Below are 57671 nucleotides of genomic sequence, written 5' to 3' on the forward strand. Positions count from 1 at the left end.
TTCTTTGTGCAGTTGGCAGACCGCACTTTTATTATAGCAAAGGGAGTTTTTTTATCACTTTCATCGCCATAGGCTTTTTGCTACCACTCGCCTAGCGAGTGGTTTTCTTTATACAAAAAGGGGACTGCCGCCTTTGCGGCAGTCCCCTTTTGTGTCCGGCGCATTGTGCGGAAGCGGTAAATATGCTATAATCTCACCACTGATCAAAAAGGAGGGAGTACTATGCTCAAGCTGCTGCTGGGCCGGTCGGGCGCCGGTAAGACTCATGCCATGCTCACAGCCATTGGACGAGCCTCGCGGCCCCAGGTCCTCATTGTGCCTGAGCAGCACTCCCATGACATGGAGCGGCAGCTGTGCGCCATTGGCGGTAACGCCATCTCCCTCCACGCCGAGGTGCTCTCCTTCACCCGGCTTGCTAACCGGGTGTTCTCTGCCCACGGCGGTCTGGCGGCGCCTGCTCTGGATCAGGGAGGCCGGCTGCTGCTGCTGTATACCGCCCTCAAGTCGGTGTCCGATCAGCTCAAAGTGTACCAGCGGCCCTCCCGCAAGCCCGCCTTCCTCAGCAGCCTTTTGGCCACAGTGGACGAGCTGAAAAGCTGCTGCATCAGCCCCGAACAGCTGTGGGAGGCAGGCAGCGACACCGGAGGCGGGGAGGGGGACAAGCTTACCGACCTCTCCCTCATCTTTGGCGCCTATGAGGCCATGACCGCCCAGCGGTGGGCCGACCCACGGGACAAGCTGACCCGGCTGGCCGAGCTTTTGGCCCGGACCAACTGGGCGGCAGGCCAGGACTTCTATGTGGATGCCTTTACCGACTTTACCCCCCAGGAGCGGCAGGTGCTTTCCGCCTTGCTGGACAAGGGAGCATCGGTGACGGTGGCTCTGACCTGCGATCAGCTGGAGGAGGACGAAGGGGGCACCGGCATCTTTTCCCCTGCCCGGCGTACCGCCCGGCAGTTGCTGCGGCTGGCCAAGGACCGGGGCGTGCCCGCTCAGGTGAAGGTGCTGACGGGGGATAAAACCGGCCGGACAGCCGCCCTGGCCCACCTGGAAGGGCAGCTGTTTGCGCCCCGGCCCGCCCCTCTGGAGGAGGGCGGGAAAGAAGTGACCCTCTTTACCGCCAATACCCCCTATTCCGAGGTAGAGTGGACGGCGGCGGAGATCCTGCGTCTGGTGCGGGAGGAGGGCTATCGCTTTCGGGATATCGCGGTGTGTGCCCGCAGCATGGAAGGGTATGGCCCTACCATCGAAACGGTATTTACCCGCTACGGGGTGCCGGTATTTCTCAGCCGCATGAGCGACATTCTGGAAAAACCCATCTTAACCTTCATTACCGCGGCCCTGGATACCGTATCCGGGGGCTACCGGTACGACGATCTCTTCCGCTGCCTCAAGACCGGCCTTACCGGTCTGAGTCAGGAGGACGTGGACCTGCTGGAGAACTACGCTCTGACCTGGAGCCTGGAGGGCAGTGCATGGACCGGCAAAAAGGACTGGACCAACCATCCCAAGGGCTACGGCCGCAAATTCACCGAGGAGGACACCGCCCTGCTGGAGCGGCTCAACGGCCTGCGGCGGCAGGTGACCGCTCCTCTGGAGGAGCTGCGGAAGCAGCCGGACAGGACAGGGAAGGGCCAGGCCATGGCCCTGTACCGCCTGCTGGAGGCCATGGGGGTACCCGAATGTCTTGCCCAGCGGACCCAGGAACTGCAAGAGCGGGATCAGGCCGCCCTGGCGGAGGAGTATGCCCAGCTGTGGGACATCCTGTGCGGCGGCCTGGAGCAGTGCGCTCAGATTTTGGGCGACACCCCCATGGAACTGGAGGAGTTTGCCCGGCTCTTTACCCTGGTGCTCTCCCAGTATGATGTGGGCGCTATCCCCGTGTCTCTGGACCGGGTGAACGCCGGGGAAATGCCCCGGCTGGCCCACAAAAGCTACCGTGCAGTGTTCCTGCTGGGGGCGGACGACGGAGCCATCCCGGCGGTGTCCCCCTCGCCCGGCCTGCTCAGCGACGACGACCGCAGCCTGTTGGCCTCCTATGGTTTGGAACCCGCCCCCCGGACGGGGGACAAGCTGTACCGGGAGATGACCATCGTCTATGAGACCTGCGCCCTGCCCCGGGAGAAGTTTTATGTCAGCTGGTCCGCTGCGGGAACTCAGGGGGAGGAGCACCGCCCCGCCTTCCTGGTATCCCGGCTGAGGGCGTTGCTGCCCAACCTACGCCGGGTGGAGGAGGGGAGACTGGATGGTTCCTTCCGTCTGGCGGCCCCGCGTCCCGCCCTGGAGCTGGCGGGTCGGTTTCCACAGGCGGCGGCAGCCCTCACTGCTCTGCCGGAATACGCCCCCCTGGTGGAACGTATGGCCTCTGCCGCACGCCGTGAGCGGGGGCGGCTGTCCCGCCCGGCGGTTGACGCGCTCTATGGGTGGCGGGTGCCCATGTCGGCCTCCCGGATGGACAAATACAAGGCCTGCCACTTCTCCTACTTCATGCAGTACGGCCTGAAGGCGGAACCCCGGCGGGCTGCTGGGTTCCAGGCCCCGGAATACGGCACCTTCATCCACTTCGTGCTGGAACACGTCCTCAAAGCCTGCCAGGAGCGGGGGGGCGTGAAGGAGGTGCCGCCCGAGGAACTGCGTGCTATTACCGATCAGGTGGTGGAGCAATATGTGCAGGAAGAGCTGGGGGGACTGGAGGGGGAGAGCCCCCGATTCCAGTACCTCTTCCGCCGCCTCCGTAAGTCGGTTTACGCCGTGGTGGACAACGTGGCCCAGGAGCTGCGTGCCTCCCAATTCCAGCCCATCTCCTTTGAATTGGGCTTCGGCAGCGGCAAGGATCTGCCTCCGGTGGAGCTGAACGTGGACGGGATCACCGTCAGCATCTCCGGCTTTGTGGACCGGGTGGATGGTTGGGTCCATGACGGGCGGCTCTACCTGCGCATCGTAGACTACAAGACGGGACGCAAGTCATTTGACTTGACAGACATCTGGCATGGAATGGGCCTTCAGATGCTGCTCTATCTTTTCACGCTAGAACGTGAGGGAAAAGAACTTTACAGTCAAGATGTGACAGGGGCTGGCGTTCTATATCTGCCCGCCAGAGACGCAGTGGTGGCGGGTAGCCGGGCCATGAGCGATGAGGCACGGCAAAAGAAGGTGGACGCTGAGCTGCGGCGTAAGGGCGTGGTGCTGGACGATCCCGCTGTGCTCACCGCCATGGAGGACCCGGAGGAGGGGCCCATCCGTTTCCTGCCTGTTCGGGTGAACAAGAATGGACAGATCACCGGTGAGGCTCTGGTGTCCGCCCAGCGGCTGGGCAAGCTGGCCCGGCATACCGACCACATCCTGCGGGAGATCGGCCAGGAGCTGGCGGCGGGCAACATCAACGCCGACCCCTTCTGGCGGGGCCCGGAGCACAACGCCTGCCAGTGGTGCGACTACGCCGCCGCCTGCCACTTTGAGGAGGGCAGAGGGAACGATAAAAAGCGGTGGCTGCCCACCGTCAAGGGCGAGGACTTCTGGGCGGCTGTGGAGCAGGAGAAAGACTGAGCGCCCCCAAGCATTTCCCGGGAAACCAGCTGTTTAATCCAAGCGGACAAAGATAAAATCCTGTTAAGGATCAAAAGAAAGGAATTATAACTGTATGGCGTTTTTTGGAAGCTTTTTGAGCAATACCAGCAACTTCCTTTACACCTATATCCTTATTGCCTTGCTGATCTTCGCGGGGCTCTACTTCACCATCCGGACCAGAGCCGTCCAGTTCCGCCTGTTCCCCGAGGCCATCCGGGTGCTGGGGGAGAAGAAGAAGGACGGCAAGGACATCTCCTCCTTCCAGGCTCTGATGATCTCCACCGCCTCCCGAGTGGGCACCGGCAACATCGCCGGTGTGGCCAATGCCATCATTGCCGCAACCCTCATCGGCGGCTACGGCGCGGTGTTCTGGATGTGGCTGCTGGCCCTCATCGGTGCGGCCTCTGCCTTTATTGAGAGCACTCTGGCCCAGTGCTACAAGGAGAAGCACGGGGAGAACTGGGTAGGCGGCCCGGCCTACTATATCCAGAAGGCCCTGGGAAGCCGGTTCTTCGGCGTGGTGTTCGCCGTGCTGCTCATCGCCTGCTTTGCCTACGGCTTCAATGCCCTCCAGGCCTATAACGCCGGCTCCGCCCTCCAGTATTATCTGCCCGACTATTCCAACAGCATCTGGCCCATGGTGGTGGGCGCGGTGCTGGCCATTCTCACCGGTGTGTGCATCTTCGGCGGCGTGAAGCGGATCAGCGCCATCACCTCCGGCATCGTGCCTGTGATGGCCGCCATCTATATTGCCCTGGGCCTGTTCATCACCATTAAGAACATCGGTCAGGTGCCCCACATGATCTCCCTGATCTTCTCCCAGGCCTTCGATCCCAAGGCCATGTTTGCCGGTATCGGCGCCTCCTGCATCATGCAGGGCATCAAGCGGGGCCTCTACTCCAACGAGGCCGGTATGGGCTCCGCCCCCAACGCCGCTGCCGCCGCCGACGTGTCCCACCCGGTGAAGCAGGGCCTGGTGCAGATGCTGTCCGTGTTCATCGACACCATTGTCATCTGCTCCACCACCGCCTTTATGCTACTGCTGTCCGGGGTGCCCATCGACGCCTACAGCGAGGGCATGAACTTTGTCCAGGCGGCGGTCCACGCCCAGGTGGGTTCCTTCGGCCCCATCTTCATCACCGTTTCTATTTTCCTCTTTGCCTTCAGCTCCCTGGTGGGCAACTACTACTACACCGAATCTAACTTCAAATTCATCCGAGACTCCAAGACCGGCCTGCTGATTTTCCGGCTCACCTGCGTGGCGGCCATTTTCATCGGCGCCCAGATGAATTTCTCCATGGTGTGGGATCTGGCCGATGTGCTCATGGGCCTGATGGCTCTGGTGAATCTGGTGGCCATCCTGCTGCTGGGCGGTAAGGCTCTGAAGGTGCTGAAAGATTATGTGAACCAGAAGAAGGCGGGTAAGAACCCGGTGTACCGCTACGAGGAGGTGGGCATCGGTGATCCCGAGATCTGGGACGAGGCCCATGCCCGCAAGTGGGAGAACTGATATTCTGTAAATGAAACCAGATCCGATGGAAAGGAGGGAACCAGATGGCCTTTTCTCTGACAGAAGAACAACAGGCGGCGGTAGACAACCGGGGGGGCGGCCTTCTGGTCTCCGCCGCGGCGGGCTCCGGTAAGACCCGGGTGCTGGTGGAGCGTCTGCTGGCCAGGGTGGAAGAGGGGGCCGACGTGGACCGCTTCCTGGTCATCACCTACACCAAAGCCGCCGCCGCCGAGCTGCGGAGCCGCATTGTGGAGGAGCTGTCCGACCGGCTGGCCCTGCGGCCCACCGACGGCCACCTGCGCCGCCAGGCCACCCTGGTGTACAAGGCGGGTATCTCCACCATCCACGCCTTCTGCGCCCAGCTGCTGCGGGAGTGCGGCCACCTGCTGGATCTGGACCCGGATTTCCGGCTGTGCGACGAGGGGGAGGCGGGCATCCTCATGCTCCGCGCCCTCAACGATGCGCTGGACAGGCGCTATGAGTCCATGGAGGCAGACTTTGCCCAGTTGGTGGACACCATGTCCGCCGGGCGGGACGACCAGCGCCTTGTCCAGATCGTGCTGGATATCCGGGGCCGGGTCCAGGCCCACCCCAATCCAACAGTCTGGTTGCAGGAGCAGGAGCGTACCTTTGCTCTGAAGGGGGTGACCGATCCTGTCCAGACACCTTGGGGAAAGCTGCTGCTGACCGACGCCGCCGGGCAGGCCGCTTATTGGCGACGGCGGATGGAGGAGGCACGGGACCTGTGCGAGCGGGACGCCAACCTGCTGGCCAACTATGGGGACAGTGTGGCTCAGACCGCCCAGGCCTTACAGCAGTTTGAGGAGGCGGCCAGCCAGGGCTGGGATGCTGCTCGGGCCCTGCTGCCCATTCCCTTCCCCACGGTGGGCCGGAAGAAGATGGTGGACGACCCCGCCGCTGTGGAGCGGGTGAAGGCCATCCGTACCGCCTGCAAAAAGCGGCTGGAGAAGCTGGAGGATTGGTTTGCCGACAGTGGGGACGACCTGCTGGCCGACCTGCGGACGGTGTACCCCGCCATGCGGGGGTTGTTTGCCCTGGTGCGGGACTTTGAGACGGCCTATGCCGCCGAGAAGGCCCGGCGTGGGCTGGTGGACTTCTCCGACCTGGAACATATGGCGGTACGCCTGCTGGTGGGCGAGGACGGCAAGCCCACCGAGCTGGCCCGCCAGTGGAGCACCCGGTACGATGAGATCATGGTGGACGAGTACCAGGATACCAACGAGGTACAGAACGCCATTTTCTCCGCCCTGTCCAAAGACGGCACCAATCTGTTTATGGTGGGCGATGTGAAGCAGTCCATCTACCGCTTCCGGCTGGCCGACCCCACCATCTTCCTGGGCAAATATCGGTCTTTCAAGCCCTACACCGAGGCAGGGGAGGGGGAGGAGCGGCGGGTCATCCTGTCACGCAACTTCCGTTCCCGACCTGAGGTGCTGGAGGGGTGCAACGACCTGTTCCGGGCCGTCATGTCGGTGCCCTTCGGGGAAATGGAGTATTCTGACGATCAGGCCCTCTACCCCGGCGCTCCTTTCCAGCCGGACTCCACCTACTGCGTGGAGCTGGACGCTCTGGACGGGGATATTGATGGAGAAGAGGGAGCGGAGAAGGTAAGCCGGGACCTGTTGGAGGCCCGGTTTGCCGCCCGCCGCATCCGGGACCTGCTGGACCAAAACTTCCCTGTCTCCGATGGGGAGGGGGGCACCCGGCCGGTGCGTCCCTCCGATATCGTGATTCTGCTCCGCTCTCCCAACACAGTGCTGCGCCACTATGCCCGGGCTCTGGGAGAGCGGGACATCCTATGGGAGGCCGAGGGAGGCGGAGACTTCTTCGGCTCCACCGAGATCTCGGTTGCCCTGTCCCTGCTCCAGATCGTGGACAATCCCCGGCAGGATGTGCCTCTCATCTCGGTACTGCGCTCCCCGGTGTACGGCTTCTCTGCCGACCGGCTGGCCCAGATCCGCTCAGCCAGCCCGGATACCGACTTTTACGCTGCCCTGGTTGCCGCCGACGGGGAGGACAGTCGTGCCTTCCTGGCTGAGCTGGACGACCTGCGGTTTGGGTCAGGGGACATGAGCAGCCATCAGCTGCTGTGGCACATCTATGACCGCACCAATCTGCTGGGCATCTTCGGCGCCATGGGGGAGGGAGAGACCCGGCAGGGCAACCTGCTGGCCCTGGCAGAGCTGGCCCGGCAGTTTGAGGGGGCAGGCCACAAGGGCCTGTTCCGGTTCCTCACCTACCTGACCCGGCTGCGAGAGAACGGAAACACCCTGATGCCTCCCGCCCCCGGCCGCATCGGCGGCGGAGTGCGTATTATGAGTATCCACAAGTCCAAGGGCCTGGAGTTTCCGGTGGTGCTGCTGTGCGGTCTGGCCCGGCGGCTCAACCGGGAGGACATGAGCCGCCCCATCCTGTTCCACCCCAAGCTGGGGGTGGGCCCCAAGGGTCTAGACGTGGAGCGGGGCATTGAATACCCCATCCTGGCCCGGATGGCGGTGGCCCGTCAGCTGGAGCGGGAGATGATGGCGGAGGAGCTGCGGCTTTTATATGTGGCCATGACCCGTGCCAAAGAGAAACTGATCCTGTCGGTGGCTCTCACCGGCGGAGGAAAGGATCTGGAGAAGCTGGCAGGGGACGCAGGTGATCCGGTGGACCCCCAGGTGCTGCTGGCCTGTCAGAGTGTGGGCCAATGGGTGCTGCTCCATGCCCTGTGCCGCCCCGAGGCGGGAGCCCTCCGCCGGGCAGCGGGACAGGACGTGGCGTTCTTGGATACCTCCTTCGGCCCGGCATGGGACATTCGGTTTGTAGATGGAACGCCTTTGGCTCAGACGCCGCCCCGCCGCTGGACAGCCCCGAAGCGGGGGCCGGAAGAGGAAGAAGACGGGGAGGAGCTGACCGACCGGCTGCGCTGGATCTATCCCCACGGGGAGGAGGTGGCCATCCCCTCCAAGCTCACCGCCACCCAACTGAAAGGGCGGGCATTAGATGAGGAGGCGGCGGAGGAGGCCCCACGGCCCTCCAGGCCCCTCAGCTTCGGTCGTCCCCGGTTTGCCGCCGAGGAGCTGGGCCTCACCGCCGCCCAGCAGGGCACCGCTCTCCATCAGGTGCTCCAGTACATCGACTTTGAGCAGGCTGAGACGGTGGAAGGGGTGCAGGCCGAGATCGCCCGGCTGGTGGAGGGACAGTACATCACCCCCCAGCAGGGGGAGGTCGTGGACCCGGCCCCCATCGCCGCCTTCTTCCAGTCGGACTTGGGGCAGCAGATGCTCTCCTCCGTTTCCCTGCGGCGGGAGTTCAAGTTCTCCATTCTGGAGCCTGCCAACCGCTACTATCCCCAGGCGGGGGAGGGGGAGCGGGTGCTCTTCCAGGGCGTGGTGGACTGCTACTATGAGACTCTGGAGGGCATCACGGTGGTGGACTTCAAGACCGATCGGGTGACCAAGCGCTCCGTGGCGGAGCGGGCGGAGCACTACCGCCCTCAGCTGGAGGCCTACAGCCGGGCCCTGGAGGAGATCACCGGCAAACAGGTGATTCGTAGGGTGTTGTGGTTCTTCTCGCTGAACCAGAGTGTGGATCTGTAGCAATTTGAAAATTTCTGAAAAAAACGGTTGCAATCCACCAGTCTTTGTGCTATCATATTCTAGCGTTTATAAGGCGTGGAGGTTTGCTGCGCCGCTTCATCCGGAACGAGAAAGAGGTGAACACAACAATGAAGGAAGGCATCCATCCCAGCTACGAGCAGACCACCATCAAGTGTGCCTGCGGTAATGTGATCGAGACCGGCTCTACCAAGAAGGACATCCGCGTGGAAGTTTGCTCCAAGTGTCACCCCTTCTTTACTGGCAAGCAGAAGATGGTGGATACTGGCGGACGTGTCAGCCGCTTCAACAAGAAGTTCGGCCTGGACAAGTAAGTTCGTATGCAAGGGGGCCCGTACCGGTTTCGGTACGGGCCCTTTTTCGTTATTGCTGCCCTTGCTGGCGAATATCCGTCCCCGGCAGGAACAGCACCTTTCTTTTTTGGAGAGAGATACATATAATATAGAGTAAAGACAACAGGAGGTGCGCGCCATGTTTGAAAAAATTGACCCCAAGGCGTTGGATCAGAACGTCTTTTCCCTGATCGGGGATCAGTGGATGCTCATTACCGCCGGCACCAAGGAACAGTGCAACACCATGACCGCCAGCTGGGGCGGCCTGGGGGTGCTGTGGGGCAAGCCGGTGGCCACCGTATACATCCGGCCCCAGCGGTACACCCTGGAATTTGTGGAGCGGGAGAACACCTTCACCCTGTGCTTCTTTGGTGAGGCGTACCGGAAGGCCCTGGCCCTGTGCGGCTCCAAGAGCGGCCGGGATATGGATAAGGTGAAGGAGTGCGGCTTCACGGTTGCCGCCGCGGAGGGCGCTCCCTACTTTGAGGAGGCCGACCTGGTGCTGGTGTGCAAGAAGGCCTACTGGCAGGACATGGACCCCACCCACTTCCTGGACGGGGAAATTGATAGCAAGTGGTACCCTGAGAAGGATTATCACCGCATCTTCATTGGTGAGATCCTGGAGGTTTTAAGGAAAGTATAATGTAGGGGCGCACCCTGCGCCCATCGGAGGACACATGACAGAAAACCAAGAGAAAAAAGCCATCAACCGGGCAGTGCTGGTGGGCCTCAACGCCCACTGCCTGTCCGAGGCGGAAAATGCCGACGATTCCTCCATGGAGGAACTGGCCGACCTGCTGGAGACAGCGGGCGGCGAGTGCGTGGGCACCGTGTTTCAGAATAAGGATACCCCCGATCCCCGTACCTTCATCGGCGAGGGCAAGGTGGCGGAGGTAAAAGAGCTGGTGGACGCCATGGGGGCGGACATGGTTATCGTGGACAACCCCCTGTCTCCCTCCCAGCAGCGTGCCCTGTCCGAGGACCTGAAGGTGCAGGTGCTGGACCGGGCGGCCCTCATTCTGGATATCTTCGCCCAGCGGGCCCGCACCAAGGAGGGCCGCCTCCAGGTGGAGCTGGCCCAGTATCAGTATCTGCTGCCCCGTCTGCTGGGTATGTGGACCCATCTGGAGCGGCAGGAGGGCGCCATCGGCACCCGCGGCCCCGGCGAGACCCAGCTGGAGACCGACCGGCGGCACATCCGCCGAAAGATCCAGAAGCTGCGGGACGAGCTGGATCAGGTACGGCGGGTGCGCTCCACCCAGCGGGCCCGGCGGGAAAAGAACGAGGTGCCGGTGGTGGCCATCGTGGGCTACACCAACGCAGGCAAGTCCACCCTGCTCAACAAGCTGACTGGGGCGGACATCCCCGCCAACAACCGGCTTTTTGATACCCTGGACACCACCACCCGCACCCTGGAGATCTCCGACACCTGTACGGTGCTCCTCAGCGACACGGTAGGCTTCATCCGCAAGCTGCCCCACCATCTGGTGGAGGCCTTTAAGGCCACCCTGGAGGAGCTGTCCTATGCCGACCTGCTGCTCCACGTCATCGACACCTCCAACCCGGAGTGGCGGGAGCAGGCCGAGGTGGTGGAGAAGCTGATCTGTGAGCTGGGGGCGGAGCAGACCCCCCGCATCGACGTGTTCAACAAGATCGACCGCTGCCCCAGCGAGATTCTGCCCCACGGGGAGGACATCGTGTCCATCTCCGCCAAAACCGGACAGGGGCTGGACGAGCTTCTCGGCAAGATCGGCGACCGGCTGGACACCGGTGCCCACCGGGTGGTGCTCCACATCCCCTACGATAAGGGCGGCATTGTGGACCTGCTCCACCGGGAGGCCAAGGTGGAGCGGGTAGACTACGGCGAGTCCATCGAGGTGGAGGCCGTGTGTACCCCCATCCAGCTGGGCCGACTGAAGGACTATATTGTGTCCGGCTGGACACCCCCCAAGGAGTTTTGGGAAGACTAGGGCGCGGGCATTTTCTGCGGAAAATGCGTCGCTTCGCTTCAAACCGCGCCTTCCAGGGGGAACCAGTTCCCCCTAGATACGCGCCGTAAACGGCGCGATACCCCCTCCGCTCTCCGAGGGGTTTTAAATGTTTTCAATATGAGGAGGAACCGCTATGCAGCCACTGGAAACCGAGCGCCTGCTGCTGCGACCCTTTACCGAGGAGGACGCGGCCGGTTTGTATGCCTATGCCAGCCACCCGGAGGTGGGCCCCTGGGCGGGGTGGAAGCCCCACGCCGACGAGGCGGAGAGCTTACGGGTAATCCGCGAGATCTTCCTGCCCTCTGACACCCTGGCGGTGATCCGGAAGTCCGACGGGCGGCTCATCGGCTCCGCCGGGTTTGTGGGAAAGCACCGCACTGAGCTGGGTACCCCCAGCGAGGAGGTGGGCTACTCCCTGGCCCGGGACTGCTGGGGCCAGGGGCTGATCCCTGAGGCGGTGGAGGCCATCCTCCGCCATTCCTTTGCGGATCTGGGCTATACCGCCATCTGGGCCGCCTACTACGATGGCAACCGCAAATCCAAGCGGGTGATGCAGAAGTGCGGCATGACCTACCGCCTGTCCCGGGTGGAGCCGGTAGAGCAGCTCAATGAGACCCGCCTGGCCCACTACTTTGCCATCACCAGAAGGGAGTGGGAGGCCAGATGACCGAATACTACATTCCCACCGCCCCCTCGGAGACCGAATTTGTGGAGAAGCGCTCCCGGTTCATCGGCCATGTCTGGCCGGTGGAGAGCGAGGAGGAGGCCCGTGAGTACATCGAGGCCATGAAGAAGAAGTATTACGACGCCCGCCACAACTGCTGGTGCTACCGTATCAAGGAGGGGGGCGTGGAGCGCTACTCCGACGACGGAGAGCCTCAGGGTACCGCCGGACAGCCCATGCTCAACGTGTTCCAGCGGGAGGAGGTCACCAATGTATGCTGTGTGGTGACCCGCTACTTCGGCGGGGTGCTGCTGGGTGCGGGGGGCCTGGTGCGGGCCTATACTCAAAGCGCCAAGGACGCCCTGGACGCCGCCGGGATCTCGGTGGTGCGCCGGTGGGTGGAACTTGCGGTGAGTTGTCCCTACTCCTTTTTCGAGCGGGTGCGTCAGGAGGCCGAGGCCCAGGGGGGCGTGGTGGGAGAAATCGAGTACGCCGCCGACGTCACCGTCCATGTGCTGCTGCCGGAGGAGAACACCGAGGCCTTCGCCGCCCGACTTACCGAGCTGACTGCCGGAGGAGTGGCTCCCGTGACCTTGGGAGAAGCCTTCCGGGCAGTGCCCATCAAATAAAAGCAAAAGCGTCCCCACGGCAACGCCGTGGGGACGCTTTCTAATTACTGGTCAGCAGCAGGAGATCTTTGGAGGGCAGTTCCAGCCACAGGGGATTATGGATGGCCAGAGCGGCCCAGCGGTCCTTCTCCAGCTCGATACGCAGCCGGGAAAAGCCCTGGCTGCCGCCGGGGGTGGACAGCATAACCACTGTGGAAAATACGTTCTCCACCACCTGCTCCACCCGGCAGGGCAGCCGGTTAGGGCCGGGCCCCTCCACGGGCCTGATGTAGTGGGCCCGGACGCCGATGTGGGTCAGCCCCTCCGGCAGCGGCTGGCCCGGGTCCAGGATGATTCCCCAGTCCAGAGCCTCTGCCTTGCCGTCCGCTGTGGCCTTGGCACGGGACACGTTCTTGCAGCCGGACAGCAGGCAGGCCGACAAGGTCCGGGGAGCCTCAAAGAGTTCATGTACCGGCATCATGGCCTGGGAGCGGCCATGATCCAGCACACATACCTGCTGACAGAGGTGCTGCACCTCATCCCGGTTATGGGTGACAAAGAGCACAGGCCCGGAGAAGGCAGAGAGAATGTCAGCCAGTTCCAGTTCCACCTGCCACTTCAGATAGCTGTCCAGAGCGGAGAAGGGCTCGTCCAGCAGCAGCACCTCCGGCTGGCTGGCCAGGATGCGGGCCAGGGCCACCCGCTGCTGCTGGCCACCGGACAACTGCCGGGGATATTTGCGCTCCTGCCCCTCCAGGTAGAAAGAGGAGATCAGACGGCTTACCGTTTCCTTCCGGGCGGCTTTGTCCTGCACGCCCACGGCGATGTTCTGCGCCACTGTCATGTTGGGGAAGAGGGCGTAATTCTGGAAGAGGTAGCCTACCCGCCGCTTCTGGGGGGGCAGGTCAATGCGGCGCTCCGAGTCGAAGAGTACCCTGTCGTCCAGTACAATGCGGCCCCGGTCGGGCTTCTCAATGCCGGCAATGCACTTGAGGGTAAGGCTCTTGCCGCAGCCGGAGGCACCCAGCAGGCCGGTGACCTGGCTGCTCTCCGTCTCAAAGGCGCAATCCAGCTGGAACTTGCCAAAATCCTTGTGGATATCCACCTGTAACCGCATCATTCCACCTCCCCGGAGACAGGAACGGCCCGGCGGCGGGGCCGGCGGTCTTTTTTCTCCAGCATATTGACACACAGCAGCACCACGGCGGAGATGGCCAGGTTGATAAGCACCCACCGCATGGCCCCGGCATCGTCGCCGGTGCGCCACAGCTGGTACACCGTGGTGGAGATGGTAGCCGTCTTGCCGGGGGTGTACCCGGCGATCATGGCGGTGGCACCGTATTCACCCAGGGCCCGGGCGAAGGCCAGCACGGTGCCTGCGATGATGCCCTGCTTGCAGTAGGGCATCATGACCCGCCAGAAGATCCAGGCGTTGGATTTGCCCAGGGTACGGGCGGCGTGGGCCAGAGTGACGTCAAAGGATTCGAAGGCGCCTCGTGCCGTGCGGTACATCAGGGGAAAGGCCACCACCGCCGAGGCAAAGATGGCCGAGTACCACACCATGGTCAGTCGCAGGTCAAAGACCTCCAGAAACCACAGCCCAACGGCCCGCTTGGGCCCCAGCAGCCGCAGCAGGAAATAGCCTACCACGGTGGGGGGGAGGACCAGGGGGAGGGTGAGCACCACGTCCAGCACGCCCTTTACCAGCCGGGGCAGCTTGGCCACATAGTAGGCCGCCAGAATGCCCAGGAAGAAGATGAGCACAGTGGAAATGGCGGCAATGCGCAGGGAATTCAAAAGGGGATAGAGATCCAGAACCAATCACCTGCCTTAAGATTAGAAAATGGGCCTGCCGCCGTGGCGGCAGGCCCTCATGCTTACTGGATCACGGTGAAGCCCACGCCCTCCAGCACGGCGATGGCGTCGGCGTCGGTGTGCAGATAGTCCAGGAAGGCCTGTGCGGCGGCCTGGCTGGCCTCGCTGCCGCCGCACTTCATGACGGCAGCGGGATAGATGACCTGATCACACATCTCGGCGGTGGCCTGATCCACCACGGTCAGCTCATAGGTAAAGGCGTCGGTGGCGTAGATGATGCCGCAGTCCACGGCCCCCTCCTTTACCTGATTGGCTACCTCAGACACGTTAGAGGCATAGGTCACCTTGCCGGCGTCCTCCAGAGCGGTGATGTCGATGCCCAGAGTGTCCAGGATCTGGAGGGAGTAGGCTCCCACGGGCACGTCGTCGTTGCCCAGGCAGAGCAGGGACAGCTTGTCGCTGGCCAGATCGGAGAAGGACTGGATGTCCTTGGGGTTGTCGACAGGCACCGCCAGTACCACCTTGTTCTCCACGAAGTTGATGCGGGTGTCGGACTGCACGAAGTCCAGACCCTGGTTGGTGCCAGTGGTATCGGCGCTGTCCAACTGATTCATCTGCTTCTGGGCGGCGGAGATAAACAGGTCGCACACCGCGCCCTCCTCGATCTGGGTCTTGAGGGTGCCGGAGGAGTCGAAGGTAAAGGTGAGCTTCACGTTGGGAGCCACCTCTTTGTACAGGTCGGCGATCTGGGTGAGGGTGGCCTCCATGGAGGCGGCGGCAAATACCACCACTTCAACCTCCTCGGTCTGGGCGGGGGTGTTGCTGTTTTGGGCGGGGCTCTGGGCAGCACCAGGATTGCCGCCGCCGCAGGCGGCCAGAGCCAGGCTCATGGACAAGGCCAGCAGAAGGGCAAGCACTTTTTTCATGTTGAAAACTCCTTTACAAATACGGTAGGCATATCCGTTTCCAGATATACCCCGGCCCGCCGCCATGGCTTCCGCTTTAGGCGATACAGGCTCGAAGTGATGGGACAGGGATCAGTCCTCCACAGCCACCATGACGGAAGTGGCTTTGATGACGGCGTAAGCAGTGCCGCCTACTTTCAGGCCAAGTTCCTGAATGGATGCCATGGAGATGGTGGAGGTAATGACATTGCCGCCGCCGATGTCGATCTTGACAATGCCGTTGACAGCCCCCTCCTGAATGGATACCACGGTGCCTTTCAGCTGGTTTCTCGCGCTGAGTTTCATTGTAGTCCTCCTTTCTTCTTTGGTCTTATTCCGGACTCCGGAAAACGGAGTGGGAACCGGGTTTATCGGGCGCAGTTATTGGCAGTACCCCTTAAAATCTCCAGACCGTGGGCCAGAGAGGGGAGAATAAACTCCAGGCACTCCCGCACCGCCTTGGGGCTGCCGGGCAGGTTGACCATGAGCGTCTGTTTGCGGATGCCCGCCGCCGCCCGGCTCAGCATGGCCCGGGGAGTGATCTGGAGGGACTGCCACCGCATGGCCTCAGCAATGCCGGGGGCGGGGCGCTCAGTGACTGAAAGGGTGGCCTCTGGTGTGAGATCGGTGGGGGAGAAGCCGGTGCCGCCGGTGGTGAGGATCAGGTCGGCCAGGTCGTTGTCGCACAGCTGTTTTAACTCGCTGCCCAGAGGCTCCATGCCGTCGGGCAGCAGAGCGGTGTGGACCACCTCATAGCCTGCCGCCTCCACCATTTCCTGGATCATGGGACCGCTCTTGTCCTCCCGCTGTCCGGCATAGCCGGAGTCGCTGAGGGTGATGATGGCTACCCGCATACTCAGCCCTCCTCCATGATGGTGAGAGTATCGCCCACCGAGATGGTGCCCCCATGGAGCACCTTGGTAAACACGCCCTCCCGGGGCATGATGCAGTCTCCCATGACCTTGTAGATCTCACAGTGGGCATGGCACTGTTTGCCCACCTGAGTCAGCTCCAGTACCACATCGTTGCACTGGAACTTGGTGCCGATGGGCAGGGCTTTGAAGTCGTAGCCCTCCACCACCAGGTTTTCCCCGAAAGCGCCGTCGTCCACCACGGCGCCTCTGGCCCGGAAGGCCTCTACCTGCTCGTGGGACAGGAGGGACACCTGCCGGTGCCACTTGCCGGCATGGGCATCCCCCTGGATGCCCCAGTCCTCCACAAACTGGGCGGAGCCCACATTCTTCTTCTGGGTGCCCTTCTGTTCACTGATACAGACAGCGATCACTTTGCCCATGGTCTTATCCTCCAATTTGATTCATATTGCGCCCTTCGTCCCGCTCCTGCCTGTCTCCGCCGAAGTGATGGCTGGCGGGTTTATGGCCGATGGCGTCGATCATGGCCTGGAGAAGGGCGGCATCGTCTGCTCCAGCGTCCAGCAGGGCCTTCAGGTCCACCCCGTGGTCGTATTGCAGACAGGTCTTAAGAAAACCGGTGGCGGTGAGCCGCACCCGGTTGCAGCTTTGACAGAACTGGTGGGAAACCGCGCTGATGAAGCCCACCTTGCCTTGGAAGCCGGGGAAGGTCACATTCCGGCTGGGACCGCCCAGAGCATCAGAGGGGCAGGGAAGGGCGGGGCCGAAGGCGGCCTCCAGCTGCTGCAGCACCTCCTCCTCGGTGCGGCGGATGAGGGTGTCCCCCAGGCCAATGGGCATCAGCTCAATGAAGCGAACGCTCAGGTCCCGGTCCTTGGCCAGGGCGGCCAGAGGGACCAGCTGGGCGTCATTGCCGCCGGAGGGGACGCAGTTGACCTTAACGGTGAGGCCCGGCGCGGCCAGGGCGGCCTCCAGCCCCTCCAGGGCCCGGGGCAGCTCGTCCCTACGGGTAAGAGAGGCAAACTGGGCCCGGTCCAGAGTGTCCAGACTGAGATTGACTCCGTCCAGCCCAGCCTTCAAAAGGCCGGGCAACTGGTCGGCCAGCAGCACCCCGTTGGTGGTGAGGCTGACGGTGCGGATACCGTCGATGGCCTTCAACTCTTTCACCAGACTGGCCAGGCCCTTGCGGACCAGAGGCTCGCCGCCGGTGAGGCGCACCTTTTCCACGCCCAGAGAGGCGGCCAGACGCACCAGACGGATGATCTGTTCATAGGAGAGGATGGCGCTGTGGTCCACCCACTCTACGCCCTCCTCGGGCATACAGTAGCGGCAGCGCAGATTGCACCGGTCGGTGACCGACACCCGCAGATAGCGGATGTTTCGTCCAAATTGGTCAAGCATGGCCGCCATCCTCCTTTACCAGACGGAGCAGAAAACGGGCCGCCTCATCGGGCTGATCCAGGGGAAGAACCGGCACGCCGGGTACCCCCAGGGGCAGATCGGTAACCAGGGCCAGCAGGGTAACCGGGTCGGACACCGGCTCTTCCGAATTGCCCTTACGCACGACCTCCAGCTTGGGCCAGCCGGTATGCTTGAAGCCCTCCAGCAGGATCAGATCTGCTTCAGGGAATTGCGTGATGAGGAAGTCCTCTGTTACGGGCTGCTTCTTCACAATCTTAAACTTTTCCCCGTCAAAGATGGCGGTGCCTGCCGCTCCAGCGGCCATAAAACGGCCGGTATCGGTGCCGGGCGGGTCTGCGTCGAAGGAGTGGCCGTCGTGTTTGACCACTGCCACGGTGAGGCCCGACTCCTCCAGCAGAGGGAGCATGGCTTCAATGAGGGTGGTTTTGCCGGAGTTTTTTACCCCGGACACCGCCACCACCAGGGGATTAGCCACGGTCATACACCCCCGACTTGCCGCCCTCCTTGTGGACCAGGTGGATGTCGCCCAGCTCCATCCCCTTGTCGATGGCCTTACACATATCGTAGATGGTAAGCAGGGCCACAGAGACGCCGGTGAGGGCTTCCATTTCCACTCCGGTCTTGCCGGAGAGCTTGACGGTGCAGGTGGCACGCACGGCGCAGGCCTCCTCCAGAATTTCAAAATCCACCGACAGATGGCTGAGCAGCAGGGGGTGGCACAGGGGGATCAGCTCCCAGGTGCGTTTGGCTGCCATGATACCCGCCACCCGGGCCACACCCAGCACGTCGCCCTTGGCGGCGGTGCGGCCGGTGATAGCCGCCAGAATGGGCGGGGTGACCTTGATGGTACCCTCGGCTACCGCCGTGCGATAGGTGGGTTCTTTGCCGGTTACATCTACCATAATGGCATTACCGGCCTCGTCAAAATGATTGAAAGCAGGTTCCATAATAACCTCCTATAGAATCGATATGAGTCGGTCACAGCAGCCACACCTGGACAGCCTGTCCGGCTTCCACCGGCGGAGTGCCTGCCGGCAGTTCCACCAGGCAGTTGCATCCCACCAGGGAGGCCAACTGGCCGGAGGAATGACCCACCGGCAGGGCCACCTGCCCGTTCTCACACCGGCCCCGGAGAAACCGCCGCCGGGGGCTGGGCTTGTCATAGGGGGTGGTAAGGACTGCCTGCTTCTGCCGGGGGAGCAGATGGGGCTCCCCGGCCAGGGCGGCCAGCAGAGGACGGGCCAGCAGTTCAAAGGTGGTGAAGGCGGCAAAGGGATTGCCCGACAGAGACAGGATGGGCTTGCCCTTATACCGGGAGAACATGGCTGGGGTACCCGGCTTCAAGTCTACCTTCCAGAATGCCCGCTCTGCCCCCAGCAGGGGGAGGGCCTGATGAAAGATATCCTTGTCACCCACTGACACGCCGCCGGTGCTGATGAGCAGGTCGCAGTCCGCCAGCATCCCCTCCATGGCCTTCGCTACGGCGGCAGGGGAGTCGGCGGCGTGACGGCAAAGGGCGGGGATGCCAAGCTCCGTCAGCCGGGCGGTGAGCAGAGCCCCGTTGGAGCCGTAGATCTTCCCGGGAGGGAGGAGATGCCCGGTCTCCACCACCTCGTCCCCAGTGGTGAGCAGTCCCACTTTGGGTCTGCGTCGCACGGCTACCTCTGTCATACCGGCGCTGGCCAGTACGCCAAGGGCAGCAGCATCCAGCCGGGTGCCCTCCGGGAGCAGCAGGCTGCCCGTCCGGTAGTCCTCACCCTGGTAGATATAATTTTTATAAGGAGGGAGGGAGGCATAGATGTTTACCGGGTTGCCACGGTCGGTGTCCTCCTGGCGGAGTACGCAGTCACAGCCTTGGGGCAGCATGGCTCCCGTCATGATGCGGATGGCCTGCCCGGGCAAGAGAGGGGATTTTGCCTCATCTCCCGCATACAGGGTGTCTGCCACGGGCAGACAGACCGGATGGTCCCGGTCCGCCCCGGCAATATCGGCGGAGCGGAGGGCATAGCCGTCCAGAGGGGAACGGTCAAAGGGGGGCTGATCCATGGGGGCAACCACGTCTGCTGCCAGGGTGCGGCCCAGGGCCTGAAAGGCAGGAAGTACCTCGGTACCCAGGTGGGACAAACCCTGGGTCATTCGCTCTACCGCCTGCTCCAGAGAAAGATCGGTGTCCATGGTCAGCACCCCTTGCCAAAGGGGCAGATAGGATAGTGGCACTCCGGGCAGCCCAGGCACAGGCCACCGTGACCCAGGGCCTTCAGGTCGGCACGGCTCACCTTGACTCCGGCGGCGATGCGGGGGAGTACTAGGTCGAACACGGTGGCCTTGGCGTACATGACACAGCCGGGCAGGCCCATAATGGGGGTACCATCGGCAAAGTAGCCCAGCAGGAACATGGCCCCCGGCAGCACCGGGGCGCCGTAGGACACGATGTCCGCGCCGGTGTCCTTGATGGCCTTGGGGGTCTTGTCGTCCGGGTCCACACTCATGCCGCCGGTACACAGGATCATGTCCACCCCTTTGGCCTTGTAGTCCAGGGCGGCGGCGGTGATGGCGGCCATGTCGTCGCCGGGGAGGCAGTGCTCCGTGACCTCAATGCCGTAGGCGGCCAGCTTGTCAATGATGACGGGGGTAAAGGTGTCCTGAATAAGACCCTTGGCTACCTCGCTGCCGGTGGTAATGAGGCCGCAGGTTTTCAGCTTCCAGGGGGTGAGGGAGAGAATGGGGCCGGTGCCGGCCCGCTCCTCCACCTGCCGCAGCTTGTCCTCGGCAATGACCAGGGGGATGATACGGGTGCCCGCCAGCTTGTCCCCCTTGTGGACGACGGTGTTGGTGTGGCGGGTGGCGATCATGATGTCGTCCTCGCCGTTGAGGGCGTTGAGCCGCTCCACGTCCACCTGAAACAGGCCGTCGATGTCAGCGATGAGCTCGATCTTGCCCTCCTTCACAGCGGTACCGTGCATATGCTCATTCTGGCACAGGGCCTGAAGGCGGAGGGCGGCCTCGTCCTCATGGAGCATCCCGGGCTGGCGCTCCCACACGTAGAGGTGCTCCTTGCCCATGCTCAGCAGCACCGGGATATCCTCCTCGGTGACCACATGGCCTTTGCGGAACCGGGCGTCCTTGGTGACGCCCCGAATGATTTGGGTCAGGTCGTGGCAGAGCACGTGGCCCACTGCATCACGGGTGTCGATCAATTTCATGTTGTATTCCTCCAAACAAAAAAGAGGTACCGTCCGATCCGGTACCTCTGGACAGAAGGGTACAATACCCCCTGTGAAAGAGACTCCTTTTCAAAGACGGAAGGCCGCGCCGTTTCCAGAACGACCCTGGCGGTACGCCATAGGCTGAGCCCGTAGGCGGTTCCGCTCGGAGCACACTCAATTTTCATCAGCATACCACATTTTTTGTTAGATTGCAATGGTCAAGGTGGCACGGGTGTGGTACACTACAGAAAGAAAGGGGAGAGAGGCATGAGAAAGCTGCGGGGACGGTTTGCCCCCAGTCCCAGCGGGCGGATGCACCTGGGCAACCTGTTTTCCGGGCTGCTGGCCTGGTGGTCGGTGCGCTCCGCCGGGGGGACCATGGTGCTGCGGATGGAGGACCTGGACCCGGACCGGTGCCGGGCGGAATACGCCGATCAGCTGGCCGACGATCTGCGGTGGCTGGGTCTGGACTGGGAAGAGGGCTATCAGACGGGAGGGCCCCACGGTCCCTATACCCAGAGTGACCGCACAGAATTGTATGCAGACGCCTTCCGGGAGCTGGAAGAAAGAGGACTGATCTACCCCTGCTTCTGCACCCGGGCGGAGCGGCTGGCCGCCTCCGCGCCCCACCGGAGCGACGGACAGGTGATCTATAGCGGCAAGTGCAGACACTTGACAGAGAAGGAGCGGGCGGAATTGGGCGAAAAGCGTTGTCCTGCCTGGCGTTTGATGGTGCCTGACAGGGATGTTAGCTTTACGGATAAACTGCAAGGAACCTATACCGAAAACCTGCTCAAAGACTGCGGAGACTTCATTGTCCGCCGATCCGATGGGGTGTATGCCTACCAGCTGGCGGTGGTGTATGACGATGGGGCCATGGAGATCAATCAGGTGGTACGGGGGCGGGACCTGCTGGACTCCACCCCCCGGCAGATTTATCTCTACGAGCTGCTGGGTCTGACCCCGCCGGAGTTCTGCCACGTTCCTCTGCTGCTGGCCCCCGATGGCAGGCGGCTGTCCAAACGGGAGCGGGATCTGGATATGGGGGCTCTGCGGCAGCGGTTTACGCCGGAGGAGTTGACCGGCCTGCTGGCCTTCTGGGCCGGGCAGCTGGACAGGGCGGAGCCGGTGCGCCCGGCGGAGCTGGCCAAGGACTTCGACTGGGCCAAGGTGCCCGGAGAAGATATTACGATCGATCCCGATCAACTGTAAAAGGACGCCGCGGCAATCTGCCGCGGCGTCCTTTTATGTTCAGGAGAAGCTTACATTGCAGTCGGTGGGGACCACGCACACATAGGTGTTGCCCACGCCGAAGGTAATGGGGTTGCCGTTAGAGTCCTCATAATAGAACTGGCCGCTGGGGGCCTGCTTGCTCCAGGTCAGCTCGGTGATCTTGCCGCCGCAGGCGAAGTAGCCCTTGCCGCCGCTGGACAGATCCACGGTGATGTGGCCCAGATAGTCGCCGGTGTTGTGGCAGGCAGTCTTGAGGATGACCACGTTGGTGACCTCCACCTGCTGCTGGGTGTTGCCGTCTATGTAGGCCGCGCCGTACTCCTCCACCCCGTACTTACCTGTGTCCTCATTGTAGACGAAGCGGCCGGTCTTGTAGCTGGAGACGGGAACGGTGATCTGGGTGGCGTCCACGCCGTCGGCGGGAGTGCCGTCCTGAGCGAAGTTCATCTCATAGGTATAGCCATCCTTGTGGTCCAGGCGGATGTTGTAAGTGGGCAGCCGGTCCATGATGGACTGGCCGGTGGTGACCACCGTGTGCTCCAGGCTGTAGCTCTGCTTACGCACCGGGTCACGCCACATCAGGTTGCTGTTTTCGGTGCTGCCCAGATAGGGGCCCCGCACCGCGTCCAGGGCGGTGACGCCCCAGGTCTTGATTTTGCTGTAGGCGTCCTCGCTGCCGCCGGCATGGAGAAAGACAGCGTCGTGGCCCAGGGCAACCTCCAGATAGTAGGGACGGGCGGAACGGACGGAGCCGATAGTGCCCACCCCATCCAGGGACTGATAGACGCCCACCATGCGGGTGATGCCGCCCTCGGCGGGGATCTCATAGATGATATCGGCCTGAGACTGGCCCAGCTGGGGGAGGGCCTGCTTCAGGTTGTTGAGCATGATGGCCACCGGACGGCGGTTGACCCACTCCTCGCTCATGGGCAGTCCGGTGAGCGGATTGAGAGGACCGTCATAAGGCGTGGCAGAGGGGGACGGGTCAGCACTTTCCACCACGGGGGCGGAGGAAGTGGGCGGCGCGGGAGAGTCCTCCGGTTTTGGGGACCCACCGCAGGCGGAGAGCAGCAGGGGCAGCGTAAGCAGCAGGGGCAGCAGTTTTTTTCCCATGACGGTATCCTCCGTTTTCTTGCTGGGCGCCCGCCGTGGGGGCCGGGGCTCCGCGGTGTGGTATCCTTATCATACTCTGTGGGACAGGCTCCCGTCAAGGTGGCCGGGATCGGGAAATTACACTTGTGATTTTACCCGGGCTTGGGTATAATGGTTAGTAAGCGGCAAGCGCTTCGGAAAGGAGAACTCCATGGCACGTCACGGTTTCATCCACGACAAACTGGATATTAAGTTCCTGATCCTCTATATCATGGCACGGGTGGCGTCTCCCATCGACTTTCACGCCCTTACTGACCTGACCATGTGCGACGACGGGGTGGACTACTTCGAGTTTGCCGAGGCGGTTTCCGAATTGGTGGAGACCGGACACCTGGTCCTGGAGGGCGACCTGTACGCCATCACCGACAAAGGACGCTCCAACGGCGCGGCCTGTGAGAGCAGCCTGCCCTACACCGTCAAGCAGAAGTGTGGGGTCAATCTGGCCCGGATCAACGGCATCCTCCGGCGCAATGCCCAGGTGCGTGCCCATGTGGAGGATCGGCCGGAGGGAGGCAGTACGGTGAAGATGGAACTGGACGACGACAAGGGCAACCTGTTCACTCTGGAACTGTTCTGCGGTACCCGGGAGCAGGCCCGGCGCCTGGCCAAAGGCTTCAGGGAGGAGCCGGAGCGGGTGTACAATGATGTGATCACCGCTTTGCTGGAGTGGGAGAAGAATCGATAATTTCCCGGGAAAGAAAAAATAATGGTTGACAAAGCCTGGTCGGGGCGCTATAATAACCGAGCAGTCTTTTGACGGGGCTGTGTTTTGCGGATGTGCTGGAACTGGTAGACTGGCTAGCTTGAGGTGCTAGTGGCCCACGGCCGTACGGGTTCGAGTCCCGTCATCCGCACCATATGCGCGAGTGGTGGAATTGGCAGACTCGCTAGATTCAGGTTCTAGTGTGCATTACGCACGTGCGGGTTCAAGTCCCGCCTCGCGCACCAAAAAAGAAGGACATCCGTGAAGGGTGTCCTTCTTTTTTGGATACCTCAGGAAATTAAAAATGCTCGGGGCAAGCACCCGCAAGGGGTACGCCGCATCCGTAAGGCAGCGAAGCCGCCAACGGCTGCGCTGTGAATTGCCCCTGCGCCGAGGTTTTGGGCTGACAGCCCCAAACGCTCGTGCGGCGCAAAAGCGCCGATGACCCCCAATAAGGTGGGCTACCATTATCCCGGAAATGGAGGACCAGGACCATGAATGAAAAAGAAGTAGGGGAGCTGCGCCGCCGGTTCAAGGCGGACAAGAGTGCCATCACCCATGTGCGGGGCTGCTACGTCAACGAAAAGAAGGAGATCGTCTCTCAGTTTAACCAGTCTCTGGCGCTGATGAGCGAGGAGGAGAGCGAGAAGCTGCTGGCCATTCTGCGCCGCACCCTCTCCGGTGGCATTGACCGCAACCTGATCGACATCAGCTTTGCCACCAAGCAGGTGGCGGAGGGGGAGGAGCACAAGCTGCTCATGGCCCTGCGGGATTCCGGACTGGGGGATGAGGAGGCTGTCCAGGCCTTTTTCCAGAAGGCCATCGACAGCCTGGACCTGGAAGGCAGCTATCTGATCCTGCTGGCTCACGACCGGTACGACGTACCCTACCGGTCTAAAGACGGTGAGACCCAGAAAGACGCCTCCGAGGAGGTCTATTCCTACATCCTGTGCAGCGTCTGCCCGGTGAAGCAAACCAAGCCTGCCCTCAGCTTCCAGGCCCGGGAGAGCCGCTTCTATAATCGCCAGGCTGACTGGCTGGTGTCTCCGCCGGAGGTGGGTTTCCTGTTCCCCGCCTTTGACGACCGCACCACCAACCTCTATGACGCGCTGTACTACAATCGAGATGTGGGGGAGAATCACGAGGATTTTGCCCAGGCGGTATTTGCTTCCCCTATCCCTATGCCCGCCCAGGCCCAGAAGGAGACCTTCCAGTCTATTCTGGGAGAGACTTTGGGGGAGGAGTGCAGCTACGACGTGGTCCAGGCGGTCCATGACCAGCTGCGGGAGCTGGTAGAGGAGCACAAGGAAAACAAAGAAGAGGAGCCTCTAATGGTGTCCAAGGGGGCTGTAAAGTGTGTGCTGCTGTCCTGCGGTGTGTCCGAGAGCCATGTGAACGCCTTTGACAGCCGCTACGACGACAGCTTTGGCGCGGAGACCCGGCTCAGTCCCCGGAATCTGGTGGACGCCAAGCAGGTCCAGGTCTCCATGCCCGACGTAACCATCAAGGTGTCCCCGGAGTACAGCGCCCTGGTGGAGACCCGCTCCATCAACGGGAAAAAGTACATCCTCATTCCGGCGGAAGGGGAAGTGGAGGTCAACGGGGTGCCCATCCACATCGACGGTTGACCACAAGCTGGGAATTGCATCTTTTTGAAAAATAGAGTAGAATCAGGTATCGACTTTTGCAGGGAGGCATTGCCATGGGAATCTTTAACCCGGAGCACGGCATCTACCGCCTGACGGAAAAGATAGCCGATCTGGTGATTTTGAGCGTGTTTTGGCTGGTGTGCTCCATTCCTCTGGTGACGCTGGGACCGGCCACTGCCGCGCTCTATAATACAGTGGTGCGTTGTATCCTGGGGGATGAGCGCAACAGCTGGGCCCTGTTTTTTCGTACTTTTAAGACGAACTTCAAGGTAGGCGCTCTGACCAGTCTGGTAGTGGTCCCGCTGATGGCGGTGCTGGTCATCCTCCATGAGGTGCTCTACCAGATGGCCCTGACGGACAATGTGGGCTATACGCTGTTTTTTGCATACCGGGTCTTTCTGCTGCTGCCCATCGGCTTTCTCTGCTACCTCTTTCCAGTGCTCTCCCGGTTTACCTTTCAGGTCAACGGCCTGTTGGCCAACTGTGGTAAGCTGGCCATTGCACACCTGCCCAGCACCGTGCTGATGGCGGTGATCGCCTTTGGCGCCGTTATCGTGTGTTCCAATCTGCCTGTCCTGATCATGCTGCTGCCCACCATTGTGACCTGCGTGCACGCGTTTCTGCTGGAACGGATCTTCCGCCCCTATATCAAGGAGCAGCAGCCCGATGAGGACAACGAAGAAGTGGAAGAATAATTCCAAATAAAAAAGCCGCGCCGGCTTCCATCGGGGAAGCCGGCGCGGCTTTTTTACGTCAGAGGGAGGAGTGCATCATCGTATTGATGGCCTCCTGATAGGAGAGCTGAATGTGCTCGGTGAGCAGCTGGCAGGCGGTCTCCTGCTGCTGCTGAAGGATGGCGTCCAGGATGGCGATATGCTCCTGATTGCTCACCTGATAGCGCATCGGTCGCCATGCGGTGATGCGGATCAGGTTCAGATAGTCCACCAGACTGCGCATCAGCTGGGAGGCATACTGATTGTGCAGCGTATCCACCAGCTCCAGATGAAATTTATTATCCAGATCAATGAGGGGAGTAGCGGTCTGTCCGGCCTGACCTGCTTCATCGTCCTGGTGCTCCAGCAGCAAGGCACGCATATCGGTAGCCCACTGGAGATCCACCTGGTAGAAGCACTGCCGGAGAATCATGGGCTCCAGCAGAGAGCGGATCTCAAAAATATCGTGGATGCTCTTGGGGGTGGGGCGGGTGATCTCGATGCCTTTGCGGGGGTGGATTTGCACCAGATTGTCCTGAGCCAGCGCCAGAACAGCTTCCCGAACCGGTGTCCGGCCCAGCCCCAGAGATTCCTGAAGCTGAGACTCATTCACAAATTGGCCGGGAGCAAGGTCCTTTTGCAGGATCATGGACTTGATTTGATCGTATGCCAGCTTGGAAAGACTGGTCTCCCGTTTGGTATTGATGGGCGCCATAGGCAACTTCCTTCCGCAGCGACATATCAGAACCATCCGACTGATATATCAACTGTACATTCATGTAATATATCATCCGCTTGCAGTATACCAGCCTTGGAAGGGTCCGTCAAGAGGTTGGGGAAATCGTTTTGAGTTAGGATAAGTTACATTATTTCGGGAAAAAGGGAGAGGAGATCTGGTCGATGATGGGCAATTTTAGGACATTTTTAGAACTCACTGTTGTCATATTATCACAAGAAGGGGAAAATGAAAATGAATTTCTTTGGCAGAATCGTCGGTTTATGGGTTGACATGTCGAATAAACTGTGATATCTTCAAACCGTAAAATATATCAGCAATATATCAGCTGGATATCAGCCCGGACCGAGCTATGGGAGGGAAGGATATGAGCAGGGTGAAGCCCTTTTTGGACGAAGATTTTCTGCTGACCACTGATACAGCCAGGGCGCTGTACCACACAGTGGCGGAGCAGATGCCCATCCTGGATTATCACTGTCACGTCAGTCCCCAGGAAATTGCCGAAAACCGGATTTTTCACAATCTGACCCAGCTTTGGCTGGAAGGGGACCATTATAAATGGAGGTTGATGCGGGCCAACGGGACGGAGGAACGACTGGTGACCGGTGATGCCGATCCCTTTGAAAAGTTCCAGGCCTGGGCTAACGCCCTGGAGCGCGCGCCGGGCAATCCGCTCTATCATTGGAGCCACCTGGAACTGCGTCGCTACTTCCAGTATGACGGCCATCTGACCGGGGCCAGCGCCAAAGAGGTGTGGGACCACTGCTGTAAGGTGATCGGGGATGGGATGTCCGTCCGGGATATCCTGAAAAAATCCAATGTGACCCTGCTGTGTACCACCGACGACCCGGCGGACAGCCTGGAGTGGCACGCTAAAATGGCCGCCGATCCCACCCTGGAGACCCGTGTGCTGCCCGCCTTCCGGCCCGATCAGGCGGTGAACCTGGAGAAGTCGGAGTTTGCCGCCTACTTGGAGCGGCTGGGCCAGACGGCCGATGTGAAGATCGACGGCTGGGACAGCCTGCTGGGGGCGCTGGAGAATCGGATGGACTTCTTCCATACCAACGGCTGCCGGGTGGCCGACCACGGACTGGACAACATCTGCTATCGGCCCGCTGGCACGGAAGAACTGGACGCCATCCTGAAACGGCGGCTGGCCGGGGAAGAGGTGACCGGGGAAGAGAAGTGGAAGTACAAGACGGCCCTGCTCCTCTTCTTTGGCCGGGGCTACGCCAAACGGGCGTGGGCCATGCAGCTTCACTTCGCCGCCCAGCGCAACAACAATATTAAGATGTACCGGCTTCTGGGGCCGGATACCGGATATGACAGCATCGGGCCGGGGGTAAACCTGCCCGATCTGGCCGCCTTCCTCAGCACCCTGGAGGAGGGGGGGGCCCTGCCCAAGACCATCCTCTATTCTCTGGCCCCCAACGACAACGCGGGGCTCATCACCCTGATGGGCTGCTTCCAGGGACCGGGTGTGGCCGGGAAGATGCAGCACGGCGCGGCCTGGTGGTTCAACGACAATAAGGGCGGCATGGAGGCCCAGATGAAGGCCCTGGCGGCCAACGGCCTGCTGGGGAACTTTGTGGGGATGCTTACCGATTCCCGCAGCTTCCTCTCCTATACCCGGCACGAATACTTCCGGCGCATCCTGTGTGAGCTGCTGGGCGGCTGGGTAGAGAGCGGACAGTTGCCCGACGACCGGGCGGCACTGGAGGGCATGACGGCCGACATCTGTTACCGCAACAGCATTCGTTATTTTGGCTTGGAACAGTATCATTTACGGGGGGCGGAGAAGCTATGAGTATGATCAGCGTCAAGGGGTTGAAGAAGAGTTTCAAGAACCATGAGGTGCTCAAGGGCATCGACATTGAGATCCAGCCCGGTGAGGTGGTGGCCATCGTAGGACCCTCCGGCTGCGGCAAGTCCACCTTCCTGCGCTGCCTCAACCTGCTGGAGAAGCCCTCCGGCGGACAGATCCTCTACCACGACGTGGATCTGGTCAGCGCCGATGCCAAGACGGCCACCAAGGTCCTGCTCGGTATGGGCATGGTGTTCCAGCAGTTCAACCTGTTTCCCCACCTGACGGTGCTGGACAACATCATGCTGGCCCCCACCATGGTCAAGGGACAGGACAAGCAGACCAGCCGGGAGCAGGCCATGGCGCTGCTCAAGACCGTGGGCCTGGAGGACAAGAAGGACGCCTACCCCAACCAGCTCTCCGGCGGTCAGCAGCAGCGCATCGCCATTGCCCGGGCTCTGGCCATGAAGCCGGAGGTCATGCTCTTCGACGAGCCCACCTCCGCTCTGGACCCTGAGATGGTAGGCGAGGTGCTGGACGTGATGAAGAAGCTGGCGGCGGAGGGTATGACCATGCTGGTGGTCACCCACGAGATGGGCTTTGCCCGTGAGGCCGCCGACCGTGTCATCTTCATTGACGGGGGCTACATCGTGGAGGACAGCGAGCCCGAGGAGTTCTTCAGCCACCCCAAAAATAAGCGGCTTCAGGAGTTCTTAAGCAAAATGCTCTGATCTTCATTATATTAAGGAGGAAACGAACCATGTCTCAGATCAAGGTAGCTCGTTACAGTGATGTGAAGTACGACTTTGTCAACGGCTTTGCCAAGGTGCCGGTGCTGGAAGGGGAGTTTGATCAGGCCCACTTCGCCCACTGTGCCCTGCAGCCCGGCTGCTCCGTGACCCCTGACATCTACTCTGTGAAGGAGCACAATCAGCTGTTCATCTTCACCAAGGGTAAGGGCTATGTGACCACCCCCCGTCAGGCCTGGAACATTGTGGAGCCCGGTGTGTTCGTCCCTGAATTTGATACCGAGCACTTCACCATCACCTGCTCCGCCGACAGCAAGCAGCCTCTGGAGTACCTGCACATCATCACCGAGCTGAGCGACTACGACAAGACTTGTCTGGTGGAGTCCCGCATGGTGCTGCCCCGGTTCCGCGGCATCTCTCAGGGCTGGACCTACGACGAGGACTTTAAGGATAACGACGTCACCACCTCCATTATGCTGCTGGAGCACCGCAACCTGGGCCGTCTGTCCATGGGCTGCGTCCGGGGCAAGGGCCCGGTGGAGATCGGGCAGCATATCCACAACGAACTGGCCCAGTGGTATTTCCCCCTGCCCGGCTCCGAGTTTATCTACACCGCCGGCGGGGAAGAGGTCAAGATGACCGGCGGCGACCTGTCCTTCACCCCCACCGGCTTCTGGCACGGCAGCAAGGTGGAAGCGGACAAGACCTGCGACTACATCTGGTTCGAGATGTGCATCGACGGCTATCCCGGCGAGATCAAGTAAGATATTCATCCACTACACATGATCTATTTTAATGAAAAGGGGAATGTACCATGGCTCTGGTTCAGATTTCGAGAGGCGCTGAGGTCAAGCACAACTATGTGGACGGCGTGTCCCGGGTGCCCATCCTGGAGGGCGCTTACCATGACGCGACGGTGGAGCGCATCTCCATCCAGCCCGGCGCCGACCTGACCCCGGAGATCTTCTCCCGTCAGGAGCACAATCAGGTGTTTCTCATCACCGCCGGCAAGGGCTACATCGTCACCCCCCGCCGGGTGTTCAACATCACCGAGGTCTCCGTGTTCGTGCCTGACTTCGACAAGGAGCAGTTTACCTTCCACTGCGCCGCCGACGCCAAGGAAAATATGGAGATCGTCCATTTCGTCACCGAGCTGAGCGACTACGACAAGACCTGCCTGAAGGAGTCCCACCTGACTCTGCCCCGGTTCCGGGGGGTGTCCCAGGCCTGGCATTACAAGGAGGACTTCACCGGCGCCGACATCCAGCAGATGATGCTCATCGAGCACCGTAACCTGGGCCGCCTGTCCATGGGCGCCAACTTCGGCACCGGCCCCAACTACATCGGCCAGCACATCCACAACGAGCTGGAGCAGTGGTACATCATGCTGCCCGGCGCTTCCTTCACCTACACCGCCGAGGACGAGAAGATCCATGTGGTGGGCGGCGACGTGACCTACACCCCCCATGGCTCTCACCACGGCAGCGAGTGCGCCGAGGGCGAGAAGTTCGCCTATGTGTGGTTCGAGCTGTGTGAGAACGGCTATCCCGGCGAGATCAAGTAAGTATGACACACAACTGGGGGCTGCTGGGTTCCAACAGCACCTACAGCCATATGCCCCTGGAGGACTGCCTGGACGACCTGGCGGAGCTTGGGCTGACAGCCCTGGACTTCGTACCCCAGGCTCCTCATTTCTGGTGCAGCCATGCTGAGATGGGGGATGCCGCCGCCCTCCGGCGAATGCTGGAGGAGAGAGGCCTGCGGGCCGCGGTGGTTACTCCGCCTCCCTATCGCTATTCCATCACCGCCCCGGCGGGGATGCAGCGGCAGGCCACTCTGGACTATTACCGACGCTGTATTCTGCTGGCGGCCTCCCTGGGGGGCGACCGGGTGGTGCTGGGGGCGGAGGGGGCCTGCTGGGACCTGGAACGGGACAGGCTGCTGGACCAGGCGGCGGAGTTGCTTACCCGGCTGTGTCCCACGGCGGCGGCAGCCGGAGTGAAGCTGCTGCTCATGCCGGTGCTGGGTCCAGACGCCCCTCTGGCTGCCCAGTCCCCCGTGCTGGGACCAGCGGAGGAGATCCTGGGCATGATCCGCCGGGTGGACAGCCCCTGGCTGGGGGCCTGCCTGGATACCAACGCCATGAGCGTGTGGGGAGACGATATCCCCGGCTGGTTTGCCCGGCTGGGAACCTGCACCGATCTGGTTCGGCTGTGCGACGGCAATTATCACGGCTGGCGGGCCTGGGGGGAGGGATGCCTGCCCATGGGCCGCTATCTGGAACAGCTGGAGGCGGCAGGTTACCGGGGAGAACTCTCTCTGCTGCTGCCCGGCGAGCGCTATGTGGACAGGCCCGGTTACCCGCTGCGGCAGACGCTGGCGGCGCTGAGAACAGGGGGGAGGACATGAAGGGTATCCGACGCGACCAGCTGGTGAACATGAACCAGCACTACCGCCGGTTCTCTCTGGACTACTTCCTGGATTGTCAGCAGAAACTGGGCTTTCACCAGATCGAGCTGTGGTGCGGGGCTTCCCACTTCTGGCTGGACCACACCGGCTATGACGACGTATCGGTGCTGAAAGGCAGGCTGAAGGACCACAGTGTGCGGGTGGTATCCATAACCGCCCCCAGCATGGCCTATCAGTACCAGTACGCCGCCCAGGCCAGGGATCAGCTGGAATACTCCTTTCGTTACTTCTCCAACGCCATCCATCTGGCCGCTGAACTGGGGGCCGACCGAGTGGTGGTCAACTCTGGCTGGGGTTACCTGGGGGAGGACTCGGACACCATGTGGAACCGGTGCCGGGATCACCTCTGCCGTCTGTGCAGGGTGGCCCAATCCCTGGGGGTGAAGCTGGTGATGGAATCCCTGCGGGACGACGAGAGCAACCTGGTCTACAACCTGGAGCGAGCTGTGCGGATGTACCGGGAGGTAGATCATCCCAGCCTGAAAATGATGGTGGACAACATTGCCACCGGGGCGGCGGGGGAGAGCTTGGAGGATTGGTTCCAGGCCTTCGGTCAGGATTTGATCCATATGCACTTTCTGGACGGCGACCCCTGGCTCCACAACATCTGGGGAGACGGCAACACCTCCTTATCCCAACAGATTCAAACCATGAACCAATGGAACTATACCGGCTATCTGGTGCAGGAGGTGGCGGATGAGCACTATTTCTCCGACCCCTTCGAGGCAGACCGGAAAAACCTCCGGGTACTGGAGCGGTTCCTGGAGGCATGAGCGTTATTTCCCGATGCGCCCCATCGGTAAATAAAATCAAATGTAAGGAAAGGTGAACATCATGAAGCTGAAAAGATTGATCCCCTCGGTCCTCTCTCTTGCACTGGTCGTTTCCCTGGCCGCCTGCGGCGGCAACGGCGGCAGCGCCAACACCCCCGCTCAGAATGAGACTACCCCTGCTCAGGGCGAGACTACCCCGGCTCAGACCGAGGGCGACGGCTCCCTGCAGCGTGTCCTGGACGCCGGCAAGCTGGTCATCGGCGCCGAGGGCAACTGGATCCCCTATGTGTACAACGAGGACGGCACCGGCGAGCTCACCGGCTTCGAGGTGGAAGTAGCCAAGGAAGTGGCCTCCCGCATGGGCGTGGAAGCTGAGTTCCAGATCTCCGACAGCTGGGACCCCGTTATGGCCGGTCTGGACGCGGGCCGCTGGGACATCGTCATCTGCGGCGTGAACCCCAAGCCCGAGCGTCAGGAAAAGTATGCCTGCTCCATCGCCTACGCTGAGAACCCCTTCTGCCTGGTGGTCAACGGCGACAACACCGAGATCACTTCCTTCGATGATCTGAGCGGCAAGCTGTGCGCCAACTCTCCCTCTTCTGTGGCTGGCCAGATTGCCACTGAGTATGGTGCCACCACCGCCGACACCGACCTGACCGGCGCTATGGAGATGCTGAATACCGGCCGTGCCGACGCCCACATCAACAACGTGGCCGCCGTGGACGAGTATATGCAGAGCCGCCCCGACGTGAACGTGAAGATCATTGACACCTACGAGCCCAAGGAGGGCGAGGAGTATATGATCCAGTCCTCCGCCATGTGCCGCAAGGAGGATCAGGACCTGTGCAATAAGGTTTCCGAGATTCTCCAGGAGATGATTGACGACGGAACCCTGTACGACCTGACTGTTGAGTACTTTGGCCAGGCTGTGGCTGACAGCACCAGCATCTATCAGTAACATTAAGCAATGGACCGGGGCGCCCCCTCAGGGCGGCGCCCCGGTCAGATAAAAAAGGAGGCGGGCTGCGATGAAGCTACTTGAGCTGTTTATCAGTTCCTTCTGGCCCATGTTCAAAGCTGGACTTACAATTTCCGTGCCGCTGATGTTGGTATCCTTTGCCCTGGGCCTGGTGTTGGCTTTTGCGCTGGCCCTCATGCGGATGTCCAACTTCAAGCCCTTCAAGGGTATTGCCTGGTTCATCGTCTGGGTCATCCGCGGCACGCCTCTGCTGACTCAGATCTATGTGATCTTTTTCGGCCTGCCGGCGCTGGGTATTGTGCTGGCTCCCATTCCCTCGGCCATCCTGGCCCTGACCATCAGCCAGGGCGCCTACAACTCCGAAGTGATCCGCGCTGCTTTGGGCTCCATCCCCAAGGGCCAGTTTGAGGCCTGCCGGGCTCTGGGCCTGAACAAAATACAGACCATGCGGAAGGTCATCGTTCCTCAGGCCGCCCTGGTGGCGGTACCCTCCCTGGGCAACTCCTTTATCAGCCTGCTGAAGGATACCTCCCTGGTGTCCACCATCACCGTGGCCGAGATTATGATGACGGCCAAGACCATCAATGCCACCGCCTTTGAGCCCCTGCTGCTCTATGTGGAGGCCGGCGTGGTGTACCTGATCTTCAGCACCGTCCTGACGCAGCTGCAGGGAATGCTGGAGAAGAAGCTGGGCAAGCATCTGGTTGATTCCAGAGCCTGAATAAGAGAGGCAATGACTCATGTTACATTTGAATACACAGGGCCTGCGGGATACCGCGGCCTGGGAGGCGGCGGGCATCGCCCTTCCCCGGTACCATGTGCAGACGGTGCGTAAGCGCACCTGGGAGAGCCCAGCCTGGGTCCATTTTGGCGCGGGCAACATCTTCCGGGGCTTCCTGGCCGCCGCCCAGCAGACCCTTTTGAATACCGGCGGAGCCAATACCGGTATCATTGCCGCCGAGTCCTTCGATTTTCAGATCATTGACAATGTCTATACCCCTTACGACAGCCTGAGCCTGCTGGTCCGCATGGCGGCCGACCGCCCCAATCAGATGGAGGTGATCGGCAGCGTGGCCGGGGGCCTGAAGGCCGACTGCCAGGGCCCCGACTGGGACAGGCTGGTGAAGGTATTCCAGGCTCCCACCCTGCAAATGGCCAGCTTTACCATTACAGAGAAGGGCTACGCCCTCACCGGGCTGAAGGGTGATTTGCAGCCGGTGGTGGAGCGGGACCTGGAGAGCGGGCCCGACTGTCCCCGACACACCATGTCCATCGCCGCCGCCCTGCTCTACCGGCGATTCCAGGCGGGGGGAGCCCCCATCGCCATGGTGAGCATGGACAACTGCGCACAGAACGGCCAAAAGCTCCAGGACGCGGTGGAGCGCATCGCCGCCGGATGGCTGGAGCGCGGTCTGGTATCTCAGGACTTCTTGACCTGGCTGACCGATAGAAGCAAAGTGACCTTCCCCTGGTCCATGATCGACAAGATTACCCCCCATCCCTCCCAGAAGGTACAGCAGGAGCTGGAGGGCCTGGGCCTGGCGGATATGACCATCAGCAAAACCAATACCGGCACCCTCATTGCCCCCTTTGTCAACGCGGAGATTACCGAGTACCTGGTGCTGGAGGATACCTTCCCCAACGGGCGGCCAGCTCTGGAACAGGCGGGGGTATACCTCACTGACCGGACTACTGTGGAGAAGGCGGAGAAGATGAAGGTAGGCACCTGCCTCAATCCCCTGCATACCGCTCTGGCGGTGTTCGGCTGCCTGTTGGGTTACACCTCCATTGCTGCTGAGATGGGAGACGCCGACCTGAAGGCCCTGGTGGAGCATATTGCCGCCGAGAGCCTGCCGGTGGTGGAGGACCCGGGCATCCTCAGCCCCCGTGCCTTTATTGACGAGGTGCTGAACAAGCGTTTTCCCAATCCTGCCATACCCGATACCCCCCAGCGCATTGCCGCCGACTGTTCTCAGAAGATCCCTGTCCGCTACGGCGGAACCCTGCAGCGGTATGAAAAGCGGCCCGATCTGGACCTGTCCGGCCTGGTGTACATCCCTCTGGTGTTTGCCGGCTGGTGCCGGTACCTGCTGGGCGTGAACGACCAGGGCAGGGAGATGCCGGTGAGCCCCGATCCGCTGGCGGCTCAGCTGCAATCCTATCTGACCGGAATCACACTGGGCCAGCCGGAGTCCTGTACCGATCAGCTTAAACCCATCCTGTCCAACGCCGCCATTTTCGGCGTGGACCTGTACCAGTCCGACCTGGGCCGGAAGGCGGAGGAGGCCTTCCGGGCCATGCTGGCCGGACCGGGCGCGGTGCGTGCCGCCCTGCGGCATTATTTATCGCTCTGACGGAGCACAAGGAGAGAGATAGTCATGAAGATGACGTTTCGCTGGTATGGGAGCCAGATGGATCCTATCCCGCTGCGCTATATCAAGCAGATCCCCAACATGAGCGGTGTGGTCACCTCCCTGATGGATATGCCCGCGGGCGCCCTCTGGCCGGAGGAGCGTATCCAGGCCCTGAAGCGGGAAGTCAATGACGCGGGCCTGGAGATGGAGGTCATTGAGAGCGTCAATGTCCATGAGGATATCAAGCTGGGCCTGCCCAGCCGGGACCAGTACATCGAAGCCTATCAGGAGACCATCCGCCGTCTGGGCAGGGCGGGGGTCAAGGTGATCTGCTACAACTTTATGCCCGTGTTCGACTGGACCCGCAGCGACCTGTTCAAGCCCAGGCCTGATGGGGCCACCGTGCTGGCCTATGACCAGGCGGTCATTGACCGCATCACCGATCCCCAGGCCTTTGCCGACCAGATTCAGCAGGGAGCGGGGGAGTTTGAGATGGCGGGCTGGGAGCCTGAGCGCATGGCGGAGATCAAATCCCTCTTTGCCCAGTACGCCAGCGTATCCCACCAGGACCTGCGCAACAATCTGGCCTATTTCCTGAAAGCCATCATTCCCGTCTGCGAGCAGTACGACGTGAAAATGGCCATCCACCCCGACGATCCACCCTGGGACATCTTCGGCCTGCCTCGGATTTACACCAGCGGAGCGGATATCCGACAGATCCTGGACCTGGTAGACAGTCCTTATCACTGCCTGACCTTGTGTTCCGGGTCCCTGGGCTCCAACCCCAACAACGATATTCCTGCCCTGGTGCAGGAGTTCGGCAGTCAGGGCCGCATCCCCTTCGCCCACGTCCGCAACATCAAGTTCACCGGACCCGGCCAGTTCGAGGAGGCGGCTCACTTCTCCGACGATGGCAGCCTGGACCTGTATGAGATCATGAAGGCTTACTACGACGTGGGGATGGACTTCTATGTCCGTCCCGATCACGGCCGGATGATCTGGGACGAGAAGGGAAGGGCGGGCTACGGCCTGTTCGACCGGGCGCTGGGCGCTTCTTATCTCAACGGCCTGTGGGAGGCCATTGAAAAAGACCACAGATAACAGTGCGCGGCGCGTCCGGCCGGGGTGAAAGCCGCGTGCCGGACGCGCCCCTTCTTTGTGAAGAAAACAGGAGGCATAACTATGGACGCCATTTCCAAGCGCATTTCTGAGATCGGCGTGGTGCCGGTCATCAAACTTAACCATCCCCAGGAGGACGCCGCTCCGCTGGCTCATGCCCTGTGCGCCGGCGGGGTGCCGGTGGCGGAGGTTACCTTCCGGGCCGCCGGAGCCGCCCAGGCCATCCGCCTTATGACTGAAGCCTGCCCAGATATGCTGGTGGGGGCGGGTACCGTCCTTACCACCGATCAGGTGGACCAGGCTCTGGAGGCCGGGGCCAAATTCATCGTTACTCCCGGCCTGGACCCGGATATCGTTACCTATTGCCAGAGCAAAGGTGTGCCCGTGTTCCCCGGCTGCACCACCCCCACCGACTACCATACTGCCAATAAGCTGGGGCTGGAGGTACTGAAGTTCTTCCCTGCGGAGCAGTCCGGCGGCCTCAGCAAGATCAAGGCCATGAGCGCCCCCTTCCCCATGTTCAAGATCATGCCTACCGGCGGCATCTCCCTGAAAAACCTGAAGGAGTACCTGTCCAGCAGCGTGATCTGCGCCTGCGGCGGCTCCTACATGGTTACCGCCGATCTCATCGACAATCACAAGTGGGACGAGATCACCGCACTGTGTCAGCAGTCGGTGGCCATCGTCAAGGAGGTACGAAATGGCTAAAGTTGTTACATTCGGCGAGCTGATGCTTCGCCTGGCCCCCAACGGCTATTACCGCTTCTTCCAGAACGACCAGATGCAGGCCACCTTCGGCGGCGGCGAGGCCAATGTGGCGGTCTCCCTGGCCAACTACGGTCTGGACAGCGTGTATGTCACCAAGCTGCCCGCCCACGCCATCGGTCAGGCTGCCGTGGACTCCCTGCGGTACTTTGGAGTGGATACCTCCAAGATCGTCCGGGGCGGCGACCGGGTAGGTATTTACTACCTGGAGAAGGGAGCTTCCCAGCGGGGAAGCGTGTGCATTTACGACCGGGCCCACTCCTCCATTGCCGAGGCCCGGTCCGGCGACTTCGACTGGGACGCCATTTTTGAGGGGGCCGACTGGTTCCATTTTACCGGCATTACCCCCGCCCTTGGCCCCAATCTGGTGGAGCTGTGCCGCCAGGCTTGTGAGGCGGCCAAGGCCCGGGGCGTCAAGATCTCCTGCGATCTGAATTATCGGGGCAAGCTGTGGACCCGGGACCAGGCCCGGGTGGCTATGACCGACCTGTGCCGCTATGTGAATGTGTGCATCTCCAACGAGGAGGACGCCAAGGATGTGTTCGGCATCGAGGCCGAGGGCAGCGATATCTATGGCGGCAAGCTGAACAAGGCGGGCTATGAGAGCGTGGCCAGGCAGCTGATGGACAAGTTCGGCTTTGAGAAGGTGGCCATCACCCTGCGTACCTCCATCTCCGCCAGCGACAACGACTGGGCCGGAATGCTGTACGACGGCAAGGATTGCTGCTTCTCCAAGGAGTACCACCTCCGCATCGTGGACCGGGTGGGCGGCGGCGACTCTTTCGGCGCCGGGCTGATCTACGCCCTGCTGTCCGGTAAGTCCTCTCAGGAAGCCATCGAGTTTGCTGTGGCGGCCTCCGCCCTGAAGCACTCGGTGGAGGGAGACTACAACCGGGTCACCGTGGCCGAGGTGGAGAAGCTGGCCGGCGGCGACGGCTCCGGTCGGGTACAGCGGTAACAGAACAAGCATGGACAGCTGGACCATTTGGTCCAGCTGTCTGTTTCAAAGGAGGGTCGGGATGAAAACATTGAATTATCAGGTCCTGAAGGAGAGCGGCTACACCGGCTATGTGCTGGAACGGGCGCCGGAAAAGGTGCTCCAGTTCGGCGAGGGCAACTTCCTGCGGGCCTTTGCTGACTGCTGGTTTGATCTGGCCAACGAGCGGGTGGGGTGGAACGGTAAGTGTGTGCTGGTCCAGCCCATCCCCCAGGGCCTGGCAAAAGAGATCAACGCCCAGCAGGGGCTGTATACCCTGTGCCTGCGGGGACGGGAAAACGGCCAGCCGGTGGACCGGCGGCGGGTGATCTCGGTGGTGAGCCGCTGCCTCAACCCCTATGAAGGGGAGGACTGTCAGGCCATGCTGGAGGTGGCTGCCTCCCCGGAGCTGGAGTACATCGTGTCCAACACCACCGAGGCGGGCATCGTCTACGACCCCGCCTGCAAGCTGGAGGATCAGCCTCCCGCCTCCTTTCCCGCCAAGCTGACCCAGGTGCTCTACCGCCGCTGGCAGGCCGGACAGCCGGGCCTTGTGATCCTGTCCTGTGAACTGATCGACAACAACGGAACGATCCTGCAGGACTGTGTGGAGCGCCACGCCGCCCAATGGGGACTGGAGGAGGCCTTCCTGGAGTGGTTGAAGGGATGTACCTTCTGCTCCACCCTGGTAGACCGCATCGTGCCCGGCCGCATCCGGGACCGGGCGGATCAGGCTGAACTGGAGGCGGAGCTGGGCTACGCCGACCCCCTGCTGGATGTAGGGGAGGTCTTCGGCGTCTGGGTCATCCAGGGGCCGGAGTGGCTGGCGGACAAGCTGCCCTTCCGTGCCGCCGGGCTCAACTGTCCGGTGGTGCCTGATGTGACCCCCTACAAGCACCGGAAGGTGCGGATACTCAATGGCGGCCACACCGGCTTTGTGCCGGGGGCCTACCTGGCGGGCTTCGATATCGTTCGGGACTGCATGGCCCACCCGGTGGTGCGGGGCTTTCTGGAGCAAATGCTCTACCGGGAGATCATCCCCACCCTGGAGCTGGACCGGACTGACCTGGAGCAGTTTGCCAAAGCGGTGGAGGACCGGTTCGACAACCCCTTTGTGGACCACGCTCTGCTGAGCATCTGCCTCAACACCGTATCCAAGTGGCGGGCCCGCAACCTTCCCAGTCTGCTGGCCTACCAGCAGCAGACGGGACAGCTGCCACCCTGCCTCACCATGAGTCTGGCGGCAGCCATCCAGTTCTACTGCGGACACATGGAGGAATTGACCAATCAGGGACTGCTGTGTCGCCGGAGCGACGGCACAGCCTACACGGTCTCCGATGACCGGTGGGTGCTGGAGTTTTGCTGGGCCCACCGGGGGGACAGTGCCGGGGAACTGGTACAGGCCATCCTGAGCCACGAGCAGATGTGGGGCATGGACCTGACGGCAGTGGACGGTCTGGCGGCGGCGGTAACTGTGGATATGGTAAAAATTCGGGCCGATGGGGTGCTGGCCGCATACGCCGCCTGCCTGGAGGAAAGCACATGAAGCTGATCCAGATTCAGATGGGAGACAATGTGGCGGTGGCTCTGTCCCCGGTTGAGGCGGGGGAGCAGGTAAGCGTTGGCGGATGGACTCTGACAGCGGCAGAGTCCATCCCGCAGGGCCATAAGCTGGCGCTTGTGCCTCTGAAGCCGGGAGATCTGGTGTACAAATATAGCTGCGCCATCGGACGGGTCACCGATCCCGTACCGGCAGGCGGGTGGGTCCACACCCACAACATGACCACCAATTTGTCCCCCCACACCCACTTCTCCTACCGCCCGGCGGCCCAGGCTCTGGAGCCGGAGGAGCCGGAGCAGTTTCTGGGCTATCTGCGGCCCGATGGCCGGGCGGCAACCCGCAACGAGATCTGGGTGCTGCCCACCGTGGGCTGTGTCAATGAAATCGCAAACCAGCTGGCAGATGACAACCAGGACCTGGTGGGGGGGAGCGTGGAGGGGCTTTACGCCTTTCCCCACCCCTATGGGTGCAGCCAGACGGGGACGGACCACGCCAACACCCGGGCCATTCTGGCGGGACTGGCCCGCCATCCCAATGCGGCGGCGGTGCTGGTGGTGGGGTTGGGATGCGAGAACCTGCAATGCAGCCAGCTGATGGAGGATCTGGGTCCGGCTTCGGAGCGGGTGAAGTTCCTGGTGTGCCAACAGGTGGAGGACGAACTGGCGGCAGGCCGGGCCTTGCTGGAGGAGTGTGCCGCCTATGCCGCTCAGTTCCAGCGCCAGCCTGTGCCGGTGAGCAAGCTGGTGGTGGGCCTCAAGTGCGGCGGTTCCGACGGCCTGTCCGGTATTACCGCCAACCCGCTGGTGGGGCGGTTCAGCGATCTGCTGGTGGCCCGGGGAGGGAGCGCCATCCTCACCGAGGTGCCCGAGATGTTTGGTGCCGAGGAGCTGGTGCTGGGCCGCTGTGCCGACGAAGGGGTGTTCCGTCAGGCGGCGGAGATGCTCCAGGGATTCCGGGATTATTTTGTCTCTCACGGCGAGAACGTCTACGAAAATCCCTCCCCCGGCAATAAGGCTGGGGGGATCACTACCCTGGAGGACAAGTCCTGCGGCTGTGTCCAGAAGGGAGGCACCGCCCCCATCGTGGGGGTGGTGCCCTACGGCGGTCAGGTAGTGCGGCCCGGATTGAATCTGCTGTGGGGTCCGGGCAACGACCTGGTTTCCACCACTGCTCTCAGCGCGGCGGGAGCCCACTTGATCCTCTTCACCACCGGACGGGGCACGCCCTTCGGGGCGCCCGCTCCCACACTGAAGATCTCCAGCAACAAGGCGCTGGCCGCCCATAAGCCCCAGTGGATCGACTTTGATGCCGGTACCGTGGCGGAAGGGGAGAGCATTGGTCACGCGGCGCGGCGGCTGTTCCATCTGGTGCTCCGCACGGCCGGAGGCGCTCCCACCAAAAGCGAGGAGGCGGGCCGACGGGGGATCGCTATCTTCAAGAACGGTGTAACGCTGTAGGGCAGCGGTGAAAAATACCACATGGTAGGATAAAAAATCCTTCTTTCCAAAACAGGATAAATCAGGTAAACTATAGCCAGCTAGGTTAGGCCCCACAGGAACCACATCTGTTATGGAGGTAGGACATGAGAAAGACGAAAATCATCTGCACCCTTGGTCCGGCGGTGGACGACGAGGAGACCCTGCGCCAGCTGATTCTCAAGGGCATGAACGCCGCCCGCTTTAACTTTTCTCACGGCACCCATGAGACCCATCTGGCCCAGCTTACCAAACTGAAGCGGGTACGGGACGGACTGGGCGCGCCGGTGGCCACCATTCTGGATACCAAGGGCCCTGAGATCCGGGTCAAGACCTTTGAAAACAGTCCGGTGACCCTGGAGCGGGGGCAGACCTTTGTGCTCCACACCGATGATGTGCCCGGTGACCAGAACCAGGTGTCGGTGACCTATCAGAACCTGCATAACGAGGTGGGACCCGGCTGCCGTATCCTGGTGGATGACGGCCTCATTGAGCTGAAGGTGGAGCGCATCGAGGACACTGGCATTGTCTGCGAGGTGGAGAACGGGGGTCCCCTGTCCAGCAATAAGTCCATCAACATCCCTGACGTGCCCATCCACCTGCCTTCCCTCACCGACAAGGACCGGGACGACATCAAATTTGCCGTGGAAAACGACTTTGATTTCATCGCCGCCTCTTTTGTCCGCAAGGCCAGCGACGTGGAGGATATCCGGGCCGAGCTCCACAAGCATGAGGGGGGCGACAAGGTCCACATCATCGCCAAGATCGAGAACCGGGAGGGTGTGGACAACATCGAGGCCATTCTTGCCGCCTCCGACGGCATCATGGTGGCCCGGGGCGACCTGGGGGTGGAGATCCCCGCTCATGAGGTGCCTGTCCTCCAGAAACAGATGATCAAGGCCGCCACCCAGAAAGGTCTGCCCGTCATCACCGCCACCCAGATGCTGGACTCCATGATCCGTAATCCCCGGCCCACCCGTGCCGAGGTGTCCGACGTGGCCAACGCCGTGTTCGACGGTACCTCCTGCGTCATGCTCTCCGGCGAGACTGCCTCCGGCAAGTATCCGATTGAGACTCTGGAGACCATGGTGGCCACCGTCACCGCCGCGGAGGAGGCCATCGACTACTGGGGACGGTTCCGGGAGCGCAACCTGCTGCCTGAGATCAGCGGCATTAGCGATGCCATCACCCATACCTGCTGCCTGACTGCTATGGATTTGAAGGCCACCGCCATTCTGGCCCCCACCAAGTCGGGCTATACCGCCAAGGTGATCTCCCGCTTCCGGCCTGGCTGCGGCATCATTTCCCTCACCCAGAGCGAATCTACCCGCCGCCAGCTGGCCATCTCCTGGGGCGTGTATCCCTTCCTGTCCGGCGAGGTGGATTCCACCGACCGGATGTTCTCCCTGGCTGTGGATGTGGCGCGGAAGGAAGGGGTGGTGAAGCCCGGCGAGACGGTGGTCATCACCGCCGGCGTGCCTCTGGGCAAGTCGGGCACCACCAACCTCATCAAGGCCCAGGTGGTGGAAGAGGGCCTGTAAACGCCATGTCCCTTGAACAAAACCGGGTGCGCTTCGGCGCACCCGGTTTTCTGCCTTGACAAAAAGGGGAGTGAGCCGTTATAATAAAACATACCAGCGGTATGTAAAAGGAGGGGCACCATGGCTCGCAACAAATATCCTGAGATCACCGAGGAGCGGATTCTGGACGCGGCCCAGCGCCTTTTTCTGGAGAAGGGCTACGAAAGCACCACCATCCAGGACATTGTGGACGAACTGGGAGGGCTGACCAAGGGGGCGGTCTATCACCACTTCAAGTCCAAGGAGGAGATCATGGACGCGGTGGGCGATCGGATGTTTCTGGAGCACAATCCCTTTGAGGCGGTGCGGGGACGGAGCGATCTCAACGGGCTGGAGAAGCTGCGGGAGGCCATCCGGCTCAACCAGGCGGACGGGGCCCGCACCACCATGACGGCCCAGTCCATCCCCTTGACCCGGAACCCCAGAGTACTGGTGGGGATGATCGATTCCAACCGCCGCATCCTGACCCCCTATTTCCAGGAACTGATCGAGGAGGGGAACCGGGACGGCTCCATCCATACCCAATATTCCCGGGAGTTGGCGGAACTGCTGCCGCTGCTTACCAGCTTGTGGCTGCTGCCCACTGTATTCCCGGCCACCAGGGAGGAGATGCGGCGGAAGTTCACCTTCATCGGGGAGATGCTGGAGCAGATGGGCCTGCCCCTGTTTGACGATACCATCCGGCCCCTGGTGGACGAATTTTTCCAGCGTATCCCTGAGTATGATTAAAATTGCCTTCGGGCAATTTTAATTGGATATATACATTCATTCAGAAGGTATGTAAAAGAGTCTTTTTCTTTGGATAAATACATACCAGATGAAGGTATGAAAGGAGACAAAGATATGGAAGCATATGTCATCGTGGAGAAAGGACTGGCCAAAATCTTTGAGAGGAGAGGGAAGGTATAAAATGCAAAAGGAAAACCTGCGGAACCGGAACTTTCTGCTGCTGATTTTCGGGCAGCTCAGTTCTCTGATGGGTAATTATACCCTGAAATTTGCCCTTTCCATGTATGTGCTGGAGCAGACCGGCTCGGCGGCGGTTTTTGCTGCCCTGCTGTCCATGGGCCTGCTGCCCACCATTCTGCTCTCTCCCCTGGGAGGCGTTCTGGCCGACCGGGCCAACCGGCGGACCGTGATGGTGGCGCTGGACGCCTTGTCAGGGACAGCGGTACTGTTAGCCGGGCTGCTGCTGCTCCTGGACCACGATATCGTGGTCATCGGCGGATTGCTGGTGGTCCTGTCGGTGCTGGGCGCGTTTGAATCCCCCACGGTCCAGGCCTGTATCCCTCAGATGCTGACGGGAGACGCTCTGCTGCGGGGGAATGCGGCGGTCAACCAGGTATCGGCCATCGCAGGCCTGGCAGCCCCCTTTACCGGAAGCTTCTGTTATACCGCCTTTGGGTTGCTCCCGGTGCTGTGGGGGACGGCTGGCTGTTTCTGCCTGACCGCCCTGCTGGAGCGCTTCATTCAACTGCCGTACCGGAAGGAGACGGATACCATGGAGATACGCGAGGTCATTTGCCGGGATTTGGCGGAAAGCGCGCGCTTTCTCTATCGGGAACAGCCCGATATTTTAAAACTGCTGCTGCTGGCGGCTCTTGCCAGCACATTTGTGGCGGGGGTAGTAGTGGTAGGCTTTCCATTTTTGGTGCGGTCGGTGCTGGGCCTGTCCTCCCAGCTCTACGCCGCGGCGGAGAGCGTTATGGGGGCTGCGGCCATTGGCGGGGCGCTGTGCGTGGGCCTGCTGGCGGGCAGGCTGCGGCCGCGGGGACTGGCAGGTATTCTGACCGGCTTTGGACTGTGCCTCTTCCCGGCGGGCGCCGCCTTCTTGCTGCCCCTGGAGCCTATGGGCCGGTATCTGGTGCTGCTGCTTGCCTTTGCGGTCAGTCAGTTTGGATGCAGCGTCTTTTCCACCTATGCCATTTCCATGATCCAGGCCAGAACGCCGGAGCGGCTGATGGGCAAGGTCATGTCCTGCGTCTTTACCCTGTCCCTGTGCGCCCAGCCTCTGGGACAGATCCTGTACGGCGCGCTGTTTGACTGGTGCGCCGGCGAGGCCTATTGGGTGCTGCTGCCCAGCGGACTGGCGCTGTGTTTGCTGGGGCTGGGCTCCGTCCGGCTTTTCCGGGTCATGGAGGAGGAGTCGGGAAGGGGCACGCCATAAGAGGTGTTGAGAGTCGGCAAACTATCTGGTATAATGTTTTTAGCTGAATCCAAGAACAGGGAGCGAACTGCCCGGCTTCCTGACAGAAAGGATAGGTGCCCCAATGGCCCCAAAGACGCAGTATACCGTGGTCGTGGCCGACGACGAGGATGAGCTGAGAGAAGCGGTGTGTACCATGATCCCCTGGCAGGACTATGGTTTTTGCCTGGTGGGGAGCGCCAGCAACGGACTGGACGCACTCCAGCTGGTGGAAAAGCACGCTCCCGACCTGCTGCTTACCGATATCCGGATGCCTTTCATCTCGGGCATCGAGCTGGCCCGTCAGGTACGGGAGGTGCGTCCTGCCACCAACATTGCCTTTCTCAGCGGCTATGACGATTTTGAGTACGCCAAGCAGGCCATTCAGTATAACATCATCAGCTATATGCTCAAGCCTTTGACCATGGAAGGGCTGGGTGCGGAACTGCGTACCATTCGGCAGAAGATCGACGCCCAATATGCCATGTTCCGGCAGACCGGGCTCCGTACCGATGGACCGGACCTGCGGGCGGCCATGCTGATGCCTCTGGTGCTGGACGACTACGCCGAGCTGGAAGGGGAGACCCAGGCGGAGGGCTATGCCCGGCAGTGCGGCCTGCTGCGGGATGTGGACGACAAGCCGGGCTATACTGTGATGGTATCCACCCTGCTCAATGAGGATGGCAGCAACGGTACCGAACGCTCCTTTGTGGCGTCGGTGGATCGGCTGGCTGCCAAGTATCTGCGCAGCGTCAGCTTTTTCGCCTCTGGAAAGGTGATATCGGTACTGCTGGGCAATGCGTCGGACTTTGAGGAGTATCTTCACATCCTGGCCGACGAGATCCCCCAGATGGCGGACCGGGTGCTGGGCAAGCGATGCCGCATCGGTGTCAGCCGGATGGTGAGGGCCCTGACCGATCTGCACGGCGCTTACCGGGAGGCCATGGAGGCGCTGCGTCAGGGGGACCGGACGGAGGGAGGCGCCCAGTTCATCAGCGACCTGGCGCCCGCCGTCAAGGGAGGCGAACTGCTGTGCAAGCGGGCTCTGGAAGCCCTGGACCAGCACTATATGGAGGCCGACCTGTCCCTGGTGTCCCTCAGCGGGATGCTGGACGTCAGCCCCAACCACCTGAGCGCCTGCATCAAAAAGTATACCGGTGAGACCTTTATCAATATTCTGATCCGCAAGCGTATGGACGCCGCCCGGGAGCTGCTGACTTCCTCCGGCCTGAAGGTACAGGAGATCTCCCAGCGATGCGGCTACACGGACCAGCACTATTTCAGCTACTGCTTCAAAAAATATAGTGGGGAATCACCCAACGCCATGCGCCGCAGAATGGAGCAGGAAAGGATGGGTGAGGAGCCGTGAGGAAGCGCGGGATTGCCCGGAAAGGCCTGCGGATCACAACCATACTGGTGGCCATGGTGGTGGGAGTGGTGACGGTCGTCCTGTGCTGCTGCATCCTGCTGTTTCTGGACCGCTACCGGGACGCCATGATACAGAACGCCCGTACCAGCAGCAGTCAGGCGGTGTCCCAGGTGTCCACCACGGTGGCCAACTACCTGCGGGACATGGATCAGGCCATGGAGTTGGTGGAGCAGTCCATGCTGGAGAGTGCGGATAACCGGGACAGGCTGCTCACCGCCTTTTTGAACTTCCGGCCCGATGTGGTGGCGGTCACCAGCTATTCTCCCAGCGGGGAACTGACGAACTGCTGGTCTCTGGGACGGAAACCCAGGGAAAAGATCAGTCAAAATCTCTCCTTTGATCTGGAGAAAGCCAGAAACGCCCGGTTCCCCTATATGACAGCGCCCCATGTGGAGACCATTTTTGAGCGCTATTACCCCTGGGTGGTGACCATGACTGCCCCGCTGGAGCAGGGGGGAGGGGCCGCCTGGGTCTCTCTGGACCTGAGTTTTTCCAGCATCTCCAGCTACATCAACAACATCAGCATCGGCCAGCGTGGTTACTGCTTTTTGATGGATGAGGCGGGCAATATCGTCTATCATCCCCAGCAACAGCTGCTGTACGCCGGCCTTAAAACGGAGAATACCACGGCGTTGGCCGCCCTGAAGAACGGTTCTTACGCCGATGATACCGTGATTTACAGCCTGACCGGCGTGGCGGACAGCGACTGGCGGGTGGTGGGCGTCAGCTATGTGGATGAGCTGGTCAACCGCAGCGTGCGGGATATGATCCATCTGTCGTTGCTGCTGGCGGTGGTGGTGCTGGCGGCGGCGGTGCTCACCAGCTGGCTGCTGTTCCGGCTGCTGGGCCGTCCTCTGCGGGGGCTGGCCTCCGCCATGGAGGATTTTGAAACCGACGCAGATCATTTTGCCTATCATCCGGTAGGAGGTACCCGGGAGGTGCAGGAACTGTCCGATTCCTTTGAGCATATGGTACTGCGGATCCAGCGGCTGATGACCACCGTGCGGGAGGAGGAGGTCAATCTCCGCAAGACAGAGCTGAAGGCCCTCCAGGCACAGATCAATCCCCACTTCCTTTATAATACCCTGGATTCCATCGCCTGGATGTGCGAGCAGGGCCGCAATACCGAGGCTGTGAAGATGGTCCACGCTCTGGCCCGGCTATTCCGTATCAGCATCAGCAAGGGCCATGAGCTCATCCCCATCGCCAAGGAGATCGAGCACGCCGAGAGCTATCTGCAGATCCAGAAGTACCGCTACAAAAATCAATTTACTTATGAATTTGAAGTAGACCCCCATTGCCTGGGGTATTACTGCAACAAGATCACCCTTCAACCCATCATTGAAAATGCCATCAACCACGGTCTGGACCTGATGGTGGACGAGGGCCACATCTGGGTGCAGGTGCGGCAGGAGGGAGAGGACATCCTCTTCCGGGTGCTGGACAACGGGGTGGGCATGAGCCGGGAACAGGTAAGCGCCATTCTCCAGCATGGCCCCAAGGATCGCACCGGAATCGGCATCAAAAACGTCAATGACCGGCTGAAGATCTACTTTGGAAAACAGTATGGGCTGCACATCAGCAGCGAACCCGACGTGGGTACCTGTGTGGAGATCCGGATGCCAAAGATACAGGAGGGGGATTATGAGGCGAAATAGATATGTCCCCCTGCTGCTGGCGGTGCTGGTTGGCATGACGCTGGGCGGCTGCGGGGGAAGCGGAGGAACCGGGGAGCGGTATACCGTGACGCTGGTTGCCAAGTCCACCCAGACGGAATTCTGGCTGTCGGTGTTTGCTGGAGCGGAGGCGGCCGCCACGGAGTACAATATGGAGCTTACCATTGTGGGGCCGGATACCGAGGAGGACTATGAGACCCAGAACCGGATGGTGGAGGGCGCGGCGAAGGCCGGTGCGGATGCCATCGTGTTTTCCGCCATTGATTTTGAAAACAACGCCGCTGCCATTGACGGCGCTGCCCAGCAGGGAGTCAGGATCGTGGCTATCGACAGCAATGTGGATTCCGATCAGGTGAGTACCTACATCGGCACGGACAACTACGCTGCCGGACAGATGGCGGCCCAGGCCGCCCTGGACCGGGTGGAGGGTCCGCTGAAGGTAGGGGTGGTCAATTACGACATCAGCAGTGCCAACGGTCAGGAGCGGGAGCGTGGAGCCACCGACCTGTTTTTGGAGAGCGGCCGGGCGGAGATCGTTTCTGTCATCAATACCCTGGCCGAGGCGGGCCACGCCCAGACGGATACGGCCGCCCTGTTGAAGGCATACCCGGAGATCAATGTGCTGTTGGCCTTCAATGAGCCCACCTGTGTAGGTGCGGCCCGAGCAGTGGAGGAGGGGGGACGCGCGGACGATCTGTTCCTGGTGGGCTTTGACTCCAATGTGGTCACCATCGACGGCTTGCAGGAGGGCTCGGTGGACGCACTTATTGTACAGAATCCCTATGCCATGGGCTACCTGGGGGTGGAGAGCGCCTACAAGCTGCTGGCCGGTCAGGGCGGCGTGGAGCAAACGGTAGATACCTCCACAAAGATCGTGGACCGGGACAATCTTTTTACCATGGACAGTCAAAAAGCGTTGTTTGCCTTCGAAAAACGTTGGAGTTAGCACTTTGCACAGTTTTGGGCCGTGTATTTTTTGTAGATTGTTCTATTCCCATAAATTTTTACCCTTCTTTCAGTGAAATTTCACCTTGTTTTTCCAGAGGACTTCCACTAATATTATAAAGTGTAAAGCGGGCGTGTGAGGAAGAACCCGCAAAACCCAAGGAAAAAGGAGAATTGCTATGAAGAAGAGAGTTCTTGCACTGTCCCTGTCCGCTGCCATGGCGCTCAGCCTGGCTGCCTGCGGCGGCGGCGGCGACACCCAGCCCTCCGGTCAGCCCTCCGGCTCCCAGCAGACTGGCAGCGGCAATGTTGCTGCCGAGGTCGCCAACAAGGATAAGCCCCTGGTGTGGTTCAACCGGCAGCCCTCCAACAGCTCCACCGGCGAGCTGGATATGACCGCTCTGAGCTTCAACGAGGATACCTACTATGTGGGATTTGACGCCAACCAGGGCGCTGAGCTTCAGGGCACCATGATCGTGGATTACATCAAAGCCCATGCCGCTGAGATCGACAAGAACGGCGACGGCGTCATCGGCTATGTGCTGGCCGTGGGCGACATCGGCCACAACGACTCCATCGCCCGTACCCGCGGCGTCCGCAAGGCCCTGGGTACTGCTGTGGAGAAGGACGGCGCTATCGACAGCACCCCCGTGGGCACCAACGTGGACGGCACCTCCTCCTATGTGCAGGACGGCAAGATCGAGGTTGACGGCAAGACTTATACGGTCCGTGAGCTGGCCTCTCAGGAGATGAAGAACTCCGCCGGCGCCACCTGGGATGCCGCCACCGCCGGCAACGCCATCGGCACCTGGGCCTCCTCCTTCGGTGATCAGATCGACATCGTGGCCTCCAACAACGACGGTATGGGTATGGCTATGTTCAACGCCTGGTCCAAGGAGAACAGCGTTCCCACCTTTGGTTATGACGCCAACTCCGACGCCGTTGCCGCTATCGCGGAAGGTTACGGCGGCACCATCAGCCAGCACGCCGACGTGCAGGCTTACCTGACTCTGCGTGTGCTGCGCAACGCCCTGGACGATGTGGACGTTGATACCGGTATCGGCACCGCTGACGACGCCGGCAACGTGCTGAGCGAGGACGTGTTCTATTATGACGAGGCTACCCGTTCTTACTACGCTCTGAATGTGGCTGTCACCGCTGACAACTACAAGGACTTCCTGGATTCCACTGTGACCTATGAGCCCGTTTCCAAGCAGTTGGACGCCACTGCTCACCCCACCAAGAATGTGTGGCTGAACATCTACAACTCCGCCGATAACTTCCTGGGCTCCACCTATCAGCCCCTGCTGCAGAAGTACGATGATCTGCTGAACCTGAATGTGGAGTATATCGCCGGCGACGGTCAGACTGAGTCCAACATCACCAACCGTCTGGGCAACCCCAGCGCCTACGACGCCTTCGCCATCAACATGGTGAAGACCGACAACGCCGCTTCCTACACCGGCCTGCTGAGCCAGTAATTGAGCGCGGGCCGCTAGGGCCAATCATGAATCAGAAAAAATAAACCGCTTGCTATTAGGGAGAAGGAATTCTCCGTACGGGAGGAGGAACTCTCCGTTCGGGAGAAGGAATTCTCCCTAATAGCACATTTTAGTGAAAACCGGCAGAATCAGACTTTTCGCTGAAACTGCTAATATGCTAAACGGGAGTAACGAGAATGGCAGATGCGAAAGATGATATTGTCCTGTCAATCCGCGGTATGTGCAAATCCTTTGGCCGGAACCGGGTGCTCGATCACATCAATCTGGATGTAAAGCGGGGCACGGTCATGGGACTTATGGGCGAGAACGGCGCCGGCAAGTCCACCATGATGAAGTGCCTCTTTGGTACCTATCAGAAGGACGAAGGAAAGATCCTCCTGAATGGTAAGGAGGTCAGCTTTTCCGGCCCCAAGGACGCCTTGGAGAACGGGATCGCCATGGTGCACCAGGAGTTGAATCAGTGCCTGGAACGGAACGTCATCGACAACCTGTTCCTGGGGCGCTACCCCACCAACTCCGCGGGTATTGTGGATGAAGGCGGGATGAAGAAAAAGGCGTCCGAGCTGTTCCGAAAGCTCGGTATGACCGTCAATCTGACCCAGCCCATGCGAAATATGTCCGTTTCGCAGCGGCAGATGTGCGAGATTGCCAAAGCAATTTCCTATAATTCGCAGGTGATCGTGCTGGATGAACCCACTTCCTCTCTGACCGTGCAGGAGGTGGACAAACTCTTTGAGATGATGCGGATGCTGAAGGAGCAGGGCATCGCCCTGATCTACATCTCCCACAAAATGGACGAGATCTTTGAGATCTGCGATGAGATCTCGGTCCTGCGGGATGGCAACCTGGTCATGACCAAGAGTACCAAGGAAACCAACATGAACGAGCTGATCACCGCCATGGTGGGCCGCTCTCTGGAGAGCCGTTTCCCTCCGGTGGACAATCAGCCGGGAGATACCATCCTCTCCGTACAGCACCTGTCCACCAAGTATGCCCCCCATCTGCAGGACATCACCTTTGATGTCCGGGAGGGCGAGATCTTCGGCCTGTATGGCCTGGTGGGTGCCGGCCGTACTGAGCTGCTGGAGACCATCTTCGGCGTGCGGACCAGAGCCGCCGGGCGCGTTTATTTCAAAGATCGTCTGATGAATTTCAACAGCGCCAAGGAGGCCATCGAACACGGCTTTGCCATGATCACCGAGGAACGTAAGGCCAACGGCCTGTTCCTCAAGTGCGACCTCACCTTTAATACCACCATTGCCAACCTGAAGCAGTACAAGTCCGGCGTGGCCCTGTCCACACCCAAAATGGTGAAGGCCACCAACAAGGAGATCAAGGTCATGCACACCAAGTGCATGGGGCCGGACGATATGATCACCAGTCTGTCCGGCGGTAACCAGCAGAAGGTCATCTTTGGTAAGTGGCTGGAGCGGGAGCCCCAGGTCTTTATGATGGACGAGCCTACCCGCGGCATCGACGTGGGCGCCAAGTATGAGATCTATGAGCTGATCATTCAAATGGCCAAGCGGGGAAAGACCATCATTGTGGTCTCCTCCGAGATGCCCGAGATCCTGGGCATCACCAACCGGATCGGGGTCATGTCCAACGGACATCTGTCCGGTATTGTAAACACCAAGGAGACCAATCAGGAAGAACTTTTGCGCTTGAGTGCAAAGTACCTGTAATGGAGGATGAGAGGACAGAACATCCGTGCAGCGAATGCTCTGATCGACATTATAGTGGGAGAAATTGCTTATGGTAGCAGATAACGAGAAAATTTTGACGGCTGAGCAGGAAGAAAAGCTGCGTCAGCCTATTGACGAGTATGTCGGTAAGATCCAGGATCAGATCGATGCCCTGCGGGCGGAGGGTACTGACAAAGTCATTGACATTCAGAATAAGATTGACAGCCTGAAGCGGGACAAGATCTACACGGCCCAGGAGAAGGCTGCCAAGCTGAAAGCGTATCAGGCAGAGCTGGCAAAGGCCAAAGAGGTGGAGGCCAAGAATAAAGAGCGGGTCTCCAAGCTGATCGCCGATGCCGAGGCCTATCTGAAAGCACACTTTAACACTGATTATTATCAGGCGGTCACCGCCAGCTGCAAAGAGGAGAAGCAGCAGGCTCTGGCCAATTACACCGCGGCGGTGGAGCAGCTCAACAAGGAGCACCAGGAGACGGTGTCCAAGCTGAGCGACCCCCACGAGATCAAGGACGAGAAATACGTCCATAAGAACCGCCTGTTTGACGCCAAGATGAAGCGGGCCAAGGACCTGCAGGAGATCAAGGACCGCCGCCATGCCGCCTTCGATCACAAGTTCCACCTGATCGATATGCTGCGGATGAGTAAGTTTACCTTCGGCGAGTCCATGGCCCAGAAGTGGGAGAACTACAAGTACACATTCAACCGCCGGGACTTCCTGCTGAGAAACGGCCTGTATATCGCCATCATCATCATCTTTATTGCCCTTTGTATCATCACCCCCATCCTGAAGGGACCCAGCGTGCAGCTGCTGACGGTGAACAACATCCTCAACATCCTGCAGCAGGCCTCCCCCAGAATGTTCCTGGCGCTGGGCGTGGCCGGCCTGATCCTGCTGGCCGGTACCGACCTGTCCATCGGCCGTATGGTTGGTATGGGCATGACGGCAGCCACCATCGTAATGCACCAGGGCATCAACACCGGCTCTGTGTTCGGTCATATCTTTGACTTTACCAGTCTGCCGGTCATCGTCCGGGTGTTCCTGGCCCTGGTGGTCTGTATCGTGCTGTGCACCATCTTCACCACCATCGCCGGCTTCTTTACCGCGAAATTCAAGATGCACCCCTTCATTTCCACCATGGCCAATATGCTGGTCATCTTCGGCCTGGTGACCTACTCCACCAAGGGCGTCTCCTTCGGCGCCATTGATCCCACCATTCCCAAGATGATCATCCCCCGCATCAACAACTTCCCCACCATCATCCTGTGGGCGGTGGCTGCTGTGGCCGTGGTGTGGTTTATCTGGAACAAGACCACCTTCGGTAAGAACCTGTACGCCGTGGGCGGCAATCCGGAGGCCGCTGCGGTTTCCGGTATCTCTGTGTTCAAGGTCACTGTGGGCGCCTTCATCCTGGCCGGCGTGCTCTACGGCTTCGGTTCCTGGCTGGAGTGCCTGCGCATGACCGGTTCCGGCTCCGCCGCTTACGGCCAGGGCTGGGAAATGGACGCCATCGCGGCCTGCGTGGTGGGCGGCATCTCCTTCACCGGTGGTATCGGTAAGATCTCCGGCTGTGTGGTGGGCGTGTTCATCTTCACCGCCCTGACCTATTCTCTGACCACTCTGGGCATCGACACCAACCTGCAGTTCGTGTTCTCCGGCATTATCATCCTTGTGGCTGTTATGCTGGACTGCCTGAAGTACGTGCAGAAGAAGTAATTGCATCAAGGAAAAGCGTGAAGCCGCTGCAAGGCAGACGCGGGGGACCGCTCTGCTTTGCAGCGGCTTTCCTCTGGACGTCCGTCCCGGTTGGGATTGGCTTTGGGGACGGAATGTGCTATGATGAAACAAACCGCCCGGAGGGTGAGGGGGATACCCGCCCTGTCCGGGCCCCAAAAGGAGAGAAGAACCATGCAAGAACTGGGCGCTGTGCGTCACGCATTGAACGCAGGAGAGCTGGACGGAGCGCTGAAGGGTCTGCTGTGTCACGACCTTGCCGCCGGCCGGGCCCGGGTGGCGGCCCTGCTGGACGGGTTCCAAAAGACCTTTGGAGCGGGGGAGGACACACCTGTGACCCTGTGCTCCGCCCCGGGCCGCACCGAGATCTGCGGCAACCATACCGACCACCAGCACGGCCGGGTGCTGGCCGGCGCGGTGGACCTGGACTTTTTGGCCTGCGCCGCCCCCAATGGCACCAACACCATCCGCTTCCAGTCTGAGGGCTGGCCCTTGGTGGAGGTGAACCTGGACACACTGGAGCCCAGGGAGGAGGAGAAGGAGTCCACCGCATCCCTGGTGCGGGGCATGGCGGCCCAGGCTGCCCGGCGGGGATATCCCGTGGCCGGCTTTGACATATATGCCGCTTCCGACGTGCTGCCCGGCTCCGGCCTGTCCTCCTCGGCGGCCTGCGAGGTGCTACTGGGTGTGATCGAGAACCATCTGTTCTGCCGGGACGAGCTGGACCCGGTGACCATCGCCCAGATGGGCCAGAAGGCGGAGAACATCTATTTTGGTAAGCCCAGCGGTCTGATGGACCAGACCGCCTCCTCTGTGGGTGGTGCGGTGGCTATCAACTTTGCTGACCCCGCCGCCCCTGTGGTGCGGACGGTGGCAGTGGATCTGGCCGGCCTGGGCTACGCTCTGTGTATCATCGACTCGGGCGCCAGTCACGCCGATCTGACGCCGGAGTACGCCGCGGTGCCCCAGGAGATGGGGGCTGTGGCCGCATACTTTGGCAAGCAGGTGCTGCGGGAGGTGGAGGAGGACCAGGTCATCCAGGCGCTGCCCCGGCTGCGGAAGGCGGTAGGGGACCGGGCGGTGCTCCGTGCCCTCCACTTCTTTGCCGATGATAAGCGAGTGGAGCAGGAGGCCGACGCCCTGGAGCAGGGAGATATGGATACCTTCCTGGCGGTGGTGAATGAGTCGGGCCGCTCCTCCTGGGATCTGCTCCAGGATATCACCCCCATCGGCGCGGTGAAGGAGCAGGCAATGGCGGTGGCCCTCACCGTGGCGGAGCGGGCCCTGGCCGGCCGGGGCGCCTGCCGTGTCCACGGCGGCGGCTTTGCCGGTACCATCCAGGCTTTTGTGCCGCTGGATCTGCTGGAGAGCTTCCGCAAGCAGGTGGAGGCCAGCCTGGGGGAGGGCAGCTGTCATGTGCTGTCCATCCGCCCTGTGGGCGGCACCGTTCTCTGGCCCTGAACAAGTGCATACAGTGAAGTGAAAGGAGCGCGTCTGAACAATGGCGATTTTGGTATTGGGCGGAGCCGGATACATCGGCTCCCATACGGTATATGAACTGATCGACGCCGGCCGGGACGTGGTGGTGGCCGACAACCTGCAGACCGGCTTCAAGGCCGCCGTCCACCCCAAGGCAAAATTCTATCAGCTGGACATCCGGGACCGGGGAGCCCTGGACACCCTGTTCCAGGCCGAGAACATCGAGGGCGTCATCCACTTTGCCGCCTCCTCCCAGGTGGGTGAGTCCATGTCCGATCCCCTGAAGTACTATGACAACAACCTCCACGGCACTATGGTGCTCCTCCAGTCCATGGTGGCCCACGGCGTTTACAAGATCGTATTCTCTTCCACCGCCGCCACCTACGGCGAGCCGGAGCGGGTGCCCATCCTGGAGGACGACCGTACCATGCCCACCAACTGCTACGGTGAGACCAAGCTGTCCATGGAGCACATGATGAACTGGGTATCCAAGGCCCACGGCCTGAAATATGTGGCGCTGCGCTACTTCAATGCCTGCGGCGCTCACATCTCCGGCCAGATCGGCGAGGCCCACGACCCTGAGACCCACCTGATCCCCATCATCCTCCAGGTGCCTCTGGGCCAGCGGGAGGCGGTCAGCGTCTTTGGCGACGACTATCCCACCAAGGACGGCACCTGCATCCGGGACTACATCCATGTCACCGACCTGGCCCAGGCCCACATCCTGGCCCTGGACTACCTGATGAAGGGCGGGGACAACAACGTGTTCAACCTGGGCAATGGTGTGGGCTTTACGGTGCAGGAGGTCATCGACGTGGCCCGCTCGGTCACCGGCCACCCCATCCCTGCCAGGATGGCCCCCCGCCGGGCTGGCGATCCCGCTCAGCTCATCGCCTCCTCCGAGAAGGCGGTAAAGGTGCTGGGCTGGAAGCCCCAGTACAACGACCTGAATACCATCGTGGCCTCCGCCTGGGCCTGGCACAAGAGCCATCCCAACGGCTTTGAGGAGGTCTGAGCATGGAGCGTGACCAGGCCATTGCCAAGCTAGTGTCCTACGCCGTGGAGAAAGGGCTTGTCCAGCCCGAGGAGCGGATCTGGGCGGTAAACACCCTGCTGGACATCCTGCGCTTAGACAGCTGCTCCCTGCCGGAGGTGGGGCCAGTGGGGGAGGAGGAGCTGCCTGCCATTCTGGGCGCCCTCACCGACGACGCCTGCGCCCGGGGAATGCTGCCCGAGGACACCGTCACCTACCGGGACCTGTTCGATACCCGGCTCATGGGCGCCCTTACGCCACGGCCTGCCCAGGTCATTGCGACCTTCGACGGCCTGTACCGGCAGGACCCCAAGGCGGCCACCGATTGGTACTACAAATTCAGCCAGGACACCAACTATATCCGCCGGGACCGCATCGCCAGGGATGTGCAGTGGAAGGCCCATACCGAGTACGGCGAGCTGGATATTACCATTAACCTGTCCAAGCCGGAGAAGGACCCCAAGGCCATCGCGGCGGCCCGCAATCTGCCCGCCTCCGCCTATCCCCGGTGCCAGCTGTGTGCTGAGAACGAGGGTTATGCCGGACGGGTAAACCATCCCGCCCGCCAGAACCACCGCATCGTGCCCATCACCATCAACGGTTCTCCCTGGTTTTTGCAGTATTCTCCCTATGTGTATTACAATGA

The 57671-nt window shown here is 61.1% G+C and carries 51 protein-coding genes, 2 tRNA genes and 2 riboswitches (1 of these 55 running past the window's edge); of the genes, 40 read left to right on the top strand and 13 right to left on the bottom strand.

Going from position 1 to position 57671, the window contains the following annotated elements; genetic code table 11:
- Positions 1-222 precede the first annotated feature (222 nt).
- From WHJ28_RS13545 to WHJ28_RS13580, 8 genes are all read left to right on the top strand, one after another.
- On the top strand, positions 223-3546 hold the full coding sequence (locus tag WHJ28_RS13545) for a PD-(D/E)XK nuclease family protein (protein WP_340042594.1): 3324 nt from the start codon (positions 223-225) through the stop codon (positions 3544-3546).
- A 94-nt stretch (positions 3547-3640) separates the two neighbouring features.
- A complete protein-coding gene (locus tag WHJ28_RS13550) occupies positions 3641-5077 on the top strand; it encodes an alanine/glycine:cation symporter family protein (protein WP_340042595.1) in 1437 nt (478 codons plus the stop codon).
- A gap of 44 nt (positions 5078-5121) precedes the next feature.
- Positions 5122-8679 (top strand): helicase-exonuclease AddAB subunit AddA, encoded by a 3558-nt coding sequence (gene addA, locus WHJ28_RS13555; RefSeq protein ID WP_340042596.1) that lies wholly within the window; start codon positions 5122-5124, stop codon positions 8677-8679.
- A 128-nt stretch (positions 8680-8807) separates the two neighbouring features.
- Complete coding sequence (gene rpmE / locus WHJ28_RS13560; RefSeq protein WP_340042597.1) at positions 8808-9011, top strand: 50S ribosomal protein L31; 204 nt, start codon at positions 8808-8810, stop codon at positions 9009-9011.
- Between the two features lie 157 nt (positions 9012-9168).
- Positions 9169-9672, top strand: coding sequence for a flavin reductase family protein (locus WHJ28_RS13565; protein ID WP_340042598.1), 504 nt, complete (start codon positions 9169-9171; stop codon positions 9670-9672).
- Between the two features lie 34 nt (positions 9673-9706).
- Positions 9707-10999 carry a GTPase HflX gene (gene hflX / locus WHJ28_RS13570; protein WP_340042599.1) on the top strand — a complete coding sequence of 431 codons (1293 nt, stop codon included), beginning with the start codon at positions 9707-9709 and terminating at the stop codon, positions 10997-10999.
- A 154-nt stretch (positions 11000-11153) separates the two neighbouring features.
- Complete coding sequence (locus WHJ28_RS13575; protein ID WP_340042600.1) at positions 11154-11687, top strand: GNAT family N-acetyltransferase; 534 nt, start codon at positions 11154-11156, stop codon at positions 11685-11687.
- Positions 11684-12313 (top strand): YigZ family protein, encoded by a 630-nt coding sequence (locus tag WHJ28_RS13580; RefSeq protein WP_340042601.1) that lies wholly within the window; start codon positions 11684-11686, stop codon positions 12311-12313. Before WHJ28_RS13575 ends, WHJ28_RS13580 begins: the two co-directional genes overlap by 4 nt.
- A gap of 40 nt (positions 12314-12353) precedes the next feature.
- Here the strand turns inward: WHJ28_RS13580 and WHJ28_RS13585 are convergent, their stop codons facing one another.
- The 11 genes from WHJ28_RS13585 to WHJ28_RS13635 form a co-directional block, all read right to left on the bottom strand.
- Positions 12354-13412, bottom strand: a complete 1059-nt coding sequence (locus WHJ28_RS13585) for a sulfate/molybdate ABC transporter ATP-binding protein (protein ID WP_340042602.1) — start codon at positions 13410-13412, stop codon at positions 12354-12356.
- Positions 13409-14107: a molybdate ABC transporter permease subunit gene (gene modB, locus WHJ28_RS13590; protein WP_340042653.1), complete on the bottom strand. Its 699-nt coding sequence runs from the start codon at positions 14105-14107 to the stop codon at positions 13409-13411. The genes WHJ28_RS13585 and modB overlap by 4 nt, the downstream gene beginning before the upstream one ends.
- A 62-nt stretch (positions 14108-14169) precedes the next feature.
- Positions 14170-15033 (bottom strand): molybdate ABC transporter substrate-binding protein, encoded by an 864-nt coding sequence (gene modA / locus WHJ28_RS13595; protein WP_340042603.1) that lies wholly within the window; start codon positions 15031-15033, stop codon positions 14170-14172.
- A riboswitch (molybdenum cofactor riboswitch) is annotated at positions 15027-15142 on the bottom strand. Its footprint overlaps the gene before it by 7 nt.
- Before the next feature lie 2 nt (positions 15143-15144).
- The gene (locus WHJ28_RS13600; RefSeq protein WP_340042604.1) at positions 15145-15357 is read right to left on the bottom strand and encodes a TOBE domain-containing protein; all 213 of its coding nucleotides are present in this window, start codon (positions 15355-15357) and stop codon (positions 15145-15147) included.
- Positions 15358-15419: 62 nt separating this feature from the next.
- Positions 15420-15905: a MogA/MoaB family molybdenum cofactor biosynthesis protein gene (locus tag WHJ28_RS13605; protein ID WP_340042605.1), complete on the bottom strand. Its 486-nt coding sequence runs from the start codon at positions 15903-15905 to the stop codon at positions 15420-15422.
- A 2-nt stretch (positions 15906-15907) separates the two neighbouring features.
- Positions 15908-16345, bottom strand: coding sequence for an MOSC domain-containing protein (locus WHJ28_RS13610; protein WP_340042606.1), 438 nt, complete (start codon positions 16343-16345; stop codon positions 15908-15910).
- 4 nt (positions 16346-16349) lie between these two features.
- Positions 16350-17324, bottom strand: coding sequence for a GTP 3',8-cyclase MoaA (moaA, locus tag WHJ28_RS13615; RefSeq protein ID WP_340042607.1), 975 nt, complete (start codon positions 17322-17324; stop codon positions 16350-16352).
- A complete protein-coding gene (mobB, locus tag WHJ28_RS13620; protein ID WP_340042608.1) occupies positions 17317-17820 on the bottom strand; it encodes a molybdopterin-guanine dinucleotide biosynthesis protein B in 504 nt (167 codons plus the stop codon). The genes moaA and mobB overlap by 8 nt, the downstream gene beginning before the upstream one ends.
- Positions 17813-18292: a cyclic pyranopterin monophosphate synthase MoaC gene (gene moaC / locus WHJ28_RS13625; RefSeq protein WP_340042609.1), complete on the bottom strand. Its 480-nt coding sequence runs from the start codon at positions 18290-18292 to the stop codon at positions 17813-17815. Before moaC ends, mobB begins: the two co-directional genes overlap by 8 nt.
- Before the next feature lie 31 nt (positions 18293-18323).
- Positions 18324-19520 carry a molybdopterin molybdotransferase MoeA gene (locus tag WHJ28_RS13630; protein WP_340042610.1) on the bottom strand — a complete coding sequence of 399 codons (1197 nt, stop codon included), beginning with the start codon at positions 19518-19520 and terminating at the stop codon, positions 18324-18326.
- Positions 19521-19522: 2 nt separating this feature from the next.
- On the bottom strand, positions 19523-20548 hold the full coding sequence (locus WHJ28_RS13635) for a molybdopterin-binding protein (RefSeq protein ID WP_340042611.1): 1026 nt from the start codon (positions 20546-20548) through the stop codon (positions 19523-19525).
- Between the two features lie 67 nt (positions 20549-20615).
- Positions 20616-20732: riboswitch (molybdenum cofactor riboswitch) on the bottom strand.
- 86 nt (positions 20733-20818) lie between these two features.
- Between WHJ28_RS13635 and gluQRS the strand changes: the two genes are divergently transcribed.
- Positions 20819-21763 carry a tRNA glutamyl-Q(34) synthetase GluQRS gene (gluQRS, locus tag WHJ28_RS13640; protein ID WP_340042612.1) on the top strand — a complete coding sequence of 315 codons (945 nt, stop codon included), beginning with the start codon at positions 20819-20821 and terminating at the stop codon, positions 21761-21763.
- Positions 21764-21802: 39 nt separating this feature from the next.
- Here the strand turns inward: gluQRS and WHJ28_RS13645 are convergent, their stop codons facing one another.
- Positions 21803-22897: a DUF3048 domain-containing protein gene (locus WHJ28_RS13645; protein WP_340042613.1), complete on the bottom strand. Its 1095-nt coding sequence runs from the start codon at positions 22895-22897 to the stop codon at positions 21803-21805.
- 190 nt (positions 22898-23087) lie between these two features.
- On the opposite strand from WHJ28_RS13645, the gene WHJ28_RS13650 reads away from it, so the two are divergent.
- From WHJ28_RS13650 to WHJ28_RS13670, 5 genes are all read left to right on the top strand, one after another.
- Positions 23088-23621, top strand: a complete 534-nt coding sequence (locus tag WHJ28_RS13650; protein ID WP_340042614.1) for a DUF4364 family protein — start codon at positions 23088-23090, stop codon at positions 23619-23621.
- A gap of 86 nt (positions 23622-23707) precedes the next feature.
- Positions 23708-23793: transfer RNA gene (locus WHJ28_RS13655), tRNA-Leu, on the top strand.
- 3 nt (positions 23794-23796) lie between these two features.
- Positions 23797-23884, top strand: a tRNA-Leu gene (locus WHJ28_RS13660).
- 249 nt (positions 23885-24133) lie between these two features.
- The gene (locus tag WHJ28_RS13665) at positions 24134-25267 is read left to right on the top strand and encodes a DUF4317 domain-containing protein (RefSeq protein ID WP_340042615.1); all 1134 of its coding nucleotides are present in this window, start codon (positions 24134-24136) and stop codon (positions 25265-25267) included.
- Positions 25268-25341: 74 nt separating this feature from the next.
- Entirely contained in the window at positions 25342-25983 is a 642-nt protein-coding gene (locus tag WHJ28_RS13670) for a YesL family protein (RefSeq protein ID WP_340042616.1), read from the top strand.
- A gap of 58 nt (positions 25984-26041) precedes the next feature.
- Here WHJ28_RS13670 and WHJ28_RS13675 read toward each other — a convergent pair whose 3' ends face one another.
- Positions 26042-26716: a GntR family transcriptional regulator gene (locus tag WHJ28_RS13675; protein ID WP_340042617.1), complete on the bottom strand. Its 675-nt coding sequence runs from the start codon at positions 26714-26716 to the stop codon at positions 26042-26044.
- A 397-nt stretch (positions 26717-27113) separates the two neighbouring features.
- Here WHJ28_RS13675 and uxaC point away from each other — a divergent pair, with 397 nt between their 5' ends.
- The 26 genes from uxaC to galT form a co-directional block, all read left to right on the top strand.
- Positions 27114-28544, top strand: a complete 1431-nt coding sequence (gene uxaC, locus WHJ28_RS13680) for a glucuronate isomerase (RefSeq protein WP_425461150.1) — start codon at positions 27114-27116, stop codon at positions 28542-28544.
- Between the two features lie 2 nt (positions 28545-28546).
- A complete protein-coding gene (locus WHJ28_RS13685) occupies positions 28547-29272 on the top strand; it encodes an amino acid ABC transporter ATP-binding protein (RefSeq protein WP_340042654.1) in 726 nt (241 codons plus the stop codon).
- Positions 29273-29301: 29 nt separating this feature from the next.
- A complete protein-coding gene (locus WHJ28_RS13690; protein ID WP_340042619.1) occupies positions 29302-30054 on the top strand; it encodes a cupin domain-containing protein in 753 nt (250 codons plus the stop codon).
- 50 nt (positions 30055-30104) lie between these two features.
- Positions 30105-30854, top strand: a complete 750-nt coding sequence (locus tag WHJ28_RS13695) for a cupin domain-containing protein (RefSeq protein ID WP_087187380.1) — start codon at positions 30105-30107, stop codon at positions 30852-30854.
- A 2-nt stretch (positions 30855-30856) separates the two neighbouring features.
- Positions 30857-31699 carry a sugar phosphate isomerase/epimerase family protein gene (locus WHJ28_RS13700; protein WP_340042620.1) on the top strand — a complete coding sequence of 281 codons (843 nt, stop codon included), beginning with the start codon at positions 30857-30859 and terminating at the stop codon, positions 31697-31699.
- Complete coding sequence (locus WHJ28_RS13705) at positions 31696-32532, top strand: sugar phosphate isomerase/epimerase family protein (RefSeq protein WP_340042621.1); 837 nt, start codon at positions 31696-31698, stop codon at positions 32530-32532. Before WHJ28_RS13700 ends, WHJ28_RS13705 begins: the two co-directional genes overlap by 4 nt.
- A gap of 61 nt (positions 32533-32593) precedes the next feature.
- Positions 32594-33490 carry a transporter substrate-binding domain-containing protein gene (locus tag WHJ28_RS13710; protein WP_340042622.1) on the top strand — a complete coding sequence of 299 codons (897 nt, stop codon included), beginning with the start codon at positions 32594-32596 and terminating at the stop codon, positions 33488-33490.
- A 70-nt stretch (positions 33491-33560) separates the two neighbouring features.
- Positions 33561-34232 (top strand): amino acid ABC transporter permease, encoded by a 672-nt coding sequence (locus tag WHJ28_RS13715; RefSeq protein ID WP_340042623.1) that lies wholly within the window; start codon positions 33561-33563, stop codon positions 34230-34232.
- Positions 34233-34251: 19 nt separating this feature from the next.
- Complete coding sequence (locus WHJ28_RS13720; protein ID WP_340042625.1) at positions 34252-35865, top strand: mannitol dehydrogenase family protein; 1614 nt, start codon at positions 34252-34254, stop codon at positions 35863-35865.
- Between the two features lie 24 nt (positions 35866-35889).
- Positions 35890-36966, top strand: a complete 1077-nt coding sequence (uxuA, locus tag WHJ28_RS13725; protein ID WP_340042626.1) for a mannonate dehydratase — start codon at positions 35890-35892, stop codon at positions 36964-36966.
- A gap of 81 nt (positions 36967-37047) precedes the next feature.
- Entirely contained in the window at positions 37048-37692 is a 645-nt protein-coding gene (gene eda / locus WHJ28_RS13730) for a bifunctional 4-hydroxy-2-oxoglutarate aldolase/2-dehydro-3-deoxy-phosphogluconate aldolase (RefSeq protein ID WP_340042627.1), read from the top strand.
- Positions 37685-38707, top strand: a complete 1023-nt coding sequence (locus tag WHJ28_RS13735; RefSeq protein WP_340042628.1) for a PfkB family carbohydrate kinase — start codon at positions 37685-37687, stop codon at positions 38705-38707. Before eda ends, WHJ28_RS13735 begins: the two co-directional genes overlap by 8 nt.
- Positions 38708-38768: 61 nt before the next feature.
- Positions 38769-40271 carry a tagaturonate reductase gene (locus WHJ28_RS13740; RefSeq protein ID WP_340042629.1) on the top strand — a complete coding sequence of 501 codons (1503 nt, stop codon included), beginning with the start codon at positions 38769-38771 and terminating at the stop codon, positions 40269-40271.
- The gene (locus tag WHJ28_RS13745) at positions 40268-41743 is read left to right on the top strand and encodes a UxaA family hydrolase (protein WP_340042630.1); all 1476 of its coding nucleotides are present in this window, start codon (positions 40268-40270) and stop codon (positions 41741-41743) included. Before WHJ28_RS13740 ends, WHJ28_RS13745 begins: the two co-directional genes overlap by 4 nt.
- Before the next feature lie 125 nt (positions 41744-41868).
- Entirely contained in the window at positions 41869-43302 is a 1434-nt protein-coding gene (pyk, locus tag WHJ28_RS13750) for a pyruvate kinase (protein ID WP_340042631.1), read from the top strand.
- Between the two features lie 120 nt (positions 43303-43422).
- Positions 43423-44070 carry a TetR/AcrR family transcriptional regulator gene (locus WHJ28_RS13755; RefSeq protein WP_340042632.1) on the top strand — a complete coding sequence of 216 codons (648 nt, stop codon included), beginning with the start codon at positions 43423-43425 and terminating at the stop codon, positions 44068-44070.
- 181 nt (positions 44071-44251) lie between these two features.
- Positions 44252-45508, top strand: coding sequence for an MFS transporter (locus WHJ28_RS13760; RefSeq protein WP_340042633.1), 1257 nt, complete (start codon positions 44252-44254; stop codon positions 45506-45508).
- A 103-nt stretch (positions 45509-45611) separates the two neighbouring features.
- Positions 45612-46895: a response regulator gene (locus WHJ28_RS13765; protein WP_340042634.1), complete on the top strand. Its 1284-nt coding sequence runs from the start codon at positions 45612-45614 to the stop codon at positions 46893-46895.
- Positions 46892-48613, top strand: coding sequence for a sensor histidine kinase (locus WHJ28_RS13770; RefSeq protein ID WP_340042635.1), 1722 nt, complete (start codon positions 46892-46894; stop codon positions 48611-48613). Before WHJ28_RS13765 ends, WHJ28_RS13770 begins: the two co-directional genes overlap by 4 nt.
- Positions 48600-49577, top strand: a complete 978-nt coding sequence (locus tag WHJ28_RS13775; RefSeq protein ID WP_340042636.1) for a substrate-binding domain-containing protein — start codon at positions 48600-48602, stop codon at positions 49575-49577. The genes WHJ28_RS13770 and WHJ28_RS13775 overlap by 14 nt, the downstream gene beginning before the upstream one ends.
- A 178-nt stretch (positions 49578-49755) precedes the next feature.
- Positions 49756-51057, top strand: coding sequence for a substrate-binding domain-containing protein (locus WHJ28_RS13780; RefSeq protein ID WP_340042637.1), 1302 nt, complete (start codon positions 49756-49758; stop codon positions 51055-51057).
- A gap of 197 nt (positions 51058-51254) precedes the next feature.
- Positions 51255-52763 (top strand): sugar ABC transporter ATP-binding protein, encoded by a 1509-nt coding sequence (locus tag WHJ28_RS13785; RefSeq protein ID WP_340042638.1) that lies wholly within the window; start codon positions 51255-51257, stop codon positions 52761-52763.
- A gap of 70 nt (positions 52764-52833) precedes the next feature.
- Positions 52834-54495, top strand: a complete 1662-nt coding sequence (locus WHJ28_RS13790; protein ID WP_340042639.1) for an ABC transporter permease subunit — start codon at positions 52834-52836, stop codon at positions 54493-54495.
- Positions 54496-54687: 192 nt separating this feature from the next.
- A complete protein-coding gene (locus WHJ28_RS13795; protein WP_340042640.1) occupies positions 54688-55974 on the top strand; it encodes a galactokinase in 1287 nt (428 codons plus the stop codon).
- Between the two features lie 40 nt (positions 55975-56014).
- A complete protein-coding gene (gene galE, locus WHJ28_RS13800) occupies positions 56015-57007 on the top strand; it encodes a UDP-glucose 4-epimerase GalE (RefSeq protein ID WP_340042641.1) in 993 nt (330 codons plus the stop codon).
- Between the two features lie 2 nt (positions 57008-57009).
- Positions 57010-57671, top strand: the start of a protein-coding gene (gene galT / locus WHJ28_RS13805) for a UDP-glucose--hexose-1-phosphate uridylyltransferase (protein ID WP_340042642.1). 829 nt of this gene lie beyond the right edge of the window; the window shows 662 of its 1491 coding nt (coding positions 1-662); it begins with the start codon at positions 57010-57012; its stop codon lies off the right edge, out of view.

The sequence above is a fragment of the Flavonifractor porci genome (assembly GCF_037572415.1).
Taxonomy (GTDB): domain Bacteria; phylum Bacillota; class Clostridia; order Oscillospirales; family Oscillospiraceae; genus Flavonifractor; species Flavonifractor porci.

Excerpts from the sequence above, each read along its gene's own strand:
- hflX (WP_340042599.1), top strand. The coding sequence starts at position 9,707 with ATGACAGAAAACCAAGAGAAAAAAGCCATCAACCGGGCAGTGCTGGTG.
- WHJ28_RS13760 (WP_340042633.1), top strand. The coding sequence starts at position 44,252 with ATGCAAAAGGAAAACCTGCGGAACCGGAACTTTCTGCTGCTGATTTTC.
- WHJ28_RS13720 (WP_340042625.1), top strand. The coding sequence starts at position 34,252 with ATGTTACATTTGAATACACAGGGCCTGCGGGATACCGCGGCCTGGGAG.
- WHJ28_RS13740 (WP_340042629.1), top strand. The coding sequence starts at position 38,769 with ATGAAAACATTGAATTATCAGGTCCTGAAGGAGAGCGGCTACACCGGC.
- WHJ28_RS13605 (WP_340042605.1), bottom strand. The coding sequence starts at position 15,905 with ATGCGGGTAGCCATCATCACCCTCAGCGACTCCGGCTATGCCGGACAG.
- WHJ28_RS13775 (WP_340042636.1), top strand. The coding sequence starts at position 48,600 with ATGAGGCGAAATAGATATGTCCCCCTGCTGCTGGCGGTGCTGGTTGGC.
- WHJ28_RS13610 (WP_340042606.1), bottom strand. The coding sequence starts at position 16,345 with ATGGGCAAAGTGATCGCTGTCTGTATCAGTGAACAGAAGGGCACCCAG.
- uxuA (WP_340042626.1), top strand. The coding sequence starts at position 35,890 with ATGAAGATGACGTTTCGCTGGTATGGGAGCCAGATGGATCCTATCCCG.
- WHJ28_RS13790 (WP_340042639.1), top strand. The coding sequence starts at position 52,834 with ATGGTAGCAGATAACGAGAAAATTTTGACGGCTGAGCAGGAAGAAAAG.
- WHJ28_RS13795 (WP_340042640.1), top strand. The coding sequence starts at position 54,688 with ATGCAAGAACTGGGCGCTGTGCGTCACGCATTGAACGCAGGAGAGCTG.
- moaA (WP_340042607.1), bottom strand. The coding sequence starts at position 17,324 with ATGCTTGACCAATTTGGACGAAACATCCGCTATCTGCGGGTGTCGGTC.
- WHJ28_RS13785 (WP_340042638.1), top strand. The coding sequence starts at position 51,255 with ATGGCAGATGCGAAAGATGATATTGTCCTGTCAATCCGCGGTATGTGC.
- WHJ28_RS13780 (WP_340042637.1), top strand. The coding sequence starts at position 49,756 with ATGAAGAAGAGAGTTCTTGCACTGTCCCTGTCCGCTGCCATGGCGCTC.
- modA (WP_340042603.1), bottom strand. The coding sequence starts at position 15,033 with ATGAAAAAAGTGCTTGCCCTTCTGCTGGCCTTGTCCATGAGCCTGGCT.
- WHJ28_RS13565 (WP_340042598.1), top strand. The coding sequence starts at position 9,169 with ATGTTTGAAAAAATTGACCCCAAGGCGTTGGATCAGAACGTCTTTTCC.
- WHJ28_RS13665 (WP_340042615.1), top strand. The coding sequence starts at position 24,134 with ATGAATGAAAAAGAAGTAGGGGAGCTGCGCCGCCGGTTCAAGGCGGAC.
- WHJ28_RS13635 (WP_340042611.1), bottom strand. The coding sequence starts at position 20,548 with ATGAAATTGATCGACACCCGTGATGCAGTGGGCCACGTGCTCTGCCAC.
- pyk (WP_340042631.1), top strand. The coding sequence starts at position 41,869 with ATGAGAAAGACGAAAATCATCTGCACCCTTGGTCCGGCGGTGGACGAC.
- WHJ28_RS13690 (WP_340042619.1), top strand. The coding sequence starts at position 29,302 with ATGTCTCAGATCAAGGTAGCTCGTTACAGTGATGTGAAGTACGACTTT.
- WHJ28_RS13700 (WP_340042620.1), top strand. The coding sequence starts at position 30,857 with ATGACACACAACTGGGGGCTGCTGGGTTCCAACAGCACCTACAGCCAT.
- WHJ28_RS13645 (WP_340042613.1), bottom strand. The coding sequence starts at position 22,897 with ATGGGAAAAAAACTGCTGCCCCTGCTGCTTACGCTGCCCCTGCTGCTC.
- WHJ28_RS13735 (WP_340042628.1), top strand. The coding sequence starts at position 37,685 with ATGGCTAAAGTTGTTACATTCGGCGAGCTGATGCTTCGCCTGGCCCCC.
- gluQRS (WP_340042612.1), top strand. The coding sequence starts at position 20,819 with ATGAGAAAGCTGCGGGGACGGTTTGCCCCCAGTCCCAGCGGGCGGATG.
- WHJ28_RS13580 (WP_340042601.1), top strand. The coding sequence starts at position 11,684 with ATGACCGAATACTACATTCCCACCGCCCCCTCGGAGACCGAATTTGTG.
- WHJ28_RS13650 (WP_340042614.1), top strand. The coding sequence starts at position 23,088 with ATGGCACGTCACGGTTTCATCCACGACAAACTGGATATTAAGTTCCTG.
- WHJ28_RS13715 (WP_340042623.1), top strand. The coding sequence starts at position 33,561 with ATGAAGCTACTTGAGCTGTTTATCAGTTCCTTCTGGCCCATGTTCAAA.
- WHJ28_RS13695 (WP_087187380.1), top strand. The coding sequence starts at position 30,105 with ATGGCTCTGGTTCAGATTTCGAGAGGCGCTGAGGTCAAGCACAACTAT.
- WHJ28_RS13745 (WP_340042630.1), top strand. The coding sequence starts at position 40,268 with ATGAAGCTGATCCAGATTCAGATGGGAGACAATGTGGCGGTGGCTCTG.
- WHJ28_RS13670 (WP_340042616.1), top strand. The coding sequence starts at position 25,342 with ATGGGAATCTTTAACCCGGAGCACGGCATCTACCGCCTGACGGAAAAG.
- eda (WP_340042627.1), top strand. The coding sequence starts at position 37,048 with ATGGACGCCATTTCCAAGCGCATTTCTGAGATCGGCGTGGTGCCGGTC.
- WHJ28_RS13685 (WP_340042654.1), top strand. The coding sequence starts at position 28,547 with ATGATCAGCGTCAAGGGGTTGAAGAAGAGTTTCAAGAACCATGAGGTG.
- WHJ28_RS13630 (WP_340042610.1), bottom strand. The coding sequence starts at position 19,520 with ATGGACACCGATCTTTCTCTGGAGCAGGCGGTAGAGCGAATGACCCAG.
- WHJ28_RS13575 (WP_340042600.1), top strand. The coding sequence starts at position 11,154 with ATGCAGCCACTGGAAACCGAGCGCCTGCTGCTGCGACCCTTTACCGAG.
- WHJ28_RS13710 (WP_340042622.1), top strand. The coding sequence starts at position 32,594 with ATGAAGCTGAAAAGATTGATCCCCTCGGTCCTCTCTCTTGCACTGGTC.
- WHJ28_RS13600 (WP_340042604.1), bottom strand. The coding sequence starts at position 15,357 with ATGAAACTCAGCGCGAGAAACCAGCTGAAAGGCACCGTGGTATCCATT.
- WHJ28_RS13755 (WP_340042632.1), top strand. The coding sequence starts at position 43,423 with ATGGCTCGCAACAAATATCCTGAGATCACCGAGGAGCGGATTCTGGAC.
- rpmE (WP_340042597.1), top strand. The coding sequence starts at position 8,808 with ATGAAGGAAGGCATCCATCCCAGCTACGAGCAGACCACCATCAAGTGT.
- WHJ28_RS13550 (WP_340042595.1), top strand. The coding sequence starts at position 3,641 with ATGGCGTTTTTTGGAAGCTTTTTGAGCAATACCAGCAACTTCCTTTAC.
- WHJ28_RS13675 (WP_340042617.1), bottom strand. The coding sequence starts at position 26,716 with ATGGCGCCCATCAATACCAAACGGGAGACCAGTCTTTCCAAGCTGGCA.
- WHJ28_RS13705 (WP_340042621.1), top strand. The coding sequence starts at position 31,696 with ATGAAGGGTATCCGACGCGACCAGCTGGTGAACATGAACCAGCACTAC.
- WHJ28_RS13585 (WP_340042602.1), bottom strand. The coding sequence starts at position 13,412 with ATGATGCGGTTACAGGTGGATATCCACAAGGATTTTGGCAAGTTCCAG.
- WHJ28_RS13545 (WP_340042594.1), top strand. The coding sequence starts at position 223 with ATGCTCAAGCTGCTGCTGGGCCGGTCGGGCGCCGGTAAGACTCATGCC.
- addA (WP_340042596.1), top strand. The coding sequence starts at position 5,122 with ATGGCCTTTTCTCTGACAGAAGAACAACAGGCGGCGGTAGACAACCGG.
- moaC (WP_340042609.1), bottom strand. The coding sequence starts at position 18,292 with ATGGAACCTGCTTTCAATCATTTTGACGAGGCCGGTAATGCCATTATG.
- galE (WP_340042641.1), top strand. The coding sequence starts at position 56,015 with ATGGCGATTTTGGTATTGGGCGGAGCCGGATACATCGGCTCCCATACG.
- WHJ28_RS13765 (WP_340042634.1), top strand. The coding sequence starts at position 45,612 with ATGGCCCCAAAGACGCAGTATACCGTGGTCGTGGCCGACGACGAGGAT.